The sequence below is a fragment of the Collinsella sp. HCP28S3_B9 genome (assembly GCF_052066095.1).
Taxonomy (GTDB): domain Bacteria; phylum Actinomycetota; class Coriobacteriia; order Coriobacteriales; family Coriobacteriaceae; genus Collinsella.
The window spans coordinates 1-50,030 of the sequence record NZ_JBQHST010000014.1 but is presented as its reverse complement, the minus strand read 5'-3'; the positions used below and the strand labels follow the sequence as shown (position 1 = coordinate 50,030).

The following is a 50,030-nucleotide window of genomic DNA, read 5'->3' as shown; positions in this document are numbered from 1 at the left end:
GGCGGCGTAGCATGCGCTAGAATGACGGCATTCTAGGTGATTCTCGGCTCCTCGGGCAGCCTGCGGCTACCCTCGAAAACCGAGCTCTACACCAACATTCGGGACACTACCGCTTTGAGCCCTTAGATGTTACAGATTGAGATTTTCTGAGAGATAGTTTCAGTTTGTCTCGATCTGTAACAAGTGGACCCAATTTCCGCGCCCAGATGTTACAGATCGAGATATTTCTTCAGCCCCAACCTTTTGTCTCGATCTGTAACAAGTAGAGGGGGTTTACGTGCCTAAATGTTATAGATTGAGATTTTGAGAATGATGGTTTTGGTTTGTCTCGTTCTGTAACAGGAAGACCCGTTTTGAGCCGTTAGATGTTGCAGGTTAAGACAAAAGGTCGGCCGGACTCACAACAGACAGGATCGGCTAATAGCAGCCGTGATCCCTTGGGGACGGAGGAAAAGGGCCCCGGCCGGGATATCCGACCGGGGCCCTTGGACAGAGCTATATGTTGCTGCAAGTCGTGTGTCTACGAGCTACTCCTCGACGAGCTCAAACTGATCGGGACCGACGCCACACACCGGGCACACGTAATCCTCGGGCAGCTCGGGCGTGTCGACCTCTACCTCGTAACCGCAAACGGTGCACACGAACTTGTACGTCTTCTTTTCCTCGGCCATGATGTTCTCCTCTCGAACGTGGCTGCTGGTGTACTTTGCTTAATTAGTATATATTCTTAATAATATAATGCAAGCGGTTTTACCGCATTTCTACCCTTGGTACGAAGACGCCTTGGGCGGCGTCTTGCCCTTCAGGACCTTATGGTAGTAATCGTAGGTGAGCGGCGTCTCGTCGCTCAGGCGCTCGGCATCCTCGACCTCACCGATAAACAGTAGATGCGTGCCCACATCCACTGTGTCGATCAAACGGCAGCTAAACAAGGCCGCCGCATGCTCGGGAACATAGGGCATGCCCAGTGCGGTCTCGCACGTCTCGTACTTGGCAAATTTGTCATAGTTGCTGCTGGTACGGAATCCAAAGTTACCAATGTAGGGCATATCGGCCGTCTGATCGATCACGGTCAGCGCAAAGGCCTTGGCAGACGAGATAACGCCAGACGTGACATTTTCCTTGTTCACGGCAACCGAAATGCGCGGCGGCGTGGACGTCACCTGCACCGCGGTGTTGATAATGCAGCCGGCGCGCGATCCATCTGCCGCGGCACTCACCACATACAGCCCGCAGGGCATCGTAAAGAACGCAGTTTTATCCAAAACGATCACTCCCCTAACTCGGAATTGAGCCTTGCAGACGTATATACCCACAATGAGACATATGTGTCAGAACGGTAAGAAAAATGAGCCACACGCAGTTGCGGTGAAATAGTCCCTGTTTAAGCCTGGATACCCAACAAACAGGAACTATTCCACCGCAACTTGCGAGGAGCAGACCGGGAGTACGACAACAGTGATGGATGAACATCCCCGACCGCCCGGATATCAACCCTTAGCGATTACGCTCCTTAAGCGCGCGATCGATTTCGCGCTGAACGTCACGTTTGGCCATGTCCTCGCGTTTGTCGTAGAGCTTTTTGCCACGGCCCAGGCCCAACAGCAGCTTAACACGACCATCGGTATTAAAGTAGAGCTCGAGCGGCACCAGTGCATAGCCGCGGTTGCGTAGTTTGCCGTCAAGAAAATCAATCTCCTTGCGATGCAGCAGCAGACGGCGCCGGCGATCGGGATCACGGTTCCACACGCCACCGTGACTATAGGGATGGATGTGCAAACCCACCAGCCAGCACTCGCCGCCGCGAATCAGCGCAAAAGTATCGGTAATCTGACAGGCGCGCTCGCGAATCGACTTGACCTCGGTACCGCTCAACTCAATGCCGCATTCGAATGTCTCGTCGATAAAGTACTCGTGGTGTGCCGAGCGATTCTTGGAGATGAGCTCGCGCTCGCGCTTACTGGGCATCGCCGGCCTCCTCGGCGTCATCGGCTTTCCCGCTCGCAGCCTCGCGTTTGGCCTTGCGCTCGGCGTTGAGCTCGGCATCGCTTTCGCGCACCAGTTTAATGATCGCCGCGCATGCCTCCTCGCCCACCAGGTCGCGGGCACGGACCGTCAGGCGTGTAGCCTCCTGCTTGTCACCGTCGCTCGCAGCGTCGGTCGCACACATAATCAGACAAATGGCAATCTCGGCCGAAGGCGAGGTCGGTACGCCCTGCAACGCCAGCTCGCCCATCACATGCTCATCACTCTCGTCGGCGGCATCCGGATAGGTGGCATGGATCTTGCTGAGCAAGCGCGTCGTATGTGAATCGCCAGGGGCCAAGCGCAGCGCCAGACGTGCGCAACCCACGGCCGCCGAGACGTTCTCGGTCTCGGGCTCCAAAAAGTACTGGCCCAAGTTGGCGTAGGCGCGGGCGGCGCACCTGCCGTCACTCGCACGCTCCAGCACCGAAAACGAAAGCGAAGCCCACTCCTGCTTGTCCTCGAGCGCACGGAACAGCTCGGCCAGATCCAGTCGGTAGTTGCAGTTCATGGGGTCCCAGCGCACGGCCTGCATCAAGGCATTGCGGGCGCTCACATAATCCTGCTGACGGATGTAGGCAAACGCCATGTCGGAGTACAGGCGATCAAAGGGCACCTCGACCTGCACCAGCTCGCGTGGATCCTTTTCCACGCGGCGGTAGGCCAGGCGCTCAAACTTGCTATCGAAGCTAAAGTACTGGCGGTTCTCCTCCGTCTTGCACTCGGCATCGATATACTCCTCGGCGAGCTCCACCAAACGCTCCAGCAGCGGCGTCGCCGTGGCCAGGTCTCCCTGCGCCAGGTAATTCTCGGCATACGTAATGTCTTGTAGGCTGATGGGCAGGTCCATGGCAACTCCTCGGTCCAGGTGAAACGCGGCTCATTCCACACATGCGGTGTATACACAAAACCCGGGTCTCTTGCGAGGCCCGGGCATTCAATTTGTGGTAGCCCGTACCAGATTCGAACTGGTGATCTCCGCCTTGAGAGGGCGGCGTCCTAAACCGCTAGACGAACGGGCCATATGTAGCAAATGCAATGGCTGGGATGGAGGGAGTCGAACCCCCATTGACGGAACCAGAATCCGCTGTCCTGCCATTAGACGACATCCCAATGATTGCATCGCTGCGCTCGGCTGTGCCTTTGCGCAAAAAAGAAATATACGGGAAGCATCGCGATGACGCAAGTCTTAATTTTGACTTTTTTAAAATTCGGTCAAATTGGCCTAATTTCGTCCGACCCGTGAAGGACCTGTGATGCCGACCGCTGTACACGAAGGGCAAAACGCCGCGAGCGGTAGCCCTCAACCGTTGGCAGATACTAACGCGAAAACGATAGCACCAGGCAACACAATCGAAGTATCTTTTGATCATGCGGACGTCATGGCATGCGGCGCTCCCCGACCTCAAGCGCATCCAGGCAAGCCTCGTCGAGCTGTCCGGCATGCCGACCGTCATATCCGAGACGAACCTGGAGCGGCGGCAGCGCGAGCGCCTGCAGCGGCAACGAATTTCGTTTATCTGCCCCGGCATTCAGGCATACCTGCCCTTTATGGACGAAGAGTACTGGAGCGACACGCCCGACAAGCACGTAAAGATCTACGACCCACACGAATGGGCGCAGATGAAGGACTGACTGGGGCAGGCCCGCCCTGGAGTAGGCCCGCCGGCAGAAAGCGCATCCCAGATTTCAAGCTCAAACTGGTCCCCACTTTCCCGTCGAGCCCTCAACCGGAAACCGTGTCCCAGAATCAGCGCTCGAAACGGGATGTCATTTCCGATAGAGCCCTCAACCGGAAAGCACATCCCAGAATCAGCACTCAAAATGGGACGCACTTTCCGAAGCCGCTACAGCAACGCCTCGGTCCAAGCCGCTTCCCTAAAGCCGGGGATCGCAAAGTCGTCGCCCACCAGCAGCGGGCGCTTAACCAGCATGCCGTCAGTCGCCAGCAGCTCGCAGCATTCCTGGTCCGTCATACCCGCATCCAGGCGCGCTTTCAGACCAAGCTCTCGATATTTCATGCCCGACGAGTTAAAGAAGCGTCGCACCGGCAGCCCCGAACGAGCAATCCAGGTCGCAAGTTCCTCAGCCGAAGGATTGTCTGTAACAATATCGCGATCGACGTACTCAACCCCATGCTCGTCCAACCAGGCCTTGGCCTTTTTACACGTCGAGCATTTGGGGTATTCAACAAACAGTACGGTCATGGGAATCCTCCGAATATAGATCGGCCAACGCAGGTACACACCATACGAGGCGCCTTCGCATGATGAGGCAATTGTAGCCCACGGGTCACACGCTAAACGAACCGTACCCCGAATCCGCGTTTGATGAACGGCAGCAGCTCCATTGCCTCGGGCGTGATATGGCCTGCAACGTTCATGCGCTCGTCACCGGGAAGATCGACCCGCGCAATCTCAAGCTCGCCTTCGTAGCGCCCATAGCCGCTATTGCTCACAGCGATCGACCCCGCCTTTCGCGGCAGGCCGGCACCGGTATCCGTCGGCACGGAATCCGGCTTAAGCGTCGTGCGCGACTCCTGAGACCTAAAGATGAGGGCGCTCGAATCGGGCCGGTCATGATGAATCTGCCCACGTACATAGGCATAGCCGGACTCAAGCTCGCATTGCAAATCCACGTATCCGGCAGAAACTTGAGCAAACTGCGCCCAACCCGCATCGGAAAGATCGGGGTCGCCGACCAAAACAATGTCGCAATCGGCGCCGTGTGCGAGCTCAAGCATGTTGAGGGCAACCTTCGACGCGCGACCGCGCTGCGCCTCAACCGTCGGCAGTCCCTCGAATACCGGCCCGCGAACGTTGGCGTCACCTGGCACAAAAGCCATGATTTCGAAGCCAAGCGCCGCAAGACGAAGATTCGTCCGAGCAATGTCTTCCAGAGCTAAACCGGTATAAGGCTTGGGATAAAAATTGTGGCAGGCGGCAAAACGAGTCACATCGGCGCCGGCTTCACGCCACGATGCGATTTCATCAGAACTCACCGTCGATGCATTGACCACAATGCGAAATACACCGGACAGCTCCGCGACCCGCTGGGCGCTAAAGCCATAGTCCAAACGAAGGTATTCCAACCCCAGATCGCGCAGGTCCTCGATACGCTCAAGCCCGAGCAAATCGCACGTACGCGGCCCCACATCGGCAATGAGCGCAATGCCGCGGGCGGAAAGCATCGACAGCGCATGACGGACCTTATCGGCATACGTCGCTCCCCCATCCTCGGGAATATGCAGCGAGGTGAACGCGTAGCGCGCACCCGCCGCGGCGCCACGCTCAATCGTCCGCTCGATATCCTGCAGAGGGCTGGAAAGATAAACAGAAATACCCGTTCTCACGCTTCGATCCTCCTTTAAAAAGGCCGGCGGAGCAGTTAGCCCCGCCGGCACAACCATAGCATCAAGAGATCTGCGGCTCGTCAAGACGCGCGAATGACATAGCGCGCAGCATCAGGCTACTCGCCAAAGAACTCGTTGATCTTCTGCTCGTCGACGCCGAAGAACCACGTCAGGACAAAGCCGGCGGCATAAGCAAGCAGCATAGCGGCAACGTAGCCGAGCTGCTGACCAGGAACGACGATCAACAGGCCAAACAGACCGGAAACGCCCTGAGAAACCGTGCCGATGTGAAGCAGCGCCGCGAGCGCGCCGCCAAATCCGGCACCCAGGCAGGCCGTCACAAACGGACGAACGAGCGGCAGCGTAACGGCATACATCAGAGGCTCGCCCACACCCAGGATTCCAACGGGAATGGACTCTGCGACGTACTTCTTGAGCTTGGCGTTCTTGGTCTTAAAGTACAGCGCCAGACCGGCACCGACCTGGCCGCCGCCAGCCATCATAAGGATGGGCAGCAGGTAGTTGATGCCCTTGGTAGCGCCGTCGGGATCGTTGAGCATGGCGTGGATCGGCGTGAGCGCCTGATGCAGGCCGACGGACACCAGCGGCAAGAAGCCTGCCGACAGGATATAGCCGCCCAGGACGCCCAGCTTCTCGAAGATAAAGGTGAGGACGCTAAAGATGGCAGTCGTCAGCCATGCGCCAACCGGCTGGATGACGAGCATCAGAGCAAAGGCACCGATGATGAGCACCAGCAGCGGGGACAAGAACGTGTCGAGTGCGTTGGGCATAACCTTGCGAATCTGACGCTCCATCCAGGCAAAAAATGCGCCAGCGATGAGAGCCGCGATCATGCCGCCCGCTGCGGGGTTGTACTGCGCACTGGTTAGCGGCAGCAGAATGGCAGTGGCAGGATCAGCCGCGCCAGGCGCAAGCAGGGGCATGGCACTGTTGGCGATACACATCATGCCGGCGATGCCGCCCAGCGCAGCGGAGCCACCAAACTCACGTGCCGCGTTATAGCCCACCAAGATGGGCAGATAGGCAAACAGGGCCCAGCCCATGGAACGAATGCCCTGGTACCACCACTCGCCTGCAAGCGCGCCTGCCGTCGAGACGTTAATGACGTTGCAGATACCGTTGATGAGGCCAGCCGCAATGATGCCGGGAAGCAGGGCGACGAAGACATTGGAAATCTTCTTGAGGAAGGCCTGAACCGGCTTAGACTCGTACTTGGCCTTCTGCGCGGCCTTGTTTGTGGCCGCAGCGTCAACCACGCTCTCGTCAGCAACGCCTTTCGCGAGGCCGGTGAGCTTGGAGAACTCCTCGAGCACCTTATTCACCTTGCCCGGACCCAGCACGATCTGCATCGTGTCATCCTCAACCAGGCCCATCACGCCGTCGAGCGCCTTAATACCCTCCGTGTCGACGTTGCCAGTGTCTTTGACGGTCACGCGCAGGCGCGTCATGCACGCCGCGTTTGCGAGCACGTTGTCTTTACCGCCCAAAAGGTCCAGTAGCTTTTGAGCCAGCTCTTTGTTCGTCATAACTCCTCCTTGTATTGGGTATCTCGTCTGGATGTCATATCAGCTCACGCCGTGCACCTATTGGACATCGGCATTGCTCTTCTCATGGCCACTCACCGCAGTACGGACATGGCCGTGCGCCCGTTCAAGAGCTACCGCAGCCTGCTCGGCATCGCAGTCCAACAGCACCGAGACAATAGCGGTTTTTACGTGGCCGCCGGCATCCGCAAGCGCCTGAACAGCGCGCTCGCGCGTGCAGTCGGTCGCTTCCATCACGATGTTCTGGCCGCGCACCACCAACTTCTCGTTCGTCTGCTGTACATCGACCATCAGGTTTTGGTACACCTTGCCAATCTTGACCATGGCACCGGTCGAAATCATGTTGAGAATGAGCTTTTGGACCGTTCCCGCCTTGAGCCTCGTTGAGCCGGTCAGCACCTCGGGACCGGGCACGGGCTCAATGGCAAGATCTGCGCTCTCCCCGATCTTCGACCCTTGGTTACAGGCAATTGCAATGGTCTTGCACCCAGTTGCCTTGGCGTACACAAGGCCGCCCACCACATAGGGAGTACGACCGCTTGCCGCCAGGCCAACGACAAGATCCTTGTCCGAGAGTCCACGCTCCCGCAGGTCGCTCGCGCCAAGCTCCTCGCTGTCTTCGGCACCTTCGACAGCCTTGATAAACGCCGTCTCGCCCCCGGCAATGAGCCCGACAACCAGATCGGGCGATACGCCAAACGTAGGCGGGCACTCCGAAGCGTCAAGCACGCCCAAACGACCACTAGTGCCCGCGCCCATGTAAAAGACGCGACCGCCGCGCTCAAGCGCCTCGGCAGCCCAGTCGATTGCCGTGGCAACCTGTGGCAACACTTTCGTAACCGACTGGACGGCGCGAAGGTCCTCATCGTTCATCGTCGTGACGATTTGCAACGATGTCATCGTGTCGAGTTCCATTGACTTTTGATTTCGCTGTTCTGTCGTGAATTTCGTTAAATCAAGCATTTTGTTCACCTCATCTTTCCTGTTTCTCGATGTAGTTTTGCTTGATGGCATGCGTCGCCCGTTCGTAATCGCTCGCAACGTAAGCAGCGTAGAGGGCATCGACAACCATAAGCTGGGCCATACGCGAGGCCATGGCACCGCTGCGGACCAAGGGCTCGCTTGCAGCAACGCCGAGCACGGCATCGGCCACGGTGGCAAGCTTGGACGATCCGTCTACCTTGGTCACGGCCACAACGGGACAGTTGTGGCGTTGGGCCTCGGCAGTGCAGTCCAGCACTTCTTGCGTTAAGCCCGAGTAGCTAAAAGCAATGCCGATATCGCCTTCGTGCATGTTCTTGGCGCACAAGAGTTGGTCGTGCCAGTCATCGTACAGATGGCATTCCTTGTCGACACGCATGAGCTTTTGTGCCAGATCGTGAGCAACTAAGCGAGAAGCACCAATACCGAACAGATTGACCATGCGCGCCTGCTTAAGATAGGCTGCGCATCGTTCCAAAACGGTGTAATCGAGTGTTCGTGCCGTCGCCTCGATCGTACGCACGTTGCTTTTCATCACCTTCCCCACGATTCGCTCGACGCTGTCATCCACGGAGATGTCCTCGAGGGCAACGTCCTTTCTGTCGCCCAAGAGCGCAAGTTCGGCAATCAGTTCGCGCTGAAACTCCTTGTAGCCCGCAAAACCCAAACGCTTGCAAAAGCGCAAAATGCTCGAGGGCGAGGAGAACGTGGCATCGGCAAGACCGCGGACTGACAGCCCGACCACCTCATGCGGATGAGCGCTCACATATGCGATGACATTACGCTCTGCCGGGCTCGCGCTGAGCTCACGCTCACGAAGCCTTAAAAGCAATCCGTTTGCCATCTCAAACACCTCCGTTGAGAAGAATTAAAGACCAAAGAATGATTCGTACCGGATATAAACAGCTTTTACGGTACATTGTGCCGCATCATGGCGCACAAGGGGCGAGCGTTCTACCGCTCGCCCCTCAAATCCGACCGCTCGGAAATACGCGCGACACAAAATGATTCATCGAGGTCGCATTATTCGTAACAGAGTTGTTAACGGCGCCTCGCATGGGCGCCAATGGGACAGGTCGCGCGCTGAACCAGCGCGGCGGCCAACAGCACCAACAGCATGGCGACAACGTAACCCGCGGCATCGAAGCCCAGGTCGATCTTGTCGAAATGACGACCAGGAACAAAGATCTTGTGCACTTGGTCACCGACAGAGCAGACGGCGCAAAAGAGCAGAGCGAGTGCGTACCGGAATCGCGCGCATGGCAGGCACTCGCCCAGGCATGCCACTGTCGCGGAAGCAAACAGTCCTACAAAGAAGAACTCAACGGTATGTGCGACGCGACGAATGTTGGCACCCATCCACAGACGAACGGGCGCAAGCGGGTCGGGATGAACAGTGGCAGTCGTTGAATCCGTGCCCTCGACGGCATCCCCCGCCTGGAACTCCTGCGTGGCGTCGGGCCGCACGTCCGCGGCCCGTCCTTCCACCGCACGCGCGGTGGACTCGCTGAGCGACGACGTCTGCTCCACGTTTTGCTCCGTCAGCATCCAAATACTTGCCAGCGTCACGACCAGCAGGACAATCGAAATCCATCCGACTATGTGCTTCACACGCGCCAAGGGCTAACCTCCGTCATTTTTTGAGCAGCAGCGAGTGTACCCCCAAATGCAGTTGTCGCCGTAGCGAAATCCAAAATGTTCGAATCGGGGCGCCAAAGGACCGTGGCGCCCCTACTCCATCTCGCGCATCCAGCGATCGAACGTCCCCACGCACACGCCTAACCGCTTTGCCGCCTGACTCCGCGTGATATCACCCGCCTCGTAGGCATCGCGTACCAGCTCGAATTGCGGGGGACAGGGCTTGCGGGGCCGGCCAAAGCGCACGCCGCGCGCTCGCGCCGCCGCAATGCCCTCGGCTTGGCGCCGGTGGATGTTCTCGCGCTCCACCTGCGCCACATAGCTCAGCAGCTGCAAAACAATATCGGCAATCAACGTACTCGTCACGTCCGACCCACCACAGTCTCTGGCGCGCGTGTCGAGCAATGGCATGTCCAGCACCACGATGGCGGCGCCGAGCTCTTTGGTTATGCACCGCCATTCCTCGAGGATCTCGCTGTAGTTACGGCCCAGCCGATCAATGGAAAGTACCACCAGCACATCGCCGGAATCCAACGCGCACAGCAGCTCGCGATACCGCGGTCGATCGAAGTCCTTGCCACTCGCATGGTCGGCAAAGATATTCGCCGGTTCCACGCCATAGGCGCCCAGCGCATCCAGCTGCCGATTCAGATTTTGATCACGCGAACTCACCCGCGCATACCCGTACACCGTTGTCATCTCATCCCCGCTCTCTCGTAAACCTCCCAAAAAGGGACAGGTTTATTTTGGTAGGTTTTATCTCCCCTATAGCAGGCGGAAGACGCAAGCGCGCGAGCGGCAAGACGATTGAACCGCCACAAAAAAGGCAGCCCCAAAAGACCGCCCCGTTCTCTATCAATCACCAAATTCCGGCTCATGAATAAGCCTGAAATCCAAGTGCCCGCGGGTCGTGTTGACGCGCGAGACCTCGATGACCACGCGTTGCCCCAACTCAAAATGGCGCCCCGTGTCGGCACCCGTCAACGTGAGCGCGTCCTCGTCAAACTCGAACCACTCGCTTCCCAAGCTCTTAATCGAGACCAAGCCCTCGACCTGTGTCAGGTCGAGGCGCACAAAGAGGCCCATACTGCTGACCCACGAAATGGTTCCGGCATAGCGCTCGCCCAGACGATCCTCGTAATACTGGGCAATCTTGATCTTTTGCGTCGCATGGCTGGCGGCGTCGGCCGCACGCTCGGCATCGCTGCATGCACGGCAAATCTGCGGCAAGATGCGCGGCAGCGACTCGCGACCCCTGCCGATCAGCCGCGGCGTGCGCGCCAAGGCATCCTTGCCGCCCAGCTGCTCATACGCCAGCTGCAGTTTAAGCACACGATGGACAACAAGGTCCGGATAGCGTCGGATAGGGCTCGTAAAGTGGCAGTAGCACGGCGCGGCGAGCGCAAAGTGGCCCTCGTTGCGCGGCTTGTACAGCGCGCGCTGCATGCTGCGCAATAGCAACGTGTTGACAAGCGGGGCATTTGCCGTGCCAGCGGCAGCGTCAACCGCCGCCTGCAGCTCATCGGGACTTCCCAGGGCAATGCCGGCCGCGCGGCGATCGTCGATGATACCCAGCTGCGCCAGCGCCACAGCGGCCCCGTGCAAGCTGTCGGGGCTGGGATCCTCATGCACGCGATAGCATGCCTCAATATCGCGGTCTGCCAGCCACTCGGCAACGCACTCGTTGGCAAGCAGCATAGCTTCCTCGATGAGCGACGTGGCACACGAGCGCTCGCGGGCCACGATCTGCACGGGAATGCCGTCCTCGTCCAGCAAAGCGCGAATCTCCGCCGTGTCAAAGTCGACCGAGCCGCGCGCACGGCGAATGCGACGGCGTCGCTCGGCAAGCTCGTTGGCAGCGACTAGGAAATCGCTCAGATCCACGTCGTAGTCGCGGGCAGTCTCTTCGCAAGTCAAACCGCGCTCAAGCGCCTCCTCGCGCGACGCCTCGGCTGCAGCAACATCCTCGGCAGCACCTTCCAACACGGAGTACTCCACCGCACCGGCACGCACCAGCAACGCCTCGGCACCGTCATAGTCCATGCGCACGCGCGAGCGAATCACACTGGGATACGGATCGTAGTGGCGGACGTGCCCCTGAGCATCGAGCTCGATGTCAACGGTAAACGCCAGGCGATCCTCGTCGGGGCGCAAGGAACACAGGTCATTCGACAGGCGCTCGGGCAACATGGGGAGCACGCGATCGGCAAGGTACACCGACGTCGTGCGATGGCGAGCCTCTAGGTCGATGTGTCCATCCCAGGCCACATAATGCGATACATCGGCGATATGGACACCCAGCTTGTAGCCGCCCTGCGTCGTGCGCTCCAAAGAGATGGCGTCGTCAAAGTCGCGCGCGTCGACCGGATCGATCGTGATGATAAAACGGTCGCGCAGATCACGGCGAAGCGGGTCCTTAAGAGCTGTCGCCACGTCGAGCGATAGCTCCTCGGCCTCGGCAAGGGCGGTCTCGGGATAACTATCGGTATAGCCGTAACGAGCCATGACATATTGAACGCCCAAGTCGGGTGCATCGTCGCCGCCAATGCGGCGCTCAAGAGTCACGGTGCCCGATTCCAAGCGTGTCGGATAGGTCAAGATGCGTGCGACGACTGCATCGCCCGGATGCACGCCTAAACGCTCCGCCGAAGTATCCTCGGGCAAAATAAAGAAATCGGCCTTGAGACGCGAATCAAGCGGCTCGATCACACCGAGGGGGCCTGCCGTCTGATACGTGCCCACCACGCTTATGGCCGCGCGCTCGACAACGCCCTCGATCACGGCACGGCGATCGCCGCGCGGTCCGGTCTTAATGCTCACGGCCACGATGTCGCCGTCCATAATCTCGCGCTTGCCGCGACCCATAACCTTATAGTCGCCATTATCGGTGACAACATAGGCGCTGTGCTCATGGAGCTGCACGCGGCCCGTCAGGCTGGGACGCCGCTCGCTGCGCACCGGCGCTCGCTTGTTGCGAGCGCTACGCTTATGTTTGTTATTGCGCCCCATGGCGCCTCCTTACTATCTGTTGCGGGGCCCGCAGGCGCATCCGCATCATGTCAAAACACTGTGCAGGCCTAAACCGCACGCATCAATGAGTCTACCCAATCAACAACAGGGCACGCACCTCGCGTCATGATCCCTATGTGACGGAGAAAATCGAATTATCGAGACAAGCCGAACTGCCGGTGAGCCCTTTTCCTCCGTCGCACGGGAATCAAAAAACGGGCCACCCCAGAGCGGGACGGCCCGTTAGCAAAACTAATTCCAGCTGTGTCTACACGCGCAGGTAGCGACGCATGGCAATGGCGGAACCAAAGAGACCGATGATCACGCCGACCAGGATCAGTGCGGCATACGTCACCAGGTAGTATTGCATCGGCAGCGCAAACGACATCCAGCCAATGCTCTCCTGAAGACGCGGAACCAACAGGTTGCGAAGCAGCTCCAAAACACCGATGGAAAGCAGCGAGCCCAAAACGGCCTGCAGCACGCCCTCGGTGATAAACGGACCGCGAATAAAGCCATTGCTGGCGCCCACCAGGCGCATGATAGCAATCTCGCGGCGGCGAGCCGTAATCGACAGGCGAATCGTGTTGTTGATAAAGATGAACGCGATAAACGTCAGCAAACCAACAAGCACAACGGCAGCGATGCGGATGTAGTTCGTCACCTGGAACAGGCGGCTCACTTCCTCCTGACCGTACAGAACGCTCGCATCGACGTCACCGTCATCCGCGATCTTCTGGAAATCGGAGTTCTTCTTGAGCTTCTTGGCCGTGCTCTCGACCTGGGACGGATCGTCCATCTCGATCGCGAACGAAGCAGGCAGCGGATTCTGGCCATCAAGTGCGCTCAGAGTGGCGTCGGCGTTACCCGACATCTTGCTCGTGTACTCGGCCAGCGCGTCGTCCTTGTCCTTATAGGTCACGGACTTAACGTTGTTCCACGTCTTGAGCTCACTCTCGAAAGCCTGGACGTCGGCCTGGTCGGCGTCATCGCTAATAAACGCGTTGATAACAACCTGGTCCTCAACGGTGCCGATCACGGAGTTCAGCATCGCGGAACCCATGATGAACAGGCCGATGATAAACAGCGAAAGGAAAATCGTGATGACGGCGCCGAGCGAGGTGGTCCAGTTACGGAAGAAGTGGCTCATTGCCTCTTTGAGCGAATAGCCCACGTTAGTTGGTGCCATAGTTGCCGTAACCTCCCCTCTCCTGGTCGCGGATAACGTGGCCGCCCTCGAGGGCGATCACGCGACGGTGCATGCTATCGACCATCTCGCGGTCGTGCGTGGCGACGATCACGGTGGTGCCGGTGCGGTTAATACGCTCGAGCAGCTTCATGATGCCCAGCGAGATCGCCGGGTCGAGGTTGCCCGTCGGCTCGTCGCAGATCAGCAGCGGCGGACGGTTGACCATAGCGCGGGCGACGGCAACGCGTTGCTGCTCGCCACCGGAAAGCTGGTCGGGCAGCGAGTCCATCTGATCGGCCAGACCGACCAGGCGCAGCACCTCGGGCACCTGGCTGCGAATGACGCCCTTGGGCTTGCCGATGCACTGCAGGGCAAACGCCACGTTTTCGTAGGCGGTCTTTTGCGGCAGAAGCTTAAAGTCCTGGAACACGGCGCCAATCTGGCGGCGCAGGAACGGAACCTTGCGGTTCTTGATCTTCATGAGGTCCTGACCGGCAACCAGGATGCGGCCACTCGTCGGCTTGACGTCGCGGTTGAGCGTCGATAGCAGCGTGGTCTTACCCGAGCCGGAGTGACCGACCAGGAAGACGAACTCGCCCGGATAGATCTCGATGTTGATGTCGTCGAGTGCGGGCTTGTTGGGCTGTGCCGGGTAGATCTTGGTGACATGCTCCATCAGAATGACGGGCTCGACACCGGCCTGCTTGGCCATCTTCTTGCGGCTGGCCTGCGGATCGATAGGCGCGAACACCGACGTAAAATCGGGGTTGTTGAGCGCATTGTCAAGACTTGCGACCTCGGCAGCCTGATCATTCTCGACCATGGGCGCAGCGGGCTGCGTAGGATCGGGAATGCCGGCAAAGAGGCCGGACTGCGCCGGCTGCGGCGCGGGCGTAGCAGGAGCCATGGGATCGGGAATGCCCGCCATGGTCGGCTGAGGCTCGGCTGACGTCTGAGGCTGGTTCACGCGAGCAGTCACCTTTTGGACGGGCTCAAAGCCCGCAGCGGCAGAAAGCTCGGCATCGCTGGTGGGATTGTAGGCAAAGGGATCGGATGCCGGCCGTGCCTGATCTGCCGGCTGTGCGGGGGCCTGGGCAATATGCTGGCCCTCTGAATCCGGAGTGGCGAAACGTGTGCCCGGGACACCTTGCCGTGTCTTGGGGGCCTCATCGCCCGCACCGGAGGTACGGAAGTGGTTACCCACTGGTGCTCCTTATCATCGTGCGTTTAAACTACATGAGCGCTTTGTATTTTAGCAGCATTAGCTTCACTGCACATAAGAAGCATGGCAGGGTTTTGGTCTCACCGGCCGCGCACAGGGCTACCTCCCAAATCGTCCTCGGACATGTCGGAGTCCCCGCTGCGCCCTTCGCGCTGCGGGGACTCCACCGTCCTGGGGAATGATTTGGGAGGTAGCCCTGTGCGCGGCCTGCGGCTACTAAGGAGTCGCCGCGTTTTTCTTGGGGTGCTGCATATACAAAGTTGGAAGGGCTGAGTTGCACTTTGCTGGTCTGGGCCCGCTTCCCGGAGGAAGCCCTTGCTTGGTGCGGGCCCGATTTGTTTGTTACCGACAAAACAGGGGCGCCCTCTTTGGGGGCGCCCCTGTTCTGGCTTGCTTACGGTTGCTGAAGCGATACTTTGCCTCGTCTTGCCCTAAGCCAAGAACTCCTTGGTGGTTGCCACGATGTTGGCGGCATCCAGGCCGTACTTGTGCAGGAGCTCGGCGCCCGGGCCGGACTCGCCAAAGGTGTCGTTGACGCCAATCTTCTTGAGCGGCGTCGGGCACTGCTCGCAGAGCACGTCGGCAACGGCGCTGCCCAGGCCGCCGATCACGGAGTGCTCCTCGACGGTCACGACGTGGCCGGTCTTGGCGGCGCTCTTGACGATCAGATCGGCGTCGATGGGCTTAATGGTGTGCATGTTGATGACCTCGGCGTCGATGCCCTCGGCAGCGAGCTGCTCGGCAGCCTCGAGAGCCTCGCCAACCATCAGGCCGCAGGCGATGATGGTCACATCGGCGCCCTCACGCATGACGATGCCGCGGCCCGGCTCGAACTTGTAGGTCTCGGGGTCGTTGATGACCGGCGAGGCCAAACGGGCAAAGCGCATGTACACGGGGCCGTCGCACTCGTAGGCGGCGCGGACCACGGCGCGGGCCTCCACGTCGTCGGCCGGGACAATCACGGTCATGCCAGGGATAACACGCATAAGGGCGATATCCTCGCAGCACTGGTGCGTGGCACCGTCCTCGCCCACCGAAATACCGGCGTGCGTGGCGCCGATCTTGACGTTGAGGTGCGGATAGCCGATGGAGTTACGGACCTGCTCAAAAGCGCGGCCGGCGGCAAACATGGCAAAGGTGCTCGCGAAGGCAGTACGACCGGTGGTCGCGATACCGGCGGCGACACCCATCAGGTTGCTCTCGGCAATGCCCACATCAAAGAAGCGGTCGGGGCAGGCGGCCTTAAACTTACCGGTCTGCGTGGCGGCGGCCAGGTCGGCGTCGAGGACCACAAAGTCGTCGTGCTCGGCAGCGAGCTCAACGAGGGCCTCGCCGTAGCTTACACGCGTGGCGATTTTCTTGACGTCTGCCATCCTAGAGCTCCTCTCCGGCGGCCGTGAGCTCTGCCATGGCCTGCTCAAACTGTTCATCGTTGGGGGCCTTGCCGTGCCAACCAACCTGGTTTTCCATAAAGGAAACGCCCTTGCCCTTCATGGTCTCGGCGATAATGGCGGTAGGCTGACCCTTGGTGGCGCGAGCCTCGGCAAAGGCGGCGCGAATCTGACCGAAGTCGTTGCCGTCGGCGAGCTCCACCACGTGGAACTTAAAGGCGCGGAACTTGTCGGCGAGCGGCATGGGATCGTTGACCTCCTCGACGGGACCGTCAATCTGCAGGCCGTTGTGGTCAACGATCACGCAGAGGTTGTCGAGCTGCTGATTGCCGGCAAACATGGCGGCCTCCCAGACCTGGCCCTCCTCGCTCTCGCCGTCGCCCAGCAGGGCGTACGTGCGGTAAGTATCGCCCCAGTGCTTGGCGGCGACGGCCATGCCCACGGCGGCGGAGATGCCCTGGCCCAGCGAGCCAGTGGACATGTCGACGCCCGGGGTATCGTTCATGTTGGGGTGGCCCTGCAGGTGGCTGCCGATATGGCGCAGCGTCTCGAGGTCCTCCTTGGGGAAGAATCCGCGCTCGGCGAGCACGGCGTACAGACCCGGAGCGCAATGGCCCTTGGAGAGCACAAAGCGGTCGCGGTCGGCCTTGCGAGGATCGGCCGGGTCGACATTCATTTCCTCAAAGTACAGATAAGTCATGATGTCGGCAGAGCCGAGCGAACCGCCCGGATGGCCGGACTTGGCAGCGTGCACGCCGGTGACGATGCCCTTCCTTACCTCGTTGGCAACCTTTTTGAGCTCTTCGTCGCTCATTGTGCCTTCCTTTCATCCTCTTTAGACAAGATGCGCACGGCGCAGAAGGTAATCCCAACCCAGCCGCAATGCACGTGCGCCATTCATTATGCTGGAAACTGAAGGCTTTACCAGAGTTTTTATCATTATTTGAATAATTTAGCTGGCAGACCCGCTGATGAATCGGTTTATCAATGTGAACGTCTTTTGGATGGAGCGCAGTCTGCCCTACGCGTTAATGTCCTTGAACCCCTCGCCGAAGGCTTCCGTAACGTCGGCGACCGTCACGATAGCTTGAGGATCGCGCTCACGCACGATGGTCTTAAGTGTATTGAGCTCGCGGCGGCTAACGATCACCATAATCACCGGCTTCTCCGCGCCCGAATACATGCCGGTCGCCTTAAATTTAGTGCAACCGCGACCCAGACCATACATGATATCGGCCGCGATATCGGGGAAATTCTCCGAGATGATGAGCACCATACGGCGCTTGTTGCCGCCATCGACCACAGCGTCGATCACATAGCCGCTAATCACCATCGAAAGCCCTGCATACAGCGCGTTCTCTAGAGAGAAAACGGGGGCCGATGCCGCGCATACGGCGACATCGATCGCCATGACGGTCGAACCCACCGGCAGCGAGGTATTACGCGAGATAATCTGGCCGATGGTGTCGGAGCCGCCGGTGTTGGCGCCGGCGCGTAACACCATGCCGTAACCAATGCCCGTGATAATGCCGCCCCACATAGCGGGAAGCATCAGGTCTGCATCTGCCAGAGGCGCTACAAACGGGGCAAACAGGTCGGTAAAGAAGCCCAGTAGCACAAAGCCTGTCGCCGTCTGTACCACATAGAACATGCCGCCCTCGCGCATTACGACCAGCAACAGTAAGGCGTTCATCACGATGGTTTGGATACCGACGGGCAGCGACACGCCCCGCGCGGCACCGACCGCCTGGATAATAGTCGCAAGGCCCGTAACGCCACCGGCGGCAAGACCGTTGGGAATCAAAAACAGGTCGGTCGCGATGGCCGCCAAAGCGCACCCAAGCATAATCTGGGGCAGATCGTGGAAGAAGTTCATTGAAAGAATGCGCTTAATATCCAGACGATATGCCATGCTACCCCCCTCAAAAAAGCGCACCCCATTGGGTGCGCTTTGAACTTCTTACCGTATTTGATTCTACCGATTCGCCAAGGAAAAACCACCCCGCGGCGGGTTTGCTCTGGATATAAAACCGCCCTGTCCAGAGTTTAGTGTCGGTCCGTGACTCACCCGGGGCTTAAGCGGACGGAGACTCCGCATCAGCATTGCCGGTAGCCCAGCGATGGTAGCCGATCACAAACGGATCCAAGTCGCCATCGTCGAGAACGGCGTCGACGTTGCTGGTCTCCACGCCCGAGCGCAGGTCCTTGACCATCTGATACGGATAGAGCACGTAGCTGCGGATCTGGTTGCCAAAGCCAATCGTGGTCTTGGGACCGCGGATCTCGTCGAGCGCCTCGGCGCGCTTCTCGAGCTCAATCTCGTACAGGCGGGCCTTGAGAATCTGCATACACGCGGCCTTGTTCTGAATCTGGCTGCGCTCATTTTGGCAGGTCACTACAATGCCGCTGGGAAAATGCGTCACGCGCACGGCGGAGTCGGTAGTGTTGACGCCCTGGCCGCCCGGGCCGCTTGCGTGGTACACGTCGACGCGGATATCGTCGGGGTTGATCTCGATATCGATATCGTCGGGCAGCACCGGAATGACCTCGACGCCGGCAAACGTAGTCTGTCGACGCTTCTTGTCATCAGTGGGGCTAATGCGCACCAAACGGTGAACGCCGGCCTCGGCACGAAGCATACCGAAGGCATCCTTGCCCTCAACGGTAAAGGTCGCGCGATCAATGCCAATGACCTCGGCAGCGGGGCAATCGTTGATGGTGACCTTCCAGCCGCGGCGCTGGCAGTACTTCATGTACATCTTAAAGAGCATGAAGGTCCAGTCCTGCGCCTCCAGGCCGCCCTGTCCGGGCTTGATGGTCACAATCGCGTCACCGTGATCGAACTCGCCGGTAAACCAGCTCGAAAGTTCGAGCTCATCGATGGCGCGCGCCAGACGATCCGCCGTGGCGGCAGCCTCCTCATGCAGTGCAGCGGCATCGGGGTCATCGCCCATTTCCTCGGCAAGTTCCAGCGCCGCGCGGGCATCGGAGAGCTCGCCGCGCGCGGTATCCACGGCGGCGATATCCTCCTTGGCGCGCGCAATCTCTTCCATCGTGGCGCGAGCGGCATCGGCGTCGTCCCAAAAGCCGGGAGCGACGCTCTTGGCCTCAAGCTCGGTCACGTGGGTGCGCTTCTCGTCCAAATGAAGATACGACTCAACCTCGCCGAGCCGGTCCGCAAACTTGTCCAGCTCGGCGGGCGTTACCTCTAAAGCCTCGGCCATTAACGATTCCTGCCGTGGCAGTACTTGAACTTCTTGCCGCTGCCGCAAGGGCACGGTTCGTTGCGACCCACGTTGACATACGGGTCGTCGCTCTCGGACTTGCGGTAGGTGGTCACCTTAGCGCCGTTGTTGACAGCTGCCGGTCCGCCCTGGACGGCCGTGCGAGCCTGTGCCCGTGCCTCCTTGCGCAGGACCGAGTTGCCGTTGTCGCCATCGACGTCGGCGGGGCCGGAGAAGCGCGCACCCTCGAGCGCGGGCTCTTCCTTGTGCTCGACGGCACGCGGGGCGGCCTTGATCTCGATGCGCAGGACGGTGCGCAGGTAATCCTCATACATGGTGTCAACGAGCATCTGGAAGGCACCATAGGCCTCAGTCTTGTACTCGACCAGCGGGTCGCGCTGACCAAAGCCGCGCAGGCCGATACCGGTCTTGAGGTAGTCCATCTCCTGCAGGTAGTTCATCCAGCGGGTATCGATGACGCGCAACATAACCTGAGTATTGAGCTCGCGCATGAGGTCCTCGCCCAGGCGCTCGGCCTTCATGTTGTAGCACTTCTCGACGTAGGCTAGGACATCGGCAGCAAGGGCCTCGTAATCCTCGTCGGGGAACTTGGGCGTATCGATATGGCCGGTCAGCTCCACGACCCACTTGCGCAGGCCATCGAGGTCACGCTCGCCGTCGTGGCTGTCCTTAGTGCAAAACTCCTGCACGCAGCGGTACACGGTGTCGTGCATGACCTCGGTGATGTGGTCGGTCAGGTCCTTACCGTCCAGAATCTTGTTGCGCTCGGCGTAGATAACCTGGCGCTGCTTGTTCATCACGTCGTCGTACTCAAGAACGCTCTTGCGCATGGAGAAGTTGATGCTCTCGACCTTGTGCTGGGCGCTCTCGACGGCCTTGGAGATGATCTTGTGCTGGATGGGCATGTCGTCGCCCATTTCTGCCGTGACCATCATCTTGGAGACGCGGTCCATCTTGTCGCCACCGAACAGGCGCATCAGATCGTCCTCGAGCGACAGGTAGAACTGGGTCTCGCCCGGATCGCCCTGACGGCCAGAACGGCCACGCAGCTGATTGTCGATACGGCGGGACTCATGGCGCTCGGTGCCGATGACGGTCAGACCGCCGGCCGCAAGCACGCGCTCGCGCTCGGCCTTGCAGGTCTCCTTGGCCTCGGCGTTAAACTGCTCGAGCTGCTCGGGCGTCACGTCCTCCATGGTCAGGCCCTCGTACTCCAGGCGCTCGCGCACCAGCTCGTCGGGGTTGCCGCCCAGCAAGATGTCCGTACCACGACCGGCCATGTTGGTGGCGATGGTCACGGCGCCGTAGCGTCCGGCCTGGGCAACGATATGAGCCTCGCGCTCGTGGTGCTTTGCGTTGAGGACCTCGTGCGCGATGCCGCGCTTGGTAAGGGCGGCCGACAGCTTCTCGGAGCTTTCGATGGAGACGGTGCCGACCAGGACCGGCTGGCCCTTGGCATGACGCTGCTCGACATCATTGGCAACGGCGTTGTACTTGGCCTGGATGGTGCGGTACACCAGGTCCTCGTGATCGACACGCTTCACGGGCTTGTTGGAGGGGATGACCTCGACGGGCAGCTTGTAGATCTCGCGGAACTCGGCATCCTCGGTGAGTGCCGTACCGGTCATGCCGGAGAGCTTGTCATACAGACGGAAGTAGTTCTGCAGGGTGATGGTGGCAAGGGTCTGGTTTTCCTCGCGCACGAGCACGCCCTCTTTGGCCTCGATGGCCTGGTGCAAGCCCTCGGAGTAGCGGCGGCCCTCCATGATGCGGCCGGTGAACTCATCGACAATCTTGACCTCGCCGTTGGTAACGACGTACTGCTTGTCGCGGTGGAACATGTATTGGGCCTTCAACGCCTGCTGCAGGTGGTTGACCAGCTGGCCCGAAAGGTCGGCGTAGATGTCCTCGATACCCAGGCGGCGCTCGATCTTCTTGAGGCCGCGCTCGGTGGCGGCAATGGTGTGCTTGGCCTCGTCCATGACGTAGTCGCCCGTGGGCTCCACGTCCTCGGTGGCGGTGAGCATATCGTGCGACACGTCCTCGCCGCGCTCCAGCCCGCGCACGGCGCGCGCGAAGTCCTTGTAGGTGCTGGCCGACTTGGTGCCGGCGCCCGAGATGATCAGCGGGGTCCTGGCCTCGTCGATCAGGATGGAGTCGACCTCGTCGACGATAGCGTAGCTGTGGCCGCGCTGGACGCGCTGCTCGGGGCGGGTGACCATGTTGTCACGCAGGTAGTCAAAGCCAAACTCGGAGTTGGTGCCGTAGGTGACATCGGCCTGGTAGGCCGGGCGCTTAAGCTCGAGCGGCATGTTGTTCTGCAGCAGGCCGACGGTCATACCCAAATACTTGTAGATGCGGCCCATCCACTCGGAGTCGCGCTTTGCCAGGTAGTCGTTGACGGTAACGACATGCACGCCCTTGCCGGCGATGGCGTTAAGATAGCCGGCCAGGGTGGAGACGAGCGTCTTGCCTTCGCCGGTCTTCATCTCGGCAATATGACCCTCGTGCAGCGCCATGGCGCCGATGAGCTGTACGTCAAAGTGACGCATGCCCGTGATGCGCTTTGAAGCCTCGCGCACGGTGGCAAAGGCCTCGGGGAGCATGTCGTCAAGCGACTCGCCGTTAGCATAACGCTCGCGGAACTTATCGGTCTGGCCGCGAAGCTCCTCCTCGGTCATCTTCTCAAACTGAGGCTCAAGCCCGTTGATCTGGTCAACGATCTTGTAGTAGCGCTTAAGGTCCTTATCGGATCCAAAGGACAGCAGCTTTGACATGAATCCCATGTGGTTTTCCTTTTTTGGCCATCGCCCGTAGCGCACTGCACTGGGCGAGTTAAACACAGATAGTTGTACTTTAGCCAAACGGGACGCACGCTATACGCTCGACCTCATCCCCCACGTAATAACTACGACCGACCTGCCAAAAAGGGACGTTTTATTTTAGTGGCTACGGCCCAGATAGGCGCCGATAACTTTGCGCTGCTCGGCGCTCGCCCGATAGTAGACGCGAAGCTCGCCTTCGGCATCCAAATCAAAGCGCGCCTCGTCAATCAGGCCATTCTTGTGCGCGGTCATGAGCGCCTCCTGCATGCGCGGCCTTGCAAAGGCGGCAAACGATGCATACTCGGCCGCGAGATCGGCCATCACATCGTCGACGCAAGCCTCGTCATGGCAAACAAAATAATCGAGCATGGCATAGTTAAGCGGAAGCATCCCGATCACCGTCCTTTTTAACCATGTCGAGGGGATTCACGGCGATCAGGCAAATGCCGACGAGGTTGACGACGGCCGCCACCCATGCGACGGACGGAAGCGCGTAGCCGTCAAAGCCCAAGACCAGGCCGACGATAATCCACGTAAACAGCGGCGCTGTAAAGGTATAGGTGCCGTTGATGGCCATGCCCAGCGCCGTGCCGCACATGGAGTTGGCGCGATACCAGCTCATAAACGAAAAGTAGGCAGCAAAACCGGAGCAGGCGAAAAACGCGACGGAGGATTTGTCGGTGAGCGCTTGGGCGACAAGGACGTAACTCTGACCAAGGGGCTCTCCGCATGCCAAGGTTAGGACCGGCAGTACCAAGCACAGGTTGCCGACCCCCGAGACAAGCTGACGAATGTTGATGGCGATCTGAGGATCGATCATGCAGGTGGCGCGGCCGCCCACGCATCCCTCGACGCCCCAGCACAGGGCGGCTAACAGCGCCAGGCCCAAGCCAAGCGGCATGCCGGAAGATGCCTGCCCGCTCAGGCCGGCGCTACCGATCATAGCGCCGGCGACCACGCAGGCAACGATGCCGGTGACGACACGGGGGCTAAGCGGCTGTCGGTAGAGCACGCGGGCGAGCACCGCACCGATCGCGGGGTTGAGCGCGGCGATGGGCACGGCAAGCGTGCCTGCCTGCGAAAGCGCGATAACGTAGGCGGCAGAAGCGATGGGCCCGCCAATGAAGGCGGCGGCGATAACGATGACGCCGGGCTTTGAGGCGATGCAGCGGCCTAGGTCGGCGAGTTTGCCCTGACCGGCAGTGAAAAACGTGGCCCAGACGGCACTCAGCACGTCATTGACGCCCGAGGCGATTGTGGGCAAGATGAATACCGCCAAAAGGCCGGAGGGAGCAAATGCATCGAACCAACCGGCCCAAACGCCAAAGAGCTGACCGGCGGTAACAAAGGCCGTGTACAGCGCATACATGCAGCTCGAAAGAGCCGCGACAGCGATACCCTTCCTAAAATAGGCAGCATCGAGCGCACGCTTCTTTGCCACCGCGAGCTCGCGATTGCCCAAGGACGTCGATGTGTCCACGTAGCCTCCTATCGGTTACCTGCCAAAAAGGGACAGGTTTATTTTGGCAGGTTTTATCTGGGCAAACCAAAAATCCCCACCGTTCGGTACAAAGAGGGCGTGCTACTTTGCGTCGATAAGAAAAGGGCCGTGCACCCAATTGGATGCACGGCCCTTTTGCCATGAATGCGAGCGATTCCTCGGCGAGCTATTTACTCAGCAGCCTCGGTGGTCTCGGCCTCGGCAGCGGCCTCCTCGACGGGAGCCTCTGCGGGAGCCTCGGCGGCCTGCTTGGCAGCCTCCTCGGCAAACTTAGCGGCACGCTTGGCCTTCTCGGCAGCCTTAGCCTCAGCGGCGGCCTTGCGAGCGGCCTCGGCCTCAGCAGCCTTGGCGGCCTTGGCAGCCTTGGCCTCCTCGGCCTTCTTGAGCTGGGCGGCAGCGGCGCCACCGAACTTGTCGGCGAAGCGCTGGACGCGTCCACCGGTGTCGACGAACTTCTGCTGGCCGGTGTAGAACGGGTGGCACTCGTTGCAAAGCTCGACCCTCATCTCGGACACGGTAGCGTGCGTCTTGAAGGTGTTGCCGCAGGAGCACGTCACCGTGCACTCGACATACTGGGGATGGATACCCTGCTTCATGGTAGGACTCCTTATTGGTCAGGCGCTGGTTACCGATCAGCGCATAAGGCGTCTTGGTTTCCGACCAAGACAACAAACTCGGCTATGTTACCACGGCGTCGAGCGTCCCACAAAAGGTTCACGGTCTTTACGCCGGAGCGCACAGGCGAATCTGCCCGATCGCGGCGCCAACAGAGCCGCCCGAGCTGTCAAGAGTGCCAAAAATACACCCTACGAGACAAGCGCTCCATGTTGCAGACGTGTAACGCCGCAGCAAAGGTGCCCCTTTTTGCACAGGACAGGTACAATGATGAACACTGTACCGTAGCGGAGCGCCGCCGCGCGCCGCCAACACGCGAAAGGGTTTCCCATGGCCGAGATCTCGTCCTCCCGTATCGTCATCACCGTCCTTGGCAAGAACCGCCCCGGCATTGTCGCCGGCGTCACCCGCGTCCTGGGCGAAGCCAATGTCGACATCCGCGACATTACGCAGTCCATTATCGAGGACATCTTCACCATGACCATGCTGGCCGACACCGCCGAGTCCAAGCTCGACTTCGCCGAGCTGCAGAAGGCCCTGGCCGAGGCCGGCGAGCTTTCGGGCGTTAACGTGTCCATCCAGCGCGAGGACGTCTTTAACTTTATGTACCGCCTGTAGCGAACAGGCTGCGTGACGACGGCCCAACGTGCGCCCAGGCGCAACGTCGCCACATGGCCCGGAGAGGAGCGCACATGGCCTACGACGCCAAGAAAATCTATTACCGCTTCGACGACCACCTGAGCCGCCTGGTCTTGGACTACGAAGCAAGCCGCCAGATTTCGCCCGAAAGCGAAAATCTATACTACGGCCTGCCGACCGACCCTTATGACGAGGACCTGTTTGTCGAGCACGATGTCAAGCGCGGCCTGCGCAATGCAGATGGCTCGGGCGTGGTTGCAGGCCTCACTCGCATCTCGGATGTGCATGGCTACAACAAGGTCGACGGAAAGGTTGTGCCCGATCAGGGCAAGCTCACGCTTCGTGGCTACAGCATCGAAGATCTGGTCAACAATGCCCAGGCCGAGAACCGCTACGGCTACGAAGAAGTCGCCTACCTGCTCATCACGGGCTCTCTGCCCACCAAGGAAGAGCTTGACGGTTTTTGCGAACGCCTGGGTGCTTTTAGGCACCTGAGCGACGAATACGTCCGCGTGTTCCCCATGACCACGGTATCCTCGAGCATCATGAACGTGCTTCAGCGCGCCGTGTTGCTGCTCTATGCCTTCGATGCCGAGCCCGATGTAATCACACCCGAGCACGAGATCGACGTTGCCATTTCCATGCTGGCACGTCTACCCCGCATCGCCGCCTTTGCGCACATGGCATCGATCGCAAAGTGCCACGGTTCGGAGATGCACGTGCCGCACCCCACGCCCGGTCTCTCCACCGCCGAGACCATTCTGCAGGTCCTGCGCGGCGGCATGGCGTTCACCCGCGACGAGGCCATGCTGCTCGACGTGATGCTCATGCTCCACGCCGAGCACGGCGGCGGCAACAACTCCACCTTCGCCTGCCGCGTGCTGTCGTCTTCGGCCACCGACCCGTATTCCGCCTACGCCGCGGCTGTCGGCTCGCTCAAGGGCCCGCGTCACGGCGGTGCCAACGCCAAGGTCGTATCCATGCACGAGGACATTCGCGCGCATGTTTCCAACTGGGAAGACGATGACGAGGTCGCTGCATATCTGAGCAAGATTCTCGACAAGCAGGCCTTTGACGGCACGGGGCTCATCTACGGCATGGGACACGCCGTCTACACGCTCAGCGACCCGCGCGCCGAGGTCTGCCGCCACTACGCACGTTCGCTCGCCGCCAAGAAAGATCTGGGCGAGGAATTCGCGCTGATCGAGCGCATCGAGCGCCTGGCGCCCCAGGTCATGCGCGACCACGGCATGACCAAGCCTATCTGCGCCAATATTGACCTGTACACGGGCTTTATCTACAAGATGCTCGGCGTACCCGAGACGCTCTTTACGCCGATGTTCGCCGTGGCCCGCATGGCAGGCTGGTCGGCACACCGCATGGAAGAGCTCTTCTGCGCACACCGTATTATTCGCCCGGCATACCGTCCGGTAATCGAGCCACTGGAGTACAAGCCACTCGCCGACCGTTAGGACGCGCACCGTTATAGAGCACGAGCGTGGCCAGGGTATCACCGCCCTCGGCCACGCTTTTTATGCCAGCAGAAAGGGCTGCATCGAATGATTGTTTTTTCCGATATGGATGGAACACTGTTGACGAGTGACAAGCAGATGAGCGACGCCACCTGGGCGATGCTCGACGAGCTCGCACGTCGCGGCATTGAGTTTGTACCGTGCACGGGGCGTCCGCTGTCGGGCGTCTTTGAGGACATCCTCGCCCATCCTGCCGTGCACTACGCGGTCTGCGCCAATGGTGCTAGCGTCTGGCAGCTCGACGAGGATATGCCCACCGATGCCTCACGCGCCACGCGCATATTGAGCCGACCGCTCGACCGCGCCATCGCCCACCGCGTCCATAGCATTGCCGCTGGCCACGATGTGACCTTCGATATCTTCGCGGATGGACAGTGCTTCCTCCCCCGCTCGCTCTACACGCGCCTGGACGAATTCTGCGGCGGAGATCCTCACATCGCGGCATCGCTCAAGCGCACGCGAACGCCGATCGACATGGATATCGACAGCAAGATCGACGAGGTCGAGGTGCTCGAACGCATCGCCATGTACTGGCACGACCCAGCCGATCGCGATGCTATCGTGGCGGCGCTCGACACACTCGAAGGCATTGAGGTCACGCGTTCGTACGCCATGAATATCGAGGTCATGGGCGGGGGCGCCACCAAGGGAACGGCATTGGCTTGGCTATGTGGGCATCTGGGCGAGCCTCTCGCCGACGCCTGGGCGTTCGGCGACAACATCAACGACATCCCCATGCTGCAGGCAGCGGGCCACGGTACGGCGATGATCAATGCCGAGCCCGAGGACCGCGAAGCCGCCGGCGCCATCACCGAATACGACAACGACCACGACGGCGTCGCCCGCGCCATCATGGCCGCCCTCGCCTAGCAGCAGCAACCCGGCAGGGTAGCTAATTTGGGACGGGGCTTTTTTAGCTACCCTGGTCACAGTAGTCGTTGGGGGCACTCTTCGCGGGGCGCTGCAAGGACTGTCCCCATCTGCCGAATTAGGCGAGACTCTCCAGCACGCGACGGAGCTCCTGCTGGACGGCGTGGTCGCGGTTGCACCCCACCACGCGATCGGCGACTGCCTTGAGCGCGGGGCGCGCGTTTTCCATCGCGCAGCCCGTGCCGACAAAGCGAATGATCTCGTAGTCGTTCATCGAGTCGCCAAATGCCATGATCTCATCGCGCCCAATGCCGTAATGCTCCGCGAGCTGCGCGATGCCAGAGGCCTTCGACACGCCGGGCTGCATGGCATCGATCCACGCGTTGCCCGAAGGCGCAAAAGTAAAGAACTGGCCGAGCTCGCGCTGCAGTACGTAAGCGCTGTCCATAACGGCACCATCATCGCAAAAGATACTCGCCTTGATGATATTTACGCTGGGATCGGGCAGCTCCCAAATGCGCTCGGCATTGGGAAGGTCCTTATCGACCTCGCGTACGAACTTGCACTCGTCATCGAGCAAAAAGGACTTGGTTCGGTCAAAGAGTGCAAGATGCAAATTGGGAAACGTCGCGACGGCCTGGGCGAGCTTTCGAATCGCCAGGTGCGAATACACCTCGCGGTCTACCATTTTGCCGTCGGCGTAGACCTGGGCACCGTTAGCTGCGACAAAGTCCATCTTGTCGCGAACAGGCGCAAAGAACTCGCACAGGCGATCGTAGCGGCGGCCTGACGATGCGGCAAAATGCACGCCATGCTCGCGTAGCGCCAAAATCAGTTCGTAGGTCTCGGGAGGCACCTGGCCGTTTTCGTCAAGCAGCGTGCCGTCCATATCGGATGCAATCAGCTTAAACATAGTAAAGCTCCCTTCGGGCTTGCTGGAATCGAACGTGTATCCGATTCCAACGTACCCAAAGGGAGCTCAAATAAGACCCCGCAGTCATAAACGTTACATAGACCTGGCAAATAGCTCACGCGCGCCAGAGAGCCCACGGTCGCGGCGTCAGGCGACACGCCAAAGAGTGTCCCCAGCGACTAGTCGTTTAAGAACGTCCCCGATGACTAGTCGGCGTAGGTGAAGGTCGTGACGTCGAACATGCCCTCGGGGCGGATGCGGAGCGTCGGGATGACCGGCAGGGGCAGGAAGATGATGCCCATGATGGGGTCGAGCGGCGGCTCAATACCCATGGCGCGCGCCTTGACCATAAAGTCGTCGTGCTGCGCTGCGACATCCTCGGCCGTGCCCTCGCTCATCAGGCCACCGAGCGCCAGCGGAATGCGCGCCACGACCTCGCCGTTGCGCACCAGCACGTGACCGCCCTGGCCCACGGCCTCAACAGCAGCCATCATATCGGCGGCGTTGTCGCCCACCACGCACACGTTGTGCGAGTCGTGGCCGATCGTGGAGGCAATGGCACCACCGGTGATGGTGAAACCGCGCACCCAGCCGCGACCGATATGCTTGCCGACCAGGCCCAGGCCATCGGGGCCGTCGCCGTCGACGCCCTCGGCTTGCAGCGACACGCCGCGGCCATGGCGCTCAATCAGCATAATGCGGCGCAGGCCCTCGGCGCTCTCGGGGCGAGCCATACCCGTGATGGCCTTACCCGGCACCACGTCAATCACAGCCTCGCCCGGCTTAAAGGCATAGTCGAAAACGTCGAGCGAAAGCTTCGGCAGCTTAACAGAGGCGCGCAGCTCGTCGGCAAGGGCTGCAACCTCAGCCATCTCGGGTGCGATCTCGCCCACAAAGGCGCCATCCTGCGCCACCAGAGCACCGGCGGCATATACGCGATGCGGGGCCGTGGCAAACGTCAGATCGTTGAGCACCAGCAGGTCGGCACGCTTACCCGGAGCGATGGCGCCGCGGAGCTCATGCGGATCGCGGCAACCGTGGTCCAGACCAAAGGCCTCGGCCGTGGAAAGGGACGCCATGGAGATGGCGACCACCGGGTCGATGCCGGCCTCGATGGCCACGCGGCAGGCGTTGTCGATCATGCCGGTCGAAAGCGCGTCGGAGGGGGCGCGGTCGTCGGTCGCAAAGCAGCAGCGGCGAGCACGGGCGGGGTTTTCCAGCAGCATAGGCGACAGGTTGGCAAGATCATGGCTGCAGGTGCCTTCGCGCAGCATGACATACATGCCGCGGGATAGCTTGTCGAGCGCTTCCTCGGGAATCGTCGACTCGTGGTCGGCGATAATACCCGCCGCGGCATAGGCGTTGAGATCCTTGCCGGCAACAAGCGGAGCATGACCGTCAACCTGCTTGGACGGTGTCTGGTTGGCAGCATCGATGCGAGCGCAGGTCTCGGGGTCGGCCATAAAGACACCCGGCAGGTTCATCATTTCGCCCAGGCCAAAGACGTCGCCCGGATGCTCGGCAAAAAACGCCTGCATATCGGCAGCAGTGATGACGGCACCGGCCTGCTCGTCGGGCAGTGCGGGCACGCACGAAGGCATCATGTACTTGATGGAGATGGGCGCGCGACAACCGTCCTCGATCATAAAGCGCAGGCCGTCTAGGCCGGAAACGTTAGCGATCTCGTGACTGTCGGCAATAGCGGTGGTGGTACCACGCGTCGCCGCCATGCGCGCATACTCGGCAGGGCGGATGTTCGAAGACTCGATATGCAAGTGTCCGTCAATAAAACCGGGTGCGAGATAGCGACCCTGACAGTCGATGACCTCAGCTGCCTCGTACGTGCCAGCAGCGTCATCTCGACCATCGTAGAGAACACCGACGATCACGCCGTCCTTGACGGCGACGCTACCGGGCGCCACGCGCTGACCGTACACATCGACGATCTGCGCGTTGGCAAACAGCGTGTCGACGGGCACGCGGCCCTCGGCGGCATCGATCACAGACCTCATGACCTCAACGGACATACATACTCCTTTAACCGTAGAAAAAAGCTGCGGAGCGGACAGACCTTCACCGCAGCAAGCCAATAGCCATTGTATGCCCAAACGATGGGCCAGCAATACGCCCCTCTGCTTAACGGCACGCACCACTTGGCGCAATGGGGACAGGCTGCTTTGCACCAAAAAGAAACGTCCCTAAGTGCCAACCAGGACAACGCCGTAGGTGGAGGACGGACAGCGAGCGGACTCCAGAGCGAACAAATTGGCATGAAAAGAGGACGGCATAGACCTTCTGGTCATGCCGTCCTCTTTGAATGACAAGTTGTCGCTCTGGAGCCCGCGCAGCGTCAAGCTGTTACGCGGTTTGGTAAAACCGCGTAACTAAATAAGCTTAAAGCCCTTGCGCTTGCCCACGGAGAGGGTGTCGCCCAGCTTGAGGGCACTGGGGTCGATGTTGTAGCTCTTGGGAGCCACGGCCTTGCCGTTGATCTTGACACCGCCGCCGTCAATGTCGCGGCGGGCCTGACCGGCGCTGGCCGAAAGACCCAGGTCCTTGAGCAGGCCGGCAAGGTAAATCTGGCCCTCGTCGTTTACGGTCAGCTCAACATGCTTCTCGGGGAAGTCGGCGAGCTGGCCCTCCTTGAACACGCGGTCGAACTCGGCCTGAGCCTCGTCGCCGGCACCGGCGCCGTGGTAGGTGTCGCACAGGTCGCGGCCCAGAGCGCGCTTGAGCTCATAGGGATCGGCAGAGCCATCGGCCAGGGCAGCGTCGATCTTGTCGACCTCGGCCGGGGTGAGCGAGCTCGCCAGGCGGTAGTACTTGCCGATCATCTCGTCGGGGATGGACATGGTCTTGCCGAACATATCCTTGGGCGCGTCGGTCAGACCGATGTAGTTGCCATAGGACTTGGACATCTTACGGACGCCATCGGTGCCCTCGAGCAGCGGCATGGTGAGCGCGATCTGCGGCTCCATGCCCATCTTCTCCATGAGCTCACGGCCGGCGAGCAGGTTGAAAAGCTGGTCGGTGCCGCCCATCTCCACGTCAGCCTTGATCATGACCGAATCGTATGCTTGCATCACGGGATACAGGAACTCGTGCAGGGCGATCGGCGTCTGGGACTGATAGCGCTTGGTAAAGTCATCGCGCTCAAGAATGCGGGCGACGGTGAACTTGGAGCACACCTGCAGCAGACCGGCCAGGTCCATCGACAAGATCCAGTCGCCGTTGTGCACGATGGTGGTCTTCTCGGGGTCCAAGATCTTCATGGCCTGGCTCACGTAAGTCTCGGCGTTGGCCTCGATCTGCTCCTGAGAAAGCTGCGGGCGGGTGGAGTTCTTGCCCGAAGGATCGCCAATCAGCGCGGTACCGTTGCCGATGATCAGGGTGACGTTATGGCCCAGGTCCTGGAACTGGCGCATCTTGCGCAGGGGCACGGCGTGGCCCAGGTGCAGGTCGGGGCTGGTGGGATCGACGCCGAGCTTGATGTTGAGGGGCTCACCCTTCTCAAGCTTCTTACGAAGGTCGGCCTCGGGGACGATCTTCGCGGCGCCCGAGGTGATGATACGCATTTGCTCGTCAACAGACAGCATTGGGTATCCTCCTTTTGCTATAGCACCCTCGCCGAAAACGGCGGTGCTGGAAGTCCATAAACTCTCATATGATAACAAACTGACGCGACGCAGCACCTACGACAGGAAAATCCTCGTCCTGCCGCATGCGTCGATGGCAACTGGCAGACGTGTACCGTCACGATCGACCAGATAGCGCGTCTGCCGGCGACGCAAGCAGTCGCAGCAACAAGCCTGTCCCGTCGCATCGGTGGCACAGACGCCCTCGGCGGTCAGCAGGCAGTGCTCGCACACCATAAGCTCGGGACGATCGGTATCGACGGGGCCCAGGACGCCAGGACAGGCGGCAAGCTCGGCAACGCGTTTCGTATCGTGAGCGACAAGTTCGGCAGGCAAAAACACGCGCTGCGCCCCAAGCCCCCGCAACCAGGCGAGCGTTGCCCGGTTCGCACAGAACACCGGCGCTGCCACGTCAAAGACGACGCGCAGTTCGCGAGCTATCGCCACTTGTCCCAGATTACGACAGACGATGCGGCCGGCGCGCTGCATGAGCGACCGAGTGCGCTCGATATCGCCCACACGGCAGACCTCGTCGAGCACAACAGTCGCATCGGACAGGTCGAGCTCTTCGTTCGGGTCCTGGTCCATCAGCTGCCAGGCAAAGACCAAGCGAGCGGCGACAGACTCTGCAGGTTCTTCCGGCTGCGCGCCACCATCCATCAGAACGCCCGCAAACGGCAGCGTCTCGACAGCGCGTTTCGCAAGCACGGCCGCATCGGCCTCGGCCCGCATGCGCTCCAGTGCCGCCGCCGTTTGCTCAAGCACACCAGCGCTGCGAATCAGATACACTTCGCAGCCCGCGTCGACCTTGCGCTTGCAATGGACAACGATGCGCTCTCCCGCCGCGGCATCCACCGGGCAGGGAACTTGCGGCCAGCGTTTAGGTACATCGGGCCGAGCGTCGGCGCCCGGGTAAAACCTGATCTCGAGCGTATCGCCCGCCGCCACGGCGGCATCGAGCTCGACGGTCACTTCCTCGTGTCCCACGGCAACCAAACGGCCCACACGCACGCCCTGGTTGATCGCGCGTTCAAAACTCATAAGCTCCGCGCCCGAGCGGCCTCGCAGATACGCGTCGGTAAACCCGCGGTTAAACGACCTTCCCAGCTCACGTTCGAGCGCCCGCACGGCATCGGGATCCCACGCGCCATCACGCAGCATATCGAGCGCCCGGCGCCACGCCCGCACCACGTTGTAGACGTAGTCGGGGTTCTTCATACGCCCCTCGATCTTGAGCGACGCCACCCCGGCAGCAACAAGCTCGGGTAAATGAGCAATGCCCAGATAGTCACGCGGGCAGAGCAGACGATCGCCTTCGACGGCAACGACGCTCTCCCCAGCCTCATCCACCAAATCGTATGCCAGACGGCACGGCTGCGTGCAGTCGCCACGCATCGCCGACCGTCCGCGCCGCAGGGCCGAAAACTCGCACGCGCCCGAATAGCCAATGCATATGGCGCCATGGCAGAACACCTCGATGGGCACACCGGTAGCGCAGAGCGTCGCAATCTCTGCCACGGTCAGCTCGCGCGCCGTCGTCACGCGCTCGACCCCCAACTCGTCAGCCGCCAAACGCACAGCCCCCTTGCTATGGACGCCCGCTTGGGTGGACAGATGAATCTCGACCCCCGGAATTGCCGCATGCAGCGCGCGGGCTAGGCCCGCATCTGCCACGATCAGCGCATCGGCGCCCAGCGCATGCGCATGTGCCCCCAGTGCCACGGCTTCGGACAGCTCGTCGTCGAACACGAATACGTTGAGCGTCACGTACACGCGCACACCATGGGCGTGCGCCACGGCACACCCGCGCGCAAATTCGTCGTCACTAAACCCGTGCGCACTCACGCGGGCGTTAAATCCGCTCAACCCGGCATAAATGGCATCGGCACCTGCCGCGATCGCGGCGAGCATCTGATTGAGCCCGCCAGCCGGAGCCAACAGCTCGGGCAGTGCCAGACCCGATGTTGGCGTCCCATTCCCGCATTGTCTGCTAGGCTCCGTCGCCCAAATCGCCATCGGCAAACTCCTTACCAAGGTATGCAATCACTCTGTTAATTGCCGTCAACCAGCATACACGAGGCTTCGCGCGGCTCGATTGGTTTATCGTGTAATAACTTATGTCCATCCTGCCCGACGCATACCCGCCGCCTGGCACGACATACTTGGAGGTCAACATATGGGTCCTCGCCAACGACAGGGACACGGTCGCTCTAAGACGCACGTCCTGCCCGTCATCCTGCTTTCGCTTTTGGGCTTTTTGCTCATCGCGGGCGTAGCATTTGGCATCGGCATGATCGGCAACGTCAACCGCTGGCTGTCCGACCTGCCCGACTACACCGACGCCAACGCCTATCTGGTCAGCGAGCCTACCGAGATTGTTGACTGCAACGGCAACAAGATCGCCAGCTTCTATACCCAAAACCGCAAGTCCATCACCAAGGACCAGGTCTCCCCGTACGTCCTGCAGGGCACGATCGACGTCGAGGACGAGCGTTTCTACGAGCACGGCGGCATCGACCTCTTGGGCATCGCGCGTGCCTCGGTGGCAACCCTTGCCGGCGGCCACGAAGGAGCCTCGACCATCACCCAGCAGCTGGTGCGCAACACCATCCTGCAGGAGGAGCAGTTCGACTCGACCATCGAGCGTAAGGTGCGCGAGGCCTATATCGCCATCAAGATGGAGGACATGTACTCCAAAGACGAGATCCTCATGATGTACCTCAACACCATTTACTATGGCCACGGCGCCTATGGCATCGAGGCCGCCGCCGAGACCTACCTCTCCAAGAGTGCTTCCGACCTCACCCTGAGCGAGGCCGCGCTGCTCATCGGTCTGCCCAACTCGCCTTCACAGTACGACCCCACGGTCAATCCCGACCTGGCGCTTTCCCGCCGCAATAAGGTGCTCGACAACATGCTGCGCCTGGGCCACATCACGCAGGAAGAGCACGATGCCGCGCAGGCTGAGCCCATCACCCTCAACGTGACCGAGATCTCGGGCAGCGGTGTCGACGTATACTCACAGCCCTACTTTGTCTCCTATGTCAAGCAGCTGCTCGAGCAGGAGTTCTCCACCGACGTGCTCTTTAAGGGTGGCCTGACTGTTAAGACCACCATCGACCCCACCATGCAGCAGGTAGCCGAGGAGGCTGTGCGCTCACAGCTCGACACGCTTTCGCTCGATGGCCTGGACATGGGCATGGTTGTCGTTGACCCCAAGACCGGCTACATCAAGTGCATGGTGGGCGGCTACGACTACAACGCCGACGAGAATCACGTGAACCACGCTACGGCAAAGCGCCCCGTGGGCTCCACGTTTAAGGCCTTTACGCTGGCAACTGCCATCCAAAACGGCATGAACCCCAACGTCAGTCTCAACTGCAACTCGCCACTCAAGGCCAAGGGCACCACGACCGAGGTGCAAAACTATGACAAGCAGAGCTATGGCAACATCACGCTTAAGCAGGCAACGGCATACTCATCCAACACCGGCTACATTCAGGTGGCCGAAGCCATCGGCAATGACAAGATCATGTCGCTCGTCAAAAAGCTCGGCATCGATCCCGCCAAGGACAATATCGAGGACGTTCCCGTCATGACGCTCGGCACCGGGTCCATCTCACCGCTCGAGATGGCATCGGCCTACGCCGCTTTTGCCAACGGCGGCTATTATCGCCAGCCGATCGCCATCACCGAGATCGACTCGCGTACCGGCTCGGTTCTGTACCAGCACACCGACAATCCCACGCGGGTGCTCACCGAAGGCGAGGCTGCCGCGGTTACCGACGTTCTATCCGGCGTCATGCAGGGCAGCGGCACGGGTGCCGCCGGCGCGCTGAGCGTCAACCAGCCCTATGCCGGCAAAACGGGCACCACTGACAACACCACCAACCTGTGGTTCTGCGGCTACACGCCGCAACTGGCATGCGCCCTGTGGACCGGTTATTCCGCAGGCGAGATTCCCATCCAAAAGTACGGTTCGGACCTGCTGGGCGACAGCACCAACCTGCCCGTCTTTAAGAAGTTCATGAACACCGTTCTTGCGGGCGCCGAGCGCGAGGAGTTCCCGACCGGAACGGCTCCCACGTACAAGAACAATAACGTCTGGAAGTTCTACGGCACAAACAACAAGAAGAAGGAAGAGGGCGAGGATAAGGACGAAGACGAGGAAGAAGAGGAGGAGACCACCGGCGGGAGCGGCAGCGAGGGCGGTAACACCGGCGGCGAAGGCGATGGCGGCGGTACCACCCCTACTCCCAACCCCGACCCCAGCCCCAGCCCCGACCCTGGCCCGACCCCCGATCCCAGCCCTAGCCCGACCCCCGATCCCAGCCCTAGCCCGACCCCCGATCCTTCCACAGGTCAGTAGATAGCAAAGCGCCCGAGCAGCTCAAATGCTCGGGCGCTTTTTGTTGGGACATACATGGCATATCGCGCGCAATCGAGATGCCAAGACAGGACCGCCACAAAAAGGGCGTCGGCTCAAAACCGACGCCCCTGTATTTCTGCCGTCTTAGCTGGCGTTATTTACGCGCGTAAAGCTATTTACGCGCGGCACTGAGCTTGTTAATCAGCGCTTCGAGGCGTTCGCCATCCTCGGCAGTCTGAGCGATAACCAAAATCGTGTCATTGCCGGCAAGCGATCCGAGCACATCGGGCAGCTCGGCCGCATCGACAGCCGCGGCAATGCCCGAGGCGGTGCCGGGCTGAGCCTTAATCATAACCAGGTTGTCGGTGCGCAACACACCGGTAACCAGCTCGGAGACCATGCGCTGCAGGTGCAGGTCCTCAGCCAGAACATAGATGCCCTCGGGCAGTTTGCGCAGCCCCATATCGGCGATGTCACGCGAAACCGTCGCCTGCGTGCAATCAAAGCCCATGGCGCGGAGTTCGTCCACCAGCACGCGCTGCGTACGCACGTCTTTATTGCGCACGATATCTCTGATGGCATCCTGGCGCCCGTTGCGTTTTTTAGCCATATAAAACCTCACTCCATAGATGGCGAAGACAATCTATCAGTGATTGAATAGTTTAGCGCTATTTGAGGCTATTTGTGAATAAGAACGCATTTCGAAACAATTCTATGCAAATTATTTTCGAATATGACACAGCTAGGCTATCCTTGCGCCCGTTCTGTTCAAAAAAGCAGCCAGATGCGCATACATAACGCAGCGCATAGGCTTAACGTTGGCAATCGGCCCAAACAAAAGCCCAAGGCCTCGGCGCTCTCCCTTAAGGGCCACCGCCATCTGGCGGGTCCGCACGTCATTGAGCATATCACGCAATCGTGCCGTGCGCTCAATTGAAGACACCCCATGGGGGCTCAGGCACAAATTCTCGATACAAGCAACCAAGCGGCCATAGTAAAACCGTTGGCAGGCCAGCTTTAGATGGTTATCGTCATCTATTGCGTCAAATGGCACGCAAAGCTCTTCAAGCGCCTTGGCGTCATCGGAAAGTCGCGAGAACATGGTGGGGTCGAATGAATCCGCAACCGATGGCGCGGCCGTATGGAAACAAGCTTCGGCGCACCCAAATACGCGTTCCGCATGCGAAAGGGCAGGCGCCAAAAAGGCGATCGCACGATACGACTCGGCATGCTGCAGACACAACTCAAACAGGGAGCGTTCATACATCACACCGGAATGTTGACAAACCAGACCGCTCTCGACCAGCTTGGCCAGGCCTAAAGCCCGGTCTCCATCGTCGGCAAGGGCAATAGATTGCGCGTCCAACATACGAGAATGGCGTTCCCGATGCGTATCGTAGCGATCGAGCGACACCGAGGGAAATACGATATCTGCCGAGGTCTCACAAGCGACATCGAGCATTGCCAAAAACGCGTGCGGCGCAAACCACTCATCGGCGCTCATTGCGATAATGTGGGCCCCGCGCGAAGCGGCAAAACCCTCGCGAAGGCAAGCTCCGCTCGACGGATCGTCAACGTCTATCAAATCGATGTGAATATCTCTGCCCGCGGCAACATCGAGCGAATGACGAACGCCCGGCGCAGCGTTGCGACATGCAACGACAATCTGCATATCGTAGAGGTCTTGGTTTTGGACGCTTTCGAGTGCACGCATCGCGTAGCTGGGCGAACCCTCCACAACAAGGATCACCGAAAGTCGCGGAAGCGAGCCACGTCGAAGCAAGTTATCCATCCTCTCGACAGCAATAATCAACTGCCGTTCATGGTACACCCCGGCAATAAACGCAATGAGTCGCCTGATGCGCTGCACGCCAAGAACAGATGTTGCACACGGCTCGCCCACACGAGCAGCATACTTAGATGGCTCTCGCTTCTCCCCTATTCGAGCGCGACGAGCACGGTGGGGTCATAATCTACGCCCATAAAGGTAAGGCCGCACGCCGGCGCCGTGGGACCCGCAGCAGTACGATCGCAAGCGTCAATCACCTCGCGCATCCACTCGGGATCGCGGCGATGCATGCCGATCTCGACGAGCGTTCCCACGATGGTGCGCACCATCGAATGCAAAAACGCATTGCCCTCGATGGTAAACGTAAGGATATCCTCGCCAAAGGCGACCTCGTGGCCAAACTCGGCACGCATCACGCAACGATGCGTTGGCTTGCCCACGGCAGAAGCGACCTTACAAAAGCTCTTAAAGTCCTGTTCGCCCAAAAGCGCTGGGCAGGCGGCTGCCATCGCATCCACGTCCAAAGGATAACGATGCCACCATACCGCACCACGCGATAGCACCGGACGCGCATCGCGATCGGCAATGCGGTAGGTATAGGTCCGAGAACGTGCGTCAAAACGCGCAGAAAAGCCCTTACGGGCCTTGTAGACCTCATTAACGGCGATATCTTTGGGCAGCAGCGCATCCATAGCTCGCAGCCACCTGCGGCGCGTTAAAGCGAGCTCAGCATCCGTAACGGGCACGCTGATGTATTGGGCCACCGCATGCACCCCTGCATCGGTGCGCCCGGCACACGTCAAATCGACTGAGCGGCGCAAGAGCGTCTCTATGGCAAGACGCAGCTCTCCGGCAACCGTCGTCTGCCCCGGCTGCTCGGCAAATCCGCTATAGGACGAGCCGTCATAGGCAACACGAAACACCAACGTGGCATCGAGCTCTGGAGTCAAATTGAAATCAGACGGCGCGGTCATGGGCGCTCCCAACAAACAAACAACGATATCGCGACAAAAAAAGAGGGGTACGCGAACGTACCCCTCGAATATAGCCTATGCAGACGAATTGTCTACTCAGCGGTCTCCTCAGCAGGAGCCTCCTCGGCAGCGGTCTCCTCGACAGCCTCGACCTTCTTGGGAGCAGCGGCCTTCTTGGGGGCCGGAGCAGCCTTCTTGGCCTTGGGCGTGCAAGGCTCGGTGACGAGCTCCATGATAACGATGGGAGCGTTGTCGCCCTTACGGTTACCGAGCTTCATGATGCGGGTGTAACCGCCGTTGCGATCCTGCCACATGCCCTGAGCAGCCTTGTCGAAGATCTCGGCAACGAGCTGCTTATCGCCGAGCTTGGCGATAGCCAGACGACGAGAGTGCAGGTCGCCCTTCTTGGCCCAGGTGATGATCGGCTCGACAACCGAACGCAGCGCCTTAGCGCGGGTCTCGGTGGTCTTGATGCGGTCGTTCTCGAAGAGGGCCTTGGCCAGGCTCTTCTTCATGGCCTTGGTGTGGCTCGCATCGGTGCCGAGCTTCAGGCCCTTCTTAACGTTGTGACGCATGGTCTAGTTTCTCCTCAAATATGCGAAGCATTAAGCCTTCAGGCTCAGGCCCATGGACTCAAGCTTGTCCTTCACTTCCTCGATCGACTTAACACCGAAGTTGCGGATGTTCAGAAGATCGTTCTCCGAGAACTCAACGAGCTGACGGACCGAGTGAATGCTGGCACGCTTAAGGCAGTTGTAGGAACGGACAGAAAGGTCCAGATCCTCGATCTGCTTGTCCAGCTCGGCGTTGTCGTTGGTGACCTCGGGAGCGAAGATCGAAACCTCCTCCTCGACCTCGGGGGTCTCGGCAAGGTTCATAAAGGCAGCCATATGCTGGTTGATGATATTGGCAGCCTGGACCACGGCGTCGCGCGGGGCGATGGAGCCGTTGGTCTCGATCTCGAGGACAAGGCGGTCGTAGTCGGTGTGCTGACCGACACGGCAAGCCTCAACGAGCTTGGCGCAACGGGATACCGGCGAGTACAGCGAGTCGACGTGGATCACACCGATGGGATCGTTGTCGCGCTTGTTGGCCTCGCCGGAGACATAGCCGCGGCCATAGCCGATGCGCATGCTCATGGTGAGATGGCCACCCTCGGTGAGCGTAGCGATGTGCTGCTCGGGGTTGACCAACTCAAACTCGGACGGAATAAAGAAGTCCGCACCGGTGACCTCGCAGGGGCCGTCAACCGAGATGGTGGCGGTCGCCTCGTCGGTCGTGCCGAGAGCCCTGAAGACAAGACCCTTGACATTCAGGACGATGTCAGTGACATCCTCGACCATGTTAGGGATGGTCATGAACTCGTGCTGCGCGCCATCGATCTGAATAGCCTCGACGGCGGCACCCTCGAGCGAGGACAGAAGAACGCGACGCAGGGAGTTGCCCAGCGTATCACCGTAACCGCGCTCGAGCGGCTCGACGGAGACACGAGCAGACGTCTCGTTGATCTCTTCGACCTGAACCTGAGGCCTAATGAATTCTGACATGTATTACCTCCAGCCTCAGCAGCCCGGATGGACTACTTAGAGTAGAGCTCGACGATGAGCTGCTCGTTGATATCACCGCTGATCTGCTCACGCGTCGGCAGAGCGAGCACGTTACCAGACAGCTTCTCGATATCGACCTCAAGCCAGCCAGGGACCTCAAAGCGCTCGGAGGAAATCAGAGCCTCCTTGATGGGGAGGAGGTCACGGAACTTCTCGCCGACAGCGACGACGTCGCCGGCCTTGACGCGATAGGACGGGATGTCCACGCGCTTGCCGTTCACGGTGAAGTGACCGTGGCGGACGGACTGACGAGCCTCTTTACGGGTGCGAGCGAAGCCAAGACGGAAAACAACGTTGTCGAGGCGAGACTCAAGGATGATCATGAGGTTCTCACCGGTGACGCCGTTCATCTTACGGGCCTTGTTGAAGTAGCCGTGGAACTGCTTCTCCAGAACGCCATAGATGAACTTGACCTTCTGCTTCTCACGCAGCTGCATGCCGTACTCAGATTCCTTGCGACGGCGCTTGGGCTGACGGATAGATTCCTTCTTGCTGCTGTAACCGAGCTCAGCGGGATCGATCCCGAGCTGACGGCAGCGCTTAAGAACAGGAGTCCTGTCGATTGCCATATTGATACGATCCTTTCAGTTACACGCGGCGACGCTTCTTGGGGCGGCAGCCGTTGTGCGGGATGGGGGTCTTGTCCTGAATGCTCGAGACCTCGAGGCCAGCAGCCTGGAGGGAGCGGATGGCGGTCTCACGACCGGAGCCGGGGCCCTTGACGAAGACGGAAACCTTCTTCATACCGTGCTCCATGGCCTGCTTGGCAGCAGCCTCGGCAGCCATCTGGGCAGCGAACGGCGTGGACTTACGGGAGCCCTTGAAGCCCACCTGGCCAGCCGACTTCCAGGAAATGACGTTGCCCTGGGGATCGGTGATCGAAACGATCGTGTTATTGAACGTAGAACGGATGTGAGCCTGGCCCACGGAAATGTTCTTACGGTCCGCGCGCTTCAGACGGGCAGCGCGAACGTTCTTCTTAGCAGTAGCCATCTATCTAGCGCTCCTTATTTCTTCTTCTTAGCACCGATCTGACGCTTCGGGCCCTTGCGGGTACGAGCGTTAGTGTGGGTGCGCTGGCCGCGGACCGGGAGGCCCTTGCGGTGACGAAGGCCGCGGTTGCAGCCGATGTCCATAAGGCGCTTGACGTTCTGGTTGCGCTCACGGCGGAGGTCGCCCTCAACCATGATCTGGTTCTTGTCGATATACTCGCGGATGGCGTTAACCTCATCCTCGGTGAGGTCCTTAACGCGCGTATCCACGTTAACGTTGCACTCGACGCAGATTTTCGTCGCAGTGGTGCGGCCGATGCCGTAAATGTAGGTCAGACCGATCTCAACGCGCTTCTCACGCGGGAGGTCGACACCATTAATACGGGCCAACGTAGTCTCCTCTCTTAACCCTGACGCTGCTTATGACGGGGGTTCTCGCAAATGACGAGGACCTTGCCATGGCGCCTAATGATTTTGCACTTATCGCACATCTTCTTGACCGAAGGACGTACCTTCATCGTTCTTCCTTTCGGTAGCGCTCAAACTACTTCCCTACTATCTACTCGCCCAGCCGCAGGCGTTTAAAACTATGGCTGGTCTTCACACACAATCCGACCGTAGGTTGAGCTAAGCCTGCAGTCGGAAATAGAGTGCGTGTATGCGTGCCGCTATTTGTAGCGATAGGTGATGCGGCCGCGGGTCAGGTCGTACGGGGAAAGCTCCACGACAACCCTGTCACCGGGGAGAATACGGATGTAATTCATTCGAATCTTGCCAGAAATGTTGCACAGAACCGAATGACCGTTCTCGAGCTCGACCTTAAACATGGCATTAGGCAACGGTTCCTTTACCGTACCCTCGAGCTCAATTGCGTCTTCCTTCTTCACAAGCAATCATCTTTCTCTAGAAAACGACAGCGATTGAGTATTCTACAACACGTATACACGCATCGTAATAACTTCGTAATGGCTCCACAACTACGTGGAACTTGTTACATTTGAAATGTAAAACAAAGCCGTTCCCTGATGCCCAAGATCGCCTTGGAATGAGAAGGCATAGACCTTGGGGTCATGCCTTCGAAATTGAAAGGCGAGGTTGGGCATCAGGGGGCGGCGACTTTTACATTTCTCCGCCTTGGAGCGAACACCAGGATCCTTGCGCATCGGTGGTGAGAATCACCGGACCGTCATTGGTGATGGCGACGGTGTTCTCGTAGTGCGCGGCGGGCAGGTGGTCGTTGGTGGTGACGATCCAACCGTCGGAGCCCGTGCTCACATGGTTGGAACCCATCGTTACCATCGGCTCGATGGCAATGACCATACCGGCCTGGAGGCGAACGCCCCTCCCCTTCTTTCCATAGTTAGGAACGTTGGGGTCCTCGTGCATCACGCGGCCAATGCCATGGCCCACATAGTCACGAAGCACGCCATAACCGTGAGACTCGGCGAGGGACTGGACGGCATAACCAACATCCCCGATATGGTTACCGGGAACAGCCTGCTCAATGGCAGCCTTAAGGCAATCGCGCGTAACCTCGCACAGGGCCTTGGCCTCGGGCGTAGGGGTGCCGACGAAAAACGTCCATGCGTTATCGCCAAACCAACCGTCGACAACGGCTCCCGTATCGATAGAGATGATATCGCCATCGCGCAGGATCATATCGGGGTTGGGAATACCGTGGACCACGGCATCGTTGATCGATGCGCAAATGGTCCCCGGGAACCCGCCGTAACCCTTAAAGGCCGGGGTGCCGCCATGCATGCGGATAATCTGCTCCGCGAGCTGATCGAGCTCAAAAGTCGAAACGCCGGGGCGCACCATGGCTCCAACGTGGCGGAGCGCCATCTTAGATAGCGCTCCTGCCTTCTTCATCTGCTCGATTTGCGTTGCAGACTTAATCTTAATCATAGACCGAGGGCCTCTTTGACATCCCCGTATACGGTCTCGCGAGCCTGGTCACCGTTGACCGACTTGAGCAGACCCTGGCCACGATAGTAATCGACAAGCGGGCTCGTGGACTTCTCGTAGACGTCGAGACGGTTCTTGATGGTCTCGGGCTTATCGTCGTCGCGCTGATACATCTCGCCGCCGCATTTGGGGCAGGTAACATCGGCAGCAGTGCCGGTGTAACCGCAGGCGCGGCAGGTGCGACGCGAAGACAGACGATCGATGATGACCTCGGGGGCAACGTCGACCAGAAGGGCGCAGTCGATCTCGCGACCCATGGTGGAGAGCTCGGAATCGAGCGTCACAGCCTGGGCGGTGTTGCGCGGGAAGCCGTCGAGGATGAAGCCCTGCTGGGCGTCATCGGCGGCAAGGCGCTCCTTGACAAGGTCGATCACGAGCTGGTCGGGAACGAGCTCGCCAGCGTCCATGTACTTCTTAGCCTGAATACCAAGCTCGGTGCCACCCTTGACGGCAGCACGCAGCAGGTCGCCCGTGGAGATGTGGGCGACGCCAAACTCGGCGACGAGCTCCTGTGCAACGGTGCCCTTACCGGCACCCGGAGCTCCGAGCAATACGAGGTTCATGAGCAATCCTCCTCTAGCCTATTTAAAGAATCCATCGTAATCATACATCTTGATCTGGCCTTCGAGCTTGTCGACCGTGTCGAGCACGACGCCGACCATGATGAGGATGGACGTGCCGCCAAATGCCTGGATCAGCTGATTGCCCGTGAAGGAGAAGATGATCGAAGGCACGATGGCGATGAGCGCCAAAAAGACAGCGCTGGGAAGCGTAATCTTGTTGAGCGCGTTCTTGATGTAGGCCGCGGTAGCCCTACCCGGACGAACGCCCGGAATAAAGCCGCCCTGCTTCTTAAGGTTGTCGGCCGTGTCATCGGGATTGAACACCATGGAGGTGTAGAAGTACGCGAAGAACACGATGAGGACAACGTTAAGCACCCAGTTGAGCCAACCGGTCGAAAGCGCAGAGGCAACTGCCTGAATCCAGCCGATGCCGGGGAAGAACACGGCAACCTGAGCCGGGAAGTACAGCAGCGCCGAAGCGAAGATGATCGGCACGACACCCGCGGTGTTGACCTTGATGGGCAGGTAGGTGGTCTGGCCACCCATCATGCGACGGCCCACGACGCGCTTAGCGTAGGAGACCGGAATGCGGCGCTGGCCGCGCTCAAGGAAAACGATCAGCGGGATAACCAGCAGGATGATGGCGCAGATGATCACCATAGTGATGATGCCACCGCCATTGCCCTCGGTGCTGGAGAAGATCGCCTGCGGCAGACCGGCCATGATGTTCGCAAAGATGATCAGCGACATGCCATTGCCGATACCGCGCTGGGTAATGAGCTCACCAATCCACATGATCAGCATGGCGCCCGCGGTGAGCGTGCCGACGATCATGAGGTCGAAGATGATCTCGGGAGCGGCGGCGCCATTAAAGCTGATGCCGAAGCTCTTAAAGAGGAAGAGGTAACCCACGGAGTTGAGGATTGCCAGAGCCAGGGTGAGGTAACGCGAATACTGCGTAATCTTGGTCTGACCGACCTCGCCCTCGCGGGCAAGCTCATGCAGGGAAGGCACAACGGCCTGGAGCATCTGGAGGATGATCGAGCTGGTGATGTAAGGCATGATGCCCAGCGAAAACACCGACACATAGCTCAACGCGCCGCCAGAGAAAAGATTCAGGAGGGCCATAGCACCTGCGGCGACCGAATTGTTATCGGTCGAGAAAAGGCCCAGCATCCCCTGGAAGGGAATGCCGGGCACAGGAACGTGCGCACCAATGCGGTACACGACGAGCATAGCTATGGTAAAAAGAATCTTTTCGCGCAGTTCTTTGATGCGGAAAGCATTCTTAAGACCATTTAGCACGGCAGCTCGACCTTTCCGCCGGCGGCCTCGATCTTGGCCTGCGCAGAAGCGCTGACCTTGTCGACCTTGACCGTGAACTTCTTGGTAAGCTCACCATTGCCGAGCACCTTGACGGGCTCGAACTCGCTCTTGGTGATGCGAGCGGCCTTAAGAGCGGCACCGTCGATTACAGCGCCATCCTCGAACTTACGCTCGAGACGCTCAACGTTAACAGCGGTGTACTCGATACGACGGGGGTTGCGGAAGCCCGGAAGCTTGGGCAGGCGCATAGCCAGCGGAGTCTGGCCACCCTCGAAGCCGGCACCCTTGGTGCCGCCAGAGCGAGAGCCCTGGCCCTTCTGGCCGCGGCCAGAAGTGGTGCCGTGACCCGAAGAATTGCCACGGCCAACGCGCTTGCGGTTCTTGGTGGAACCGGGCGCGGGAGTAAGATCGTGAAGCTGCATTTGCTACTCCTCTACAATCTCGACAAGGTGCTTGACCTTGAAGATCATGCCGCGGACGGACTCGTTGTCAGTAATCTCGCGAACCTCGCGGATCCTGTGGAGACCGAGGGCACGGACAGTACGGACCTGGTCCTGCTTGCAACCGTTGGTGCTGCGGACCTGCTTGATCTTGATGGTGTCAGCCATGCTTAGTTCTCCTTACCGACGAACATCTCGGAGACCGTCAGGCCACGGCGAGCCGCGACGTCCTCAGGGCTGGAGAGCTCCTTGAGGCCCTCGACGGCAGCCTTGATGATGTTGAGGCCGTTGTCGGTACCGAGGGACTTGGACAGGACGTTCTTGATGCCAGCAAGCTCAAAGAGGGGACGCACAGCGCCGCCGGCGATAACGCCGGTACCCTCGACAGCGGGCTTGATGATGATGCGGCCGGCACCAAAGTGGCCGATAACCTCGTGCGGAATGGTGCCCTCTTCGGTCACCGGCACGTGGAACATGTTCTTCTTGGCATCGAGAGACGCCTTGGAGATAGCCATGGGCACCTCAGCGGACTTGCCCATGCCAACGCCGACGTTGCCCTTGCCATCGCCAACGACGACGAGAGCGACGAGGCTCATGCGACGACCGCCCTTGACGGTCTTCGACACGCGGTTGATGTAAACGACGCGCTCCTCGAACTCGGAGGCCTCGCGCTGCTGCTTCTGATTACGAGCCATGTGCTACATACCTCCTAGAACTCGAGACCGGCGGCACGAGCACCGTCGGCGAGGGCCTTGACGCGGCCATGGTAGATACGGCCACCGCGATCGAAGGCGACCTTGGTGATGCCGGCCTCGATGGCACGCTTGCCAACGAGCTGACCGACCTTCTCCGCAGCCTCCTTGTTCGAGGTGTGGGTGCCCTTGAACTCGGCCTCGAGGGTCGAGGCAGAGACGAGCGTCAGGCTGGAGCCCTTGCTATCGTCGATAATCTGGGCATAGATGTTGGCGTTAGTACGGGTCACGCGAAGACGCGGACGCTCGGCGGTACCCGAGATCTTGCCGCGAACACGACGCTGACGACGCTTGAGGCCTTCCAGCTTCGCCTTATGCTTGTTCATACGTAAACTCCTAAAAAGGTTGATCTTGCCAGCACCTAACGGGGTGCTGGTCTTATGCGAGTGAGTCGGTTACGACTACTTGGCGGCCTTACCCAGCTTGCGGCGGATGTGCTCGCCAACGTAGTGGATACCCTTGCCCTTGTAAGGCTCGGGAGGACGATGGCCGCGGATCTCAGCGGCGATCTGACCGACCTGCTGCTTGTTGATACCCTTGACGTTCACGTGGGTGTTGTCGGGAACCTCGAAGGTGATACCCTCGGGAGCCTCGACGATCACGGGGTGCGAGAAGCCCAGGGAGAACTCGAGGTTCTTGCCCTTCTGCTGCACGCGGTAACCGACGCCGGCGAGCTCGAGCTTCTTCTCGAAGCCCTCGGAAACGCCAACAACCATGTTGTGGATGAGGGCGCGGGTGAGGCCGTGGCGGGCACGGGTCTCACGCTCGTCGTCGGGACGGGAAACGGTGAGGACGTTGTCCTCGATATTGATAGCGAGCTTCTCATAGACATCGAGCTCGAGCTGGCCCTTGGGGCCCTTGACGACAACGTTGTTGCCGTTGACTGCCACTTCGACTCCGGCGGGAATCTGGACAGGCTTATTACCGATACGAGACACGGTGATCTCCTTTCCTTCTACCTACCGAGCGAATTACCAGACGTAAGCGATGATCTCGCCGCCGACGTTGTGCTTGCGAGCATCGCGGTCGGTCATGACGCCATGGCTGGTGGAAATAATGGCGGTACCAAGGCCACCGCGGACGCGGGGCATGTCGGCAACGCCGGTGTACTTACGCAGGCCCGGCTTGGAAATGCGGCGGATGCCGTTGATGACCTTAGCCTTCTTGGGACCATACTTAAGCGTGATGTGCAGAGTCTTCTGGGGAACGGTGTCCTCGACATCGTAGCCCTCGATGTAGCCCTCCTCGTGCAGAACACGAGCGATCTCGACGAGCTTCTTGCTGCTCGGCATGGAGACCGTGGCCTTGTTCACAGAGTTAGCGTTACGAATGCGCGTAAGCATATCTGCGATCGGGTCTGTAAGGTTCATACAGATTCTCCTTCGTTCTTGATGAACACGTGCTCTTGGTTCTTCGCCGCCCTTAACGGCAAAGCCTAACTAGCACGTTTTCCCTGTTCCAAACGGATGCTTGAAACGCTGGTAGTGACTTACCAGCTGGCCTTCTTAACGCCGGGAAGCTCGCCCTTGAGTGCAAGCTCGCGGAAGCAGACACGGCACAGGCCGAACTTGCGGTACACAGAGTGCGGACGGCCGCAGCGCTGGCAGCGCGTGTACTCACGAGTAGAGAACTTCTGCTTGCGATTGCACTTGACGATCATCGATGTCTTAGCCACTTATATCCTCCTCACATAGAGTATTGTTCGCCCCAAGCGCCGCCCCCTTGTGGGAACGGCGCTTATAGGGCAGGTGAACCTATTTCTTGAACGGGAAACCAAAGGCGTCCAGAAGGGCCTTGGCCTCCTCATCGGTGTTGGCGGTGGTCACGAAAGTGATGTCCATACCACGCTGGTGATCGACGGAGTCAAAGTCGATCTCGGGGAAGATGAGCTGCTCGGTGACGCCCATGGAGAAGTTACCACGGCCGTCGAAGCTCTTGGCGGAGATGCCGCGGAAGTCGCGGATACGGGGGATAGCGACGGAGGTCAGACGATCGAAGAACTCCCACATACGGTCGCCACGCAGGGTAACCTTGCAGCCGATCGGCATGCCAGCGCGCAGGCGGAAGGTAGCGATGGACTTGCGGGCACGGGTGATCATCGGCTGCTGGCCGGTGATGGCGCGCAGGTCGCGCACGGCACCGTCGATGGCCTTGGAATCGGTAGCGGCCTCGCCGACACCCATGTTCACGACGATCTTCTCAAACTTGGGGATCATCATGACGTTCTCGTACTGGAACTTGTCCTGAAGCTGCTGCTTGACCTCGTTGTTGTACTTGGCCTTCAGACGCGGCACATACTTCTCTTCTGCCATTGTTCACTCCTTCTTGGGGTTTTAAGCACGGGGCGTGGCCACGGTGGGTTGTCCTCGTGCCTCCTGACTGCATCCGCGCCGCTCATGGCATTTCGCGGTTTGGACTCGACGCAGCAGGAGCCGACAAAACAATCGGTACTATACGCGCATTGGGTGCGTATTTCCAGAAAAACATCGTCTGCCTGCACAACTCCACAACTCCCCCGCACAAATGGGTCCCAAAAAACAGTTGCGGTGAAATAGGGGCTGTTTGACGGCCTAACAGGCTTAAACAATCCGTATTTCACCGCAACTCATCGGCTTCCTCTTGAGGCGTGAAGCCGCAGACCGACGCGATGATGATAGCGGGCGTGACGATACCCGCGAATGCCGCCAGCACATGCTGCAGTGCATGGGGCAATACCTGCACAAACGAAACTTTTCCCGTACGTTCGAACAGGGCGTCCCCTGCCACCGGCTCTGCCATTTACGCCTCCCATACCCTAGGCAGCGGCCCTATGCCGCCCAACGGGCGGACATTATAGGGCATATGGCACAGGTAGCATTTTGACCCGCATGCGGCAGAGGGCTGGGGTAGCTAATTTGGGACGGGGCTCTTTTAGCTACCCAACAGTGAGCGAACGCCTCGAGATGATTTTTCTGGGACGGGGATTTAAAAATCATTGCGAACCTAATGATTATTTAAGGCTCTGTTAGACCAGGATTGACATGCCGACCTGCCGGCTAACTCGCCGTCTCCTCGTCGGGCGCCGGCGTCTTGACCCTCATCTCGAACGGCATCCCGCCCTCTC

53 protein-coding genes and 2 tRNA genes are annotated in these 50,030 nt (G+C 59.8%); 5 read left to right on the top strand and 50 right to left on the bottom strand.

Going from position 1 to position 50,030, the window contains the following annotated elements; genetic code table 11:
- Positions 1-527: 527 nt before the first annotated feature.
- From ACTNBB_RS04930 to ACTNBB_RS04905, 6 genes are all read right to left on the bottom strand, one after another.
- Positions 528-671, bottom strand: a complete 144-nt coding sequence (locus ACTNBB_RS04930; protein WP_035137395.1) for a rubredoxin-like domain-containing protein — start codon at positions 669-671, stop codon at positions 528-530.
- Positions 672-761: 90 nt separating this feature from the next.
- On the bottom strand, positions 762-1,265 hold the full coding sequence (locus ACTNBB_RS04925) for a flavin reductase family protein (RefSeq protein ID WP_427727425.1): 504 nt from the start codon (positions 1,263-1,265) through the stop codon (positions 762-764).
- A 232-nt stretch (positions 1,266-1,497) separates the two neighbouring features.
- A complete protein-coding gene (smpB, locus tag ACTNBB_RS04920; RefSeq protein WP_441056925.1) occupies positions 1,498-1,968 on the bottom strand; it encodes an SsrA-binding protein SmpB in 471 nt (156 codons plus the stop codon).
- Entirely contained in the window at positions 1,958-2,875 is a 918-nt protein-coding gene (locus ACTNBB_RS04915; RefSeq protein ID WP_154515983.1) for a hypothetical protein, read from the bottom strand. The genes smpB and ACTNBB_RS04915 overlap by 11 nt, the downstream gene beginning before the upstream one ends.
- Before the next feature lie 95 nt (positions 2,876-2,970).
- A tRNA-Glu gene (locus tag ACTNBB_RS04910) sits at positions 2,971-3,047 on the bottom strand.
- Positions 3,048-3,064: 17 nt separating this feature from the next.
- Positions 3,065-3,138 (bottom strand) — tRNA-Gln (locus ACTNBB_RS04905).
- A 258-nt stretch (positions 3,139-3,396) separates the two neighbouring features.
- Between ACTNBB_RS04905 and ACTNBB_RS04900 the strand changes: the two genes are divergently transcribed.
- On the top strand, positions 3,397-3,660 hold the full coding sequence (locus ACTNBB_RS04900; RefSeq protein WP_441056923.1) for a hypothetical protein: 264 nt from the start codon (positions 3,397-3,399) through the stop codon (positions 3,658-3,660).
- Positions 3,661-3,872: 212 nt separating this feature from the next.
- On the opposite strand, the gene ACTNBB_RS04895 is transcribed toward ACTNBB_RS04900, so the two are convergent.
- The 18 genes from ACTNBB_RS04895 to rpmE form a co-directional block, all read right to left on the bottom strand.
- Complete coding sequence (locus ACTNBB_RS04895; protein WP_441056921.1) at positions 3,873-4,232, bottom strand: arsenate reductase family protein; 360 nt, start codon at positions 4,230-4,232, stop codon at positions 3,873-3,875.
- 92 nt (positions 4,233-4,324) lie between these two features.
- Complete coding sequence (locus ACTNBB_RS04890; protein WP_441056919.1) at positions 4,325-5,377, bottom strand: MupG family TIM beta-alpha barrel fold protein; 1,053 nt, start codon at positions 5,375-5,377, stop codon at positions 4,325-4,327.
- 116 nt (positions 5,378-5,493) lie between these two features.
- Positions 5,494-6,924 carry a PTS transporter subunit EIIC gene (locus ACTNBB_RS04885; protein WP_117757888.1) on the bottom strand — a complete coding sequence of 477 codons (1,431 nt, stop codon included), beginning with the start codon at positions 6,922-6,924 and terminating at the stop codon, positions 5,494-5,496.
- A gap of 57 nt (positions 6,925-6,981) precedes the next feature.
- On the bottom strand, positions 6,982-7,905 hold the full coding sequence (gene murQ / locus ACTNBB_RS04880) for an N-acetylmuramic acid 6-phosphate etherase (protein WP_441056917.1): 924 nt from the start codon (positions 7,903-7,905) through the stop codon (positions 6,982-6,984).
- 10 nt (positions 7,906-7,915) lie between these two features.
- A complete protein-coding gene (locus ACTNBB_RS04875) occupies positions 7,916-8,767 on the bottom strand; it encodes a MurR/RpiR family transcriptional regulator (protein WP_441056915.1) in 852 nt (283 codons plus the stop codon).
- A gap of 197 nt (positions 8,768-8,964) precedes the next feature.
- Positions 8,965-9,534 (bottom strand): VanZ family protein, encoded by a 570-nt coding sequence (locus ACTNBB_RS04870; RefSeq protein ID WP_441056927.1) that lies wholly within the window; start codon positions 9,532-9,534, stop codon positions 8,965-8,967.
- 120 nt (positions 9,535-9,654) lie between these two features.
- A complete protein-coding gene (locus ACTNBB_RS04865; RefSeq protein ID WP_427717749.1) occupies positions 9,655-10,260 on the bottom strand; it encodes a recombinase family protein in 606 nt (201 codons plus the stop codon).
- 156 nt (positions 10,261-10,416) lie between these two features.
- Positions 10,417-12,570, bottom strand: coding sequence for a ribonuclease R family protein (locus ACTNBB_RS04860; RefSeq protein WP_441056912.1), 2,154 nt, complete (start codon positions 12,568-12,570; stop codon positions 10,417-10,419).
- A 268-nt stretch (positions 12,571-12,838) separates the two neighbouring features.
- Complete coding sequence (ftsX, locus tag ACTNBB_RS04855) at positions 12,839-13,759, bottom strand: permease-like cell division protein FtsX (RefSeq protein WP_154515997.1); 921 nt, start codon at positions 13,757-13,759, stop codon at positions 12,839-12,841.
- A complete protein-coding gene (gene ftsE / locus ACTNBB_RS04850; RefSeq protein WP_441056910.1) occupies positions 13,746-14,963 on the bottom strand; it encodes a cell division ATP-binding protein FtsE in 1,218 nt (405 codons plus the stop codon). Before ftsE ends, ftsX begins: the two co-directional genes overlap by 14 nt.
- 449 nt (positions 14,964-15,412) lie before the next feature.
- On the bottom strand, positions 15,413-16,354 hold the full coding sequence (locus ACTNBB_RS04845) for a transketolase family protein (RefSeq protein WP_441014998.1): 942 nt from the start codon (positions 16,352-16,354) through the stop codon (positions 15,413-15,415).
- A 1-nt stretch (position 16,355) separates the two neighbouring features.
- Positions 16,356-17,186, bottom strand: coding sequence for a transketolase (locus ACTNBB_RS04840; RefSeq protein WP_154516003.1), 831 nt, complete (start codon positions 17,184-17,186; stop codon positions 16,356-16,358).
- A 207-nt stretch (positions 17,187-17,393) separates the two neighbouring features.
- Positions 17,394-18,284, bottom strand: coding sequence for a YitT family protein (locus tag ACTNBB_RS04835; protein WP_427717738.1), 891 nt, complete (start codon positions 18,282-18,284; stop codon positions 17,394-17,396).
- A 163-nt stretch (positions 18,285-18,447) separates the two neighbouring features.
- Positions 18,448-19,596 (bottom strand): peptide chain release factor 2, encoded by a 1,149-nt coding sequence (gene prfB, locus ACTNBB_RS04830; protein WP_441056908.1) that lies wholly within the window; start codon positions 19,594-19,596, stop codon positions 18,448-18,450.
- On the bottom strand, positions 19,596-22,403 hold the full coding sequence (gene secA, locus ACTNBB_RS04825) for a preprotein translocase subunit SecA (RefSeq protein WP_441056906.1): 2,808 nt from the start codon (positions 22,401-22,403) through the stop codon (positions 19,596-19,598). The genes prfB and secA overlap by 1 nt, the downstream gene beginning before the upstream one ends.
- 156 nt (positions 22,404-22,559) lie before the next feature.
- Positions 22,560-22,832, bottom strand: coding sequence for a hypothetical protein (locus ACTNBB_RS04820; RefSeq protein WP_441048323.1), 273 nt, complete (start codon positions 22,830-22,832; stop codon positions 22,560-22,562).
- Positions 22,819-23,922 (bottom strand): hypothetical protein, encoded by a 1,104-nt coding sequence (locus ACTNBB_RS04815; RefSeq protein ID WP_441056904.1) that lies wholly within the window; start codon positions 23,920-23,922, stop codon positions 22,819-22,821. Before ACTNBB_RS04815 ends, ACTNBB_RS04820 begins: the two co-directional genes overlap by 14 nt.
- Before the next feature lie 191 nt (positions 23,923-24,113).
- Positions 24,114-24,539: a 50S ribosomal protein L31 gene (rpmE, locus tag ACTNBB_RS04810; RefSeq protein ID WP_154516018.1), complete on the bottom strand. Its 426-nt coding sequence runs from the start codon at positions 24,537-24,539 to the stop codon at positions 24,114-24,116.
- Between the two features lie 349 nt (positions 24,540-24,888).
- On the opposite strand from rpmE, the gene ACTNBB_RS04805 reads away from it, so the two are divergent.
- The 3 genes from ACTNBB_RS04805 (at position 24,889) to ACTNBB_RS04795 (ending at position 27,599) form a co-directional block, all read left to right on the top strand.
- Positions 24,889-25,176 (top strand): ACT domain-containing protein, encoded by a 288-nt coding sequence (locus ACTNBB_RS04805; RefSeq protein WP_006235289.1) that lies wholly within the window; start codon positions 24,889-24,891, stop codon positions 25,174-25,176.
- 74 nt (positions 25,177-25,250) lie between these two features.
- Positions 25,251-26,669: a citrate synthase gene (locus tag ACTNBB_RS04800; RefSeq protein ID WP_441056902.1), complete on the top strand. Its 1,419-nt coding sequence runs from the start codon at positions 25,251-25,253 to the stop codon at positions 26,667-26,669.
- Between the two features lie 87 nt (positions 26,670-26,756).
- A complete protein-coding gene (locus ACTNBB_RS04795; RefSeq protein WP_441056900.1) occupies positions 26,757-27,599 on the top strand; it encodes a Cof-type HAD-IIB family hydrolase in 843 nt (280 codons plus the stop codon).
- A gap of 118 nt (positions 27,600-27,717) precedes the next feature.
- Here the strand turns inward: ACTNBB_RS04795 and ACTNBB_RS04790 are convergent, their stop codons facing one another.
- The 4 genes from ACTNBB_RS04790 to ACTNBB_RS04775 form a co-directional block, all read right to left on the bottom strand.
- A complete protein-coding gene (locus ACTNBB_RS04790; protein ID WP_441056898.1) occupies positions 27,718-28,512 on the bottom strand; it encodes a Cof-type HAD-IIB family hydrolase in 795 nt (264 codons plus the stop codon).
- 206 nt (positions 28,513-28,718) lie between these two features.
- Positions 28,719-30,539 (bottom strand): adenine deaminase, encoded by a 1,821-nt coding sequence (locus tag ACTNBB_RS04785; RefSeq protein ID WP_441056895.1) that lies wholly within the window; start codon positions 30,537-30,539, stop codon positions 28,719-28,721.
- 357 nt (positions 30,540-30,896) lie between these two features.
- Positions 30,897-32,108, bottom strand: a complete 1,212-nt coding sequence (tyrS, locus tag ACTNBB_RS04780; protein ID WP_117769435.1) for a tyrosine--tRNA ligase — start codon at positions 32,106-32,108, stop codon at positions 30,897-30,899.
- 96 nt (positions 32,109-32,204) lie between these two features.
- Positions 32,205-34,163: a U32 family peptidase gene (locus ACTNBB_RS04775; RefSeq protein ID WP_441056893.1), complete on the bottom strand. Its 1,959-nt coding sequence runs from the start codon at positions 34,161-34,163 to the stop codon at positions 32,205-32,207.
- Positions 34,164-34,323: 160 nt separating this feature from the next.
- Here ACTNBB_RS04775 and ACTNBB_RS04770 point away from each other — a divergent pair, with 160 nt between their 5' ends.
- Positions 34,324-36,516 (top strand): transglycosylase domain-containing protein, encoded by a 2,193-nt coding sequence (locus ACTNBB_RS04770; protein ID WP_441056891.1) that lies wholly within the window; start codon positions 34,324-34,326, stop codon positions 36,514-36,516.
- 172 nt (positions 36,517-36,688) lie between these two features.
- Here ACTNBB_RS04770 and ACTNBB_RS04765 read toward each other — a convergent pair whose 3' ends face one another.
- The 22 genes from ACTNBB_RS04765 to ACTNBB_RS04660 all read right to left on the bottom strand — a co-directional run bounded on the left by ACTNBB_RS04765 (position 36,689) and on the right by ACTNBB_RS04660 (position 49,705).
- Positions 36,689-37,126, bottom strand: coding sequence for an arginine repressor (locus tag ACTNBB_RS04765; protein ID WP_154516043.1), 438 nt, complete (start codon positions 37,124-37,126; stop codon positions 36,689-36,691).
- A 132-nt stretch (positions 37,127-37,258) separates the two neighbouring features.
- Positions 37,259-38,308, bottom strand: coding sequence for a glycosyltransferase (locus ACTNBB_RS04760; protein ID WP_441049191.1), 1,050 nt, complete (start codon positions 38,306-38,308; stop codon positions 37,259-37,261).
- Positions 38,309-38,454: 146 nt separating this feature from the next.
- Entirely contained in the window at positions 38,455-39,279 is an 825-nt protein-coding gene (gene truA / locus ACTNBB_RS04755) for a tRNA pseudouridine(38-40) synthase TruA (RefSeq protein WP_441056889.1), read from the bottom strand.
- A 92-nt stretch (positions 39,280-39,371) separates the two neighbouring features.
- Positions 39,372-39,854: a 50S ribosomal protein L17 gene (rplQ, locus tag ACTNBB_RS04750; RefSeq protein WP_271742473.1), complete on the bottom strand. Its 483-nt coding sequence runs from the start codon at positions 39,852-39,854 to the stop codon at positions 39,372-39,374.
- 30 nt (positions 39,855-39,884) lie between these two features.
- Positions 39,885-40,826, bottom strand: coding sequence for a DNA-directed RNA polymerase subunit alpha (locus ACTNBB_RS04745; protein WP_154516055.1), 942 nt, complete (start codon positions 40,824-40,826; stop codon positions 39,885-39,887).
- Positions 40,827-40,858: 32 nt separating this feature from the next.
- Positions 40,859-41,455, bottom strand: a complete 597-nt coding sequence (rpsD, locus tag ACTNBB_RS04740; protein ID WP_006235275.1) for a 30S ribosomal protein S4 — start codon at positions 41,453-41,455, stop codon at positions 40,859-40,861.
- Between the two features lie 19 nt (positions 41,456-41,474).
- Complete coding sequence (gene rpsK / locus ACTNBB_RS04735) at positions 41,475-41,879, bottom strand: 30S ribosomal protein S11 (RefSeq protein WP_006235274.1); 405 nt, start codon at positions 41,877-41,879, stop codon at positions 41,475-41,477.
- Between the two features lie 14 nt (positions 41,880-41,893).
- Positions 41,894-42,268, bottom strand: coding sequence for a 30S ribosomal protein S13 (gene rpsM / locus ACTNBB_RS04730; RefSeq protein ID WP_154516058.1), 375 nt, complete (start codon positions 42,266-42,268; stop codon positions 41,894-41,896).
- A gap of 14 nt (positions 42,269-42,282) precedes the next feature.
- The gene (gene rpmJ / locus ACTNBB_RS04725; protein ID WP_006363204.1) at positions 42,283-42,396 is read right to left on the bottom strand and encodes a 50S ribosomal protein L36; all 114 of its coding nucleotides are present in this window, start codon (positions 42,394-42,396) and stop codon (positions 42,283-42,285) included.
- A gap of 150 nt (positions 42,397-42,546) precedes the next feature.
- Positions 42,547-42,765, bottom strand: coding sequence for a translation initiation factor IF-1 (gene infA / locus ACTNBB_RS04720; protein WP_035137443.1), 219 nt, complete (start codon positions 42,763-42,765; stop codon positions 42,547-42,549).
- Between the two features lie 232 nt (positions 42,766-42,997).
- Positions 42,998-43,786, bottom strand: coding sequence for a type I methionyl aminopeptidase (gene map, locus ACTNBB_RS04715; protein ID WP_441056887.1), 789 nt, complete (start codon positions 43,784-43,786; stop codon positions 42,998-43,000).
- Complete coding sequence (locus ACTNBB_RS04710; RefSeq protein WP_154516064.1) at positions 43,783-44,409, bottom strand: adenylate kinase; 627 nt, start codon at positions 44,407-44,409, stop codon at positions 43,783-43,785. The genes map and ACTNBB_RS04710 overlap by 4 nt, the downstream gene beginning before the upstream one ends.
- Before the next feature lie 18 nt (positions 44,410-44,427).
- The gene (gene secY / locus ACTNBB_RS04705; RefSeq protein ID WP_370450586.1) at positions 44,428-45,714 is read right to left on the bottom strand and encodes a preprotein translocase subunit SecY; all 1,287 of its coding nucleotides are present in this window, start codon (positions 45,712-45,714) and stop codon (positions 44,428-44,430) included.
- A complete protein-coding gene (gene rplO / locus ACTNBB_RS04700) occupies positions 45,708-46,157 on the bottom strand; it encodes a 50S ribosomal protein L15 (protein WP_006235267.1) in 450 nt (149 codons plus the stop codon). Before rplO ends, secY begins: the two co-directional genes overlap by 7 nt.
- A gap of 3 nt (positions 46,158-46,160) precedes the next feature.
- Complete coding sequence (rpmD, locus tag ACTNBB_RS04695) at positions 46,161-46,343, bottom strand: 50S ribosomal protein L30 (protein WP_154516067.1); 183 nt, start codon at positions 46,341-46,343, stop codon at positions 46,161-46,163.
- Between the two features lie 2 nt (positions 46,344-46,345).
- Positions 46,346-46,870: a 30S ribosomal protein S5 gene (gene rpsE / locus ACTNBB_RS04690; RefSeq protein ID WP_154516070.1), complete on the bottom strand. Its 525-nt coding sequence runs from the start codon at positions 46,868-46,870 to the stop codon at positions 46,346-46,348.
- 14 nt (positions 46,871-46,884) lie between these two features.
- Positions 46,885-47,253, bottom strand: coding sequence for a 50S ribosomal protein L18 (gene rplR / locus ACTNBB_RS04685; RefSeq protein WP_118270231.1), 369 nt, complete (start codon positions 47,251-47,253; stop codon positions 46,885-46,887).
- Between the two features lie 75 nt (positions 47,254-47,328).
- Positions 47,329-47,865, bottom strand: a complete 537-nt coding sequence (gene rplF / locus ACTNBB_RS04680; RefSeq protein ID WP_370450587.1) for a 50S ribosomal protein L6 — start codon at positions 47,863-47,865, stop codon at positions 47,329-47,331.
- Between the two features lie 33 nt (positions 47,866-47,898).
- Positions 47,899-48,297, bottom strand: a complete 399-nt coding sequence (rpsH, locus tag ACTNBB_RS04675) for a 30S ribosomal protein S8 (protein ID WP_006235262.1) — start codon at positions 48,295-48,297, stop codon at positions 47,899-47,901.
- Positions 48,298-48,416: 119 nt separating this feature from the next.
- Positions 48,417-48,602: a type Z 30S ribosomal protein S14 gene (locus ACTNBB_RS04670; RefSeq protein WP_022094280.1), complete on the bottom strand. Its 186-nt coding sequence runs from the start codon at positions 48,600-48,602 to the stop codon at positions 48,417-48,419.
- 79 nt (positions 48,603-48,681) lie between these two features.
- Complete coding sequence (rplE, locus tag ACTNBB_RS04665; RefSeq protein ID WP_154516073.1) at positions 48,682-49,239, bottom strand: 50S ribosomal protein L5; 558 nt, start codon at positions 49,237-49,239, stop codon at positions 48,682-48,684.
- Between the two features lie 283 nt (positions 49,240-49,522).
- Positions 49,523-49,705 carry a hypothetical protein gene (locus tag ACTNBB_RS04660; RefSeq protein ID WP_441056885.1) on the bottom strand — a complete coding sequence of 61 codons (183 nt, stop codon included), beginning with the start codon at positions 49,703-49,705 and terminating at the stop codon, positions 49,523-49,525.
- Positions 49,706-50,030 lie beyond the last annotated feature (325 nt).

Coding starts and splice junctions, on each gene's coding strand:
- ACTNBB_RS04930 (WP_035137395.1), bottom strand. CDS start 671: ATGGCCGAGGAAAAGAAGACGTACAAGTTCGTGTGCACCGTTTGCGGT.
- smpB (WP_441056925.1), bottom strand. CDS start 1,968: ATGCCCAGTAAGCGCGAGCGCGAGCTCATCTCCAAGAATCGCTCGGCA.
- ACTNBB_RS04915 (WP_154515983.1), bottom strand. CDS start 2,875: ATGGACCTGCCCATCAGCCTACAAGACATTACGTATGCCGAGAATTAC.
- ACTNBB_RS04900 (WP_441056923.1), top strand. CDS start 3,397: ATGCGGACGTCATGGCATGCGGCGCTCCCCGACCTCAAGCGCATCCAG.
- ACTNBB_RS04895 (WP_441056921.1), bottom strand. CDS start 4,232: ATGACCGTACTGTTTGTTGAATACCCCAAATGCTCGACGTGTAAAAAG.
- ACTNBB_RS04885 (WP_117757888.1), bottom strand. CDS start 6,924: ATGACGAACAAAGAGCTGGCTCAAAAGCTACTGGACCTTTTGGGCGGT.
- murQ (WP_441056917.1), bottom strand. CDS start 7,905: ATGCTTGATTTAACGAAATTCACGACAGAACAGCGAAATCAAAAGTCA.
- ACTNBB_RS04875 (WP_441056915.1), bottom strand. CDS start 8,767: ATGGCAAACGGATTGCTTTTAAGGCTTCGTGAGCGTGAGCTCAGCGCG.
- ACTNBB_RS04865 (WP_427717749.1), bottom strand. CDS start 10,260: ATGACAACGGTGTACGGGTATGCGCGGGTGAGTTCGCGTGATCAAAAT.
- ACTNBB_RS04860 (WP_441056912.1), bottom strand. CDS start 12,570: ATGGGGCGCAATAACAAACATAAGCGTAGCGCTCGCAACAAGCGAGCG.
- ftsX (WP_154515997.1), bottom strand. CDS start 13,759: ATGGCACCAACTAACGTGGGCTATTCGCTCAAAGAGGCAATGAGCCAC.
- ACTNBB_RS04845 (WP_441014998.1), bottom strand. CDS start 16,354: ATGGCAGACGTCAAGAAAATCGCCACGCGTGTAAGCTACGGCGAGGCC.
- ACTNBB_RS04840 (WP_154516003.1), bottom strand. CDS start 17,186: ATGAGCGACGAAGAGCTCAAAAAGGTTGCCAACGAGGTAAGGAAGGGC.
- ACTNBB_RS04835 (WP_427717738.1), bottom strand. CDS start 18,284: ATGGCATATCGTCTGGATATTAAGCGCATTCTTTCAATGAACTTCTTC.
- prfB (WP_441056908.1), bottom strand. CDS start 19,596: ATGGCCGAGGCTTTAGAGGTAACGCCCGCCGAGCTGGACAAGTTTGCG.
- secA (WP_441056906.1), bottom strand. CDS start 22,403: ATGGGATTCATGTCAAAGCTGCTGTCCTTTGGATCCGATAAGGACCTT.
- ACTNBB_RS04820 (WP_441048323.1), bottom strand. CDS start 22,832: ATGCTTCCGCTTAACTATGCCATGCTCGATTATTTTGTTTGCCATGAC.
- rpmE (WP_154516018.1), bottom strand. CDS start 24,539: ATGAAGCAGGGTATCCATCCCCAGTATGTCGAGTGCACGGTGACGTGC.
- ACTNBB_RS04805 (WP_006235289.1), top strand. CDS start 24,889: ATGGCCGAGATCTCGTCCTCCCGTATCGTCATCACCGTCCTTGGCAAG.
- ACTNBB_RS04800 (WP_441056902.1), top strand. CDS start 25,251: ATGGCCTACGACGCCAAGAAAATCTATTACCGCTTCGACGACCACCTG.
- ACTNBB_RS04795 (WP_441056900.1), top strand. CDS start 26,757: ATGATTGTTTTTTCCGATATGGATGGAACACTGTTGACGAGTGACAAG.
- ACTNBB_RS04790 (WP_441056898.1), bottom strand. CDS start 28,512: ATGTTTAAGCTGATTGCATCCGATATGGACGGCACGCTGCTTGACGAA.
- ACTNBB_RS04785 (WP_441056895.1), bottom strand. CDS start 30,539: ATGTCCGTTGAGGTCATGAGGTCTGTGATCGATGCCGCCGAGGGCCGC.
- tyrS (WP_117769435.1), bottom strand. CDS start 32,108: ATGCTGTCTGTTGACGAGCAAATGCGTATCATCACCTCGGGCGCCGCG.
- ACTNBB_RS04775 (WP_441056893.1), bottom strand. CDS start 34,163: ATGGCGATTTGGGCGACGGAGCCTAGCAGACAATGCGGGAATGGGACG.
- ACTNBB_RS04770 (WP_441056891.1), top strand. CDS start 34,324: ATGGGTCCTCGCCAACGACAGGGACACGGTCGCTCTAAGACGCACGTC.
- ACTNBB_RS04765 (WP_154516043.1), bottom strand. CDS start 37,126: ATGGCTAAAAAACGCAACGGGCGCCAGGATGCCATCAGAGATATCGTG.
- ACTNBB_RS04760 (WP_441049191.1), bottom strand. CDS start 38,308: ATGGATAACTTGCTTCGACGTGGCTCGCTTCCGCGACTTTCGGTGATC.
- truA (WP_441056889.1), bottom strand. CDS start 39,279: ATGACCGCGCCGTCTGATTTCAATTTGACTCCAGAGCTCGATGCCACG.
- rplQ (WP_271742473.1), bottom strand. CDS start 39,854: ATGCGTCACAACGTTAAGAAGGGCCTGAAGCTCGGCACCGATGCGAGC.
- ACTNBB_RS04745 (WP_154516055.1), bottom strand. CDS start 40,826: ATGTCAGAATTCATTAGGCCTCAGGTTCAGGTCGAAGAGATCAACGAG.
- rpsD (WP_006235275.1), bottom strand. CDS start 41,455: ATGGCAATCGACAGGACTCCTGTTCTTAAGCGCTGCCGTCAGCTCGGG.
- rpsK (WP_006235274.1), bottom strand. CDS start 41,879: ATGGCTACTGCTAAGAAGAACGTTCGCGCTGCCCGTCTGAAGCGCGCG.
- rpmJ (WP_006363204.1), bottom strand. CDS start 42,396: ATGAAGGTACGTCCTTCGGTCAAGAAGATGTGCGATAAGTGCAAAATC.
- map (WP_441056887.1), bottom strand. CDS start 43,786: ATGATTAAGATTAAGTCTGCAACGCAAATCGAGCAGATGAAGAAGGCA.
- ACTNBB_RS04710 (WP_154516064.1), bottom strand. CDS start 44,409: ATGAACCTCGTATTGCTCGGAGCTCCGGGTGCCGGTAAGGGCACCGTT.
- rplO (WP_006235267.1), bottom strand. CDS start 46,157: ATGCAGCTTCACGATCTTACTCCCGCGCCCGGTTCCACCAAGAACCGC.
- rpmD (WP_154516067.1), bottom strand. CDS start 46,343: ATGGCTGACACCATCAAGATCAAGCAGGTCCGCAGCACCAACGGTTGC.
- rpsE (WP_154516070.1), bottom strand. CDS start 46,870: ATGGCTCGTAATCAGAAGCAGCAGCGCGAGGCCTCCGAGTTCGAGGAG.
- rplR (WP_118270231.1), bottom strand. CDS start 47,253: ATGAACAAGCATAAGGCGAAGCTGGAAGGCCTCAAGCGTCGTCAGCGT.
- rpsH (WP_006235262.1), bottom strand. CDS start 48,297: ATGAACCTTACAGACCCGATCGCAGATATGCTTACGCGCATTCGTAAC.
- rplE (WP_154516073.1), bottom strand. CDS start 49,239: ATGGCAGAAGAGAAGTATGTGCCGCGTCTGAAGGCCAAGTACAACAAC.
- ACTNBB_RS04660 (WP_441056885.1), bottom strand. CDS start 49,705: ATGGCAGAGCCGGTGGCAGGGGACGCCCTGTTCGAACGTACGGGAAAA.